Source organism: Pelagicoccus mobilis, from assembly GCF_016595505.1.
Classification (GTDB): domain Bacteria; phylum Verrucomicrobiota; class Verrucomicrobiia; order Opitutales; family Opitutaceae; genus Pelagicoccus; species Pelagicoccus mobilis.
Map to the genome: position 1 here is coordinate 1 of NZ_JAENIL010000005.1, position 57,671 is coordinate 57,671.

The window sequence follows — 57,671 nt, forward strand, 5'->3', positions numbered from 1 at the left end:
AGACCGGGTCATCGCTTGGCGAAGCTAAGGTCTAGCGACGAAGGAGCGGTGTTAGAATCAACACTCGTTCGCTTCACTCACTAGATCCCTTCACTCCGTTTCGGGCAAGGACACGACTGCGTCGGCAAGGACTTCCAGTAGACCACTTCGGGTTGCTCATTTCAAAGTTAACTCGAGTGTTACAGTAAGCGTCGCCAAGAAAGAGCTAGGAGTGAAACGACCATCTCATCGCGCCACCCTGATCAAAGTCATTGCCGGTTGAAGACCGGGTCATCGCTTGGCGAAGCCAAGGTCTAGTGACGAAGCAGCGGTGTTAAAATTTACACTCGTTCGCTTCACTCACTAGATCCCTTCACTCCGTTTCGGGCAATGACCCGACTACTTCGGCGACGACTTAAAAAGGAGTATAAATCTCAGCTCTTACTTGAAAATCTTCTGGTAGAGCTCTGCTCCGACAAACTCGGCCTTCTCACCAAGAGTACGCTCAATACGAAGGCATTCGTTCCATTTGACCATGCGTTCGCTACGAGCGAAGGAACCGACCTTTAATTGGCCTGCATTTGTCGCGACAGAGAGGTGGCAGATGAACGCGTCTTCGGTCTCACCGCTACGAGCCGAGACCACAGGCAACCATCCTGCCTCTTGCGTCATCCGAATGGCATCAATCGTTTCTGTAACGCTACCGATTTGGTTGAGCTTGATAAGTACGCTATTCGCCGCACCGCGCTCAATGCCTTCCTGGATACGTGTTGGGTTCGTTGTGAACAGGTCATCGCCAATAATCTGAACCTTGTGCCCAACCGATTTCATGATCTTATCCCAGCTTTCCCAGTCAGTGTCCGCAGCTGGATCTTCGACTGAAATGATCGGATACTTTTCACACCACTCGATCATAAGATCCGCAAACTCTTCACGCGTGAAGCTACGGTCTTCGAGGCGGAACTTGTAAGTCTGAGTTTCTTCATCGTACAAGTCGCTGGCTGCAATATCCAGCGAGATTGAGGCCTCTTTCCCAGGCGTGTATCCGGCGCGCTTTATCGCTTCTACGAAGGTATCGAAGACTTCTTCATTCGTTTCGAACTCTGGCCAATATCCACCTTCGTCCGCCAGGCCGTAGTACTTGTTCCGTTCACGGAAGATGTCACCAGCAGCGTGATACACATTAAATGTGATTTCGAGAGTTTCGGCATAGTCTTTTGCTCCGGTAGCGATCACAAGAAAGTCTTGCACGTCGGTACGCCAATTAGCGTGAGCGCCACCACCGATAATCTGGATCTCAGGAAGTGGAAGAAGATTCCCCTCACCTCCTCCAAGCGACTCATAGAGCGGCACACCTTTGGCATTCGCAGCAGCATTGGCGACAGCCATGGATACACCAAGGATCGCATTCGCTCCAAGCCGGCTCTTGTTTGGAGTTCCATCAAGATTGATCATCGCTTGGTCAACAGCTCGCTGATCATAGGCGTCTAGCCCAACGACTGCGTCCGAGATTTCCCCATTAACATTGGCAACAGCCTGAAATACAGACTTCCCGCGAAATTTACTCTTATCCCCATCTCGAAGCTCCAATGCTTCGAACTGGCCGGTGGAGGCACCGCTCGGAACGAGGCCGCAGCCCTTGACTCCGTTTTCTAAGGTAACTTCGACCTCCACGGTCGGCATGCCACGAGAATCGTAAATTTGGTAAGCGTCTACAGATTGTATTTTCATTTTTTAAAGGTGGATATTTGCCCACGAAGGGCTCGAAGGTTCACAAAGGATTTATTGAAGATCAGGTCACATTCCATTTCGTATCTACTTTTTAACCACAGAGTGCACAGATATCACAGAATGTCATTGGGTTGTAGGGTTGGACCTCTTGACGGCCGGAGCCTTGGCGTAGGACGTTAGTCCAGACCGCATAAGTTTGATCAATCAATAGTCTTTCATTCAATTCGATTCAGAGCTTGCAATGCGGTCTGCACACGAGGTGCAACCCTACAGGCGATACAGCTGATCAAACCAGCCGCTCTCAACTTGTTCTAGATGGTTCAGTGGGTGACTAATCATTGGTTTAATCGTCTTTCGGACGAACTCTTGCTTCTCGCTAGCGAGGTATTCGACTGGGCTCTTGCCGTCGACTCTAGCGAGCATGAGCATAGGGAGGAGTTTGGCAGTGCGGTTGATGACTCCCTCTGCGTTTTCTGGATTTCCTTCGCGGTAGGCAATGATCGCGGCGTCGATCATATCGGCGAAGGCGAGTCGCTTGGGAGCGTGGTACAGACTTTTGAGAAAGAGATGATTGAGATAAAAACTCAGGTCGAAGGCCGCGTCCGCGTAACACGCCACTTCGCAATCGAGCGGCACGAGACGGTCTTCGCTGTAGAGTATGTTCTTCGGGCTATAGTCCCCGTGGATCAAACACTCGCGGCTTGTCATCAAACGCTCTGCTTCCGCGAGTATCAGTGGTTTGATGTCCTCATGCTTCTCGGCTGTCGCACGCAGGTAGGGATCGATGCGGAGTTGGTCAAAGTTCGGGATTGAATCAAACTCAGCAAGCACCTTCACATCACCCCAGGACGCTGCGTGGATCTCGCCCAGCAGTTTGCCAGCCTTGGCCGCTAACTCGATTGAGCACTCGCCTGCCAGCATGGCTTGCTTCCAGTTCTCGAAACCGTCGAGGAACTCCATCGCAAACAACCCTGCCTCAGCATCGCTTCCCACAATCGCTGGCATCGCGTCTGGTCGCATTTCGCCGACATAGCGGATGTAGGCTTGCTCGGAATGGTTGCGCGATGTGTCCGCGAACCAGTCTGCTTCGACTTTTAACTTCGCCAAGGCACGCTTCACCACGAAACGTTTCTCCCCGTCCTCCACGAGGTATATCTCACTGGATACACCACCGGTTAGCGGAGTTAGTGTAGCTTCAGGTGAAGCTATCCATTCACGCTCTATTAAGAGCGACTTTAGTTCATCTGCTGGGGCAACACTCATCTTTATTGGTCGGGCTCGAGAAGCCACTGCCAATCGACAGCTACCTCTACTTCATCACCATCTTCGAATCGAATCAAAACGTTTGCTTCACCTGCAACTGGGCTCACCGAAGCGACCGGCTTAACTCCATCGGTTGGGTGAACTAATTGAGTATGGCGCAAATAGGTCTCCTTCCGAGGAGTGAATTCCTTGGCAGTTTCAATTCCAAATTCCTCTAGAGGATTTTCGCGACTCCGCTCGCAATCGATCGAAAAATAGGAGCAAACGTCCTCTACTCCAATGCGACGACCATTCACGTTATTCCACGGTTCCTGAGCACAGCCGCCGTTTGAAAGCCAAAACAGAGTACTGGGAAACTGCTTCGTGCTTCGCAGCGACAGCCAAACGTATCCATCATAGGATACAGCAGTCCATCCAAGTCGGACGTCATCTGCAGCGCTCATCATAACCAGGTCCTCGTACTGCAGCGGGTTTGGATACTCGGCCACTGAGAGCGTACCCCCTTCTCGAAGTGGAAGCTCATCGATACTTTCGAATCGAGCCCCTTCCTTCAAAACGTTGATGTCCCCTGTTGAAGCATCACCAAACACTTCAGGGTACACACTACCGAATTTGAAGGCATTGATCCGAATCTGAACCGTTTCCTTCTCCGGTATGTACAATACGGGATGGTGACCGTAGTTGAACCGCCCTTCTACTCCCTCGATCTTGTGCTCGATATAGAGTGCACGATGGCCATTCCTCAGCTCCACACATTTTTCGATCAAGCCGGATTGCTGAGGCAACTCAACAGTCAAACGAATGCTGTTTTTCGTTTTCTCTACGATATCCCAAGGCCCATTCGCAGCCGGTCCATGCACTGGACCTCCGTCTTGACCGGGACCGAAGGGGAACCCAAAGAACTCACCACGGAGCCATTTGACAGCAGGTACATCCACCTTGCACTCTTCCGGCGTCCAGCCAGGCAAAGAGTACGGCTTTGCGACCTTCCCGCTCTCATCTAAACAGAATTCGACCGGAGCGATATGACCGACGGGTACAACCACTTCGGCAGATACTAGGTCGGACTGTATTTTGGTAATCATTACAAGGTGGGTAACAAATGGTGCGGTTTGTAGGGTTGAACCTTGGTCCAGACCGCGTCGGCTGAATTTCACTCCTGCACTACGGTCCGCGCCAAGGCACGACCCTACATTGATCAATCCACTAAAGAGGTCTCGCTACAGTCTGGGGTCTTAGATAATCGTAGTATGTTTCAGGGCTGTTTACACCACCGCCAAGACCACTGAGATTTACCCCACCGTACGGTAGTCCGTAGGCAAATACATTGTGGGCGTTGATCCAGTTGTTTCCGCAGGCCATGTTGTCAGCCACACGGTTGGCACGTTCTAGGTCCGCAGTAAAGACGCTATTTGCCAAGCCATAGTCGATCGAGTGCACCTGCTCCATGGCATCGGCCTCGTCCGTGAAGGTCGTAAGGTAGGCGCTTGGACCGAAAATCTCTTCCTTAAAGCAAATGTTCTCCGTATCGCCTTTCAGGAGCGACGGGGTCATGAAGTAGCCTTGTTCACAGCCTTCAGGCGTAACGCACTCTCCTTTTAAGACCGCAGTCGCGCCTTCTGCTTCACCCTTTGCAAGGTAGTCCACAACGGTCTGACGCTGCTTCTCGCTAGCTAGCGGCCCCATACCCGTTTCAGCTTTCAAGCCGTGCCCCAGCTTAACTGATTTTAGTAAACTTGTGACCTTATCGGTGAACGTTTCGACCACGGATTCCTGAACAATCCAGCGCGTCGCAGTACAGCAAACCTGGCCAGTGTTGAAGGTGATCGCAGCCGAAAGCTGCTCAGCTGCCAAATCAAGGTCCGCATCTTCGAACACTACCGCTGCACCCTTTCCGCCAAGCTCAAGCTTGCAGGGAATCAGGTTTCGACCACAGGCCTCGCCAATCTTCTTACCAACGAAGCTCGAGCCGGTGAAGGACATGCGTTTGATCTTCTTGTGATTGCACATCGCTTCACCCACTTCGCGACCGCTGCCCGTCACAACATTAAGAACACCTGCGGGGAGTCCTGCTTCCTCTGCTAGTTTAGCGAAGAAGAGCGTGCTCAAAGGAGTGAGTTCGGCAGGTTTAACGACTACCGTGTTACCTGCAGCGAGCGCAGGAACAATTCCCCAGAGGAGAAGGTTGTACGGGAAGTTCCACGGAAAGATGAATCCACAAACTCCATACGGAACGCGGTGGATACGAGCTTCCATCGCCTTGATCGCCAACGGTGTATCCGTCGGGAGCGACATGGAGAGGTCCGCGAAGTAGCGGATACACTCAACTCCAAAGGGAATGTCGAAGCCTTTGGTATTCTCGATCGTTTTGCCGACGTCGAGCGTTTCAATCTCCGCTATCGTATCGAAATTCTTCTCAAGCGCATCCGCAATGCGGTGCAAGTAGATGGCCCGCTCATTCGCTGGCAAAGCGCTCCATGCTGGGAATGCCTTATCCGCAGCTTCGACCGCCGAATCCAATTCGACGGCTGAAGCTCTACGAACCTTGGCGATCGGTTCAGCAGTACAAGGATCGGTCACTTCGAAGCGTTCGCCCTCTTCATCGGTAAGCCATTGATTGTTGATAAACGAGCCCAACGGGCCGGACAGGAATTTTTTCGTTTCTTCGAGCATTCTATTTTGGGGTTGGGCTCTTAATCTGAATCAAGTTGTAGAGTCGTCGTTTACGACGCACCGCTCTGCAGGGGAATCTGATCTGCAGGTCGCGGCATGGCGGCGAGCGCCAGCCCTACATCGATTTAGTTTTTGAGAACCAAGGGTTAACTATTGAGTATTCAGCAAATTATGACGCGTAGCTAAGGCCTGGATCAGTGAGTTCCATGTCCTTTTCGAGATCGCGTTTTGGCGGGATGCCTAGTTTATCGAGGTCGCCATGGTAGGCTTTTACCGCTTCTTCGGCAGTAAGCTTATCTTCAGAGAGAGCACGCAAGTATCCGACAAACGTTATCGGGTGCTCCGCATCCTTGATCTTACGACCGTAAAGAGCCACACGAGCTCCGTATTTCTTCGCTTCGGTTAGCTGCTTGAAGGCATCGTAAGTCGTGCCGGTTCCTCCACCGAGAATTCCGACGATTAGGTCGCTATCGTAGTTGGCCAACTCCTCCATCGCCTTTGGACCAAAGTAAGGGATCTTGAGGAACTTCGGCCAGTGGGCCCGACCGACTCCCGCGAGCGAACGGACGAGCGCATCATTCACGAACGATGGAACATCCTCCGCTGGGATTCCACAATCCTCCACGTTTGGAGCAAAGACCTCTAGGAAGTAGTCGAAACCTGCCTTTGCGGCGTCCTCACGGAACGCTTTGAACTCAACCAGACTACGATAGTCCGCGTCTAGATCATTGTTGAAAGTCATTGAGTAGAGACCGAGGTTTACTTTCGGATCTCCATCTGGCTCAGCGGTCAAACTGCCGTATTGAGCTTCGTTGATGTCCGCGGAGCGGAAAGGAATCGACGGCTTGTTTCGGTAGTTCGCGACTCGGCTAATCCAAACATCGCTCGTATCGTTAGCACGAATTGCTGGAGTCACTGGACTGTCGACGAAGAGCTTCTCGTCGTGTGCAAGACGGCTCATTACGGAGTTTGAAGCGAGCATTATGTCGATCAAACCACTTGCTGTCATCTCACGCATTTGATCCATGAATTCGTTCATGGAGTAGAAGCGCCCATCTCCATTGCTTGGATACGGAGCCCCAGGGCATGCGATCCCCCAAGCCATGTCCGCATCCTTAGCGTCAGCGATTATGAATTCATTTGCACCCGGATTCTTCCGGAGAATTTCGAGTTTCTTATCGAGAGTTTTCATTTTGAAATGTGTTTTTTTTATGTATCCTTAGACAAGGTGGTGCGTCTTGTCCCAAGACGCACATTCGATGGTCGTCTTCGGAGAAGCCGACCCACCTTTCAATTAGCCATCATCAAATTCTCCAGCCGCCCAGGAACGGATAAAACAGGTTAGTTCTTGGCAGGATGCGCTCCGAGCGTTGCGGACGAAGAAGCCAGAGCTTGCAGCGCCTAATTGAAGTCGTTCTTCAGGTTCAAGACCGAGCATGAGCCCAGCGAAAAAACCAGCGTTGAAACGGTCGCCCGCCCCTACGCTCCGTACTGGCTTCGCGCAGTACGGTCCGTCGATTTTGGCGACTCCACTTGCAGTCGCAGTTACAGCCGTCTTCACAAGGTGAATACTAAATTCGCTGATACCCGCTCTTTCACGCAACTCGCTACTCAAGCGTTCCAGTTCGGCTGGCGTTTCATCAGCTTCGTTTAGACCAACAGCAGAGGCTAATCGATTCGCTTCATTGCCGTTTACGCTTAGAGTAACGCGACCAATTTTCTCGAAACCTCCAATGGTATCGATCAAGTCAACCATATCCTCCTTCGTGCGGCTTGCTGGATCTGCGAGATCAAAGAAAAAATGCGGGCGATGGGAGATTCCGGATAGTGCCTCATCCATCAAGTAACGCCAGCAGTCCGTCATATATGGATACACAGACCAACTCGTGAGAGCGATTCCCTTTGCTTGAGAACAAGCATTGGCAAAGCGTCCGTCAGCCATCTGCTCTTTCAAATACTCAGGAGTGAAGTTGGCAAAGTGGCTAAAGGAGCAGAACATCAACTTGCCATCGTCAAACTCAGTAACCAGTGCTCGGCCCGGCTCCATGCCTACAGGGTCAACGGATACGCACTTCTCAACAAAGGAACCGAAAGCTGGATTCGCCGGAGTTCCAACTCCTGAAAACGCATTTAGCGGGAAACCCATACTAGCGATTCCATCGCCCATATTAACAGAGCAACCACCCGCGACGATCTCTTCGCAAACAAACTCTCGCGATCCGCTACGCCCTGCAGACGCACTCGCCCATGCTCCAAAGTCGCTGATCGTCGGTAGTGCTTTGAACGATACAGGTGAAGTCCGTTCACCCACGATACGGAGCGACTCGTCAACAAAAGCGTCGAACCCGATGACCACCGGAGTTTTTCCGACACTTGAAGCCGCCCCTTTAACGCGATCCGCCAAAGCAGTTAGTGCAGCACTTGTTTCCTGTTTCATCGCACTAACGACTGAGGCCGAAATTTTTGGTGCACTCACGCAGCGGAATTTCTGCGAGGCCACAGAAGTGGTTAAACATTCTTAACTCTGCCAGCCAGTGTCCGTAGCCAACACTCCAATGGTGGTCCAGCCCGCCATCGAAGATCGTACCCATGATCTGACAGAGCGAGGCTTCACCAGTCGCTTTGAAGAGACCGTAGGTTCCCCGGTAGTCGAGCGGTGTATCTTCAAACTCTCCTTCGAAAGCGAACCACTTGGTCGCGTCCGGAGCCATGTAACGCATCACCGTGACAGGTCCGTTCGCAAGAAGGAATTCGAGCATTAAACCAACAGCCGTTTCAGGGTCTCCATTTTCCAAAATAGAATGACGAGCCGCATTGAACTTGGTTCCCGGTTTTAGCAAACGAGTGGGAGACGCACCACAGTGCCAGATACCGAGACGATCTTGCTCCTGCTTCCAAAGGGAGAGATCCATCATCGTCGGAATCGCTTCACCGTTGGAGAGCAGGTAGAGCGAGAGAGAAGAAAGCAGACCATTCATCTCACCTTCCTCCGCTACGCAGAAACCGTAGTCATTCATCATGGATACAGAGCCATCGATGGCGCACCCGTAACAGTCGAACAAGTCAGGCCAGCTCTTCACAGTCGCGCCGAGGTAGCCATGCTCTCGGGCCAGGTCGAGCATACCCAAACCGAAGCGACTCGTTTTGAGGATCTGCTCCTCTGGTAGATTGACTTCGTTACACGATGGATGGTTGATCAACGCATCCTTGACTCGAATCAAATCAGCATCGGCGAACTTGTTCTTCGCATGCTGATAAACCGCCTCCAGATCTACACGGTCGAAGTTACAACCGAGGTTCTTCATGACCGCCAGCTCATCGACCTCACCGTCGTAGAAAGCTGTCACACGCGAACCTCCCGCATGAAGCAGTTTGGCGTACGCGAAGCTCTGGCGGGTGTAAGCAGCTCGACAAAATTGCTCGAGCAAAGGAGCCGCCTTCTTGCCGATTGTCTCGTGTAACCATGCATAAGGGACTCCCATTTGCTTCCACATTTGCAGAAGGAAATTCTGGCAAGTCAGGCTGTTCGCCTCATTCGCGCCACCTGTTCCCTCTTCCGGCCACGCCCATGAGAGCAGAGGAACTTTGTGATCCAATGCCCAGCGCCCGAAATAAGAACCAATTTCCCCTGCGGTATAAGCAGCGTGGAAAAAAACAACGCCTGCGATCCCCTCCTGCAGCTTCGTATCCAAAAAAGCGCATAGCTCCCGAGGATCCTCAAACGGTTCATCGGCTCGGAGAACTTCAACCGGTAGTCCATCAACTGCATCTACCAAGACGTCGTGAGCAGCGGTGTAGCGTTCGCAGGCCTTATCCCATGGAAAGTGAATTTTAACCCCGCACGCTACGATCACGATGCGAGCTGCTTTAGGCTTGGGGAGCGGACCGACCAAATCGGCAACAACATCATTGAGAACACCCTTCTTGGGGATTGGGGGAAGAAACTTGTTCGTCATGCCCCCAAACTAGCTGAATCGAGCTTATCGAACTACGCTTAGGCCTGCTTAAACTTATACTTTGTTCACATTTCGAATCAAATCTTAAAAGTTTTAAGCGGTTTATTCGGCAATCTTGACAGATTTGTGTTTTATGAAAATCCGCCGCAAAAACAGATCGACCCTCCCGAAAAGAGAGGGTCGATAAAATTGCCTCATTTGCAGAGAGCCTGACTACCAATCGACAAACCACATTTGAAGACAGCTGGCATTTCTAGCATACCCAAGCACCGCTCTCATCCTCCTATGGTGAAACGAACAATTCACCGGGAAGGAACCCCGAGAGACGATAGCTCATCGTAAGAAATACGCCGTAATTCTAATCGGTTTCTCAGAACACCGTTAGTACGGATCGTTCTAATTCCTGCACAATTGTGCCAAGTCTTCTCCCAAGGTGACTAACTGTTATGCGGCTTGGCTATTTCGTCCGTAAATTCGATCCGAACCGGATATGCCATCCCGTAGGCTGGCTTTTTTGGCAACCTGATTTCAAGGCCCTCCCGGGTTTGCTTCCAAACGAGTTCCTTATCGACACCTAGAAGTTTGATAGAAGCGATACCGCTAACATCCGCTCCTGCCAAAGTCTTGATCAGCAGCTTACGCCCCGGCCAATCCAAGATGGTGGCATAGAGGACATCATTGGCCTTATTTCGGGTGAACCGGATGTCATCGCTCGTCGCTACCATCTTCTTGCGACCATGCTTATCCTTCTCATACCACTTGTCGCCAACTTCCCCATACACCTCGTATGGGCGCGTCGCGTAGACCGCCTCACCGTTGATTTTCAACCAAGCCCCCAACTCCCGCATCATCTTCTTCTGATCATCCGGGAAGGTTCCGTCAGACTTGGGAGCGAAAGAGAGCATGAGCACGCCGCGCTTGCTCACGATATCCATCAACTGATCGACGATATGATTGGTCGGCTTAATCGCGACTCCAGGAACGTAGCTCCAGTTGTGGTCGTCGTAGACGCAGTCGTCTGTCTGCCATACCATATTACCAATCTTATCCATTCCACCCCGCTCGTAGTCACGCACCGCGGTTCCGGGCTTATACCAGCGGCTCTTGTAATTGAGCACGACTCCCGGCGACCCATACTCGCCCTTTCCCCATTCGACTGCTTTATTATAGTAGTGAGCTCCAAATTCGCGACGCCCTGGCTCGAATTCCGGTTCGCGATGCCCCCAATCGAAATAGTAGAGATCTGGCTGGTAGAGGTCCGCTAACTCCTTGGTTCGATCTATCCAACGCTGTACATCCCGCGGACTCGGACGTAGCTGATCACGACTTCGAGCGAACCAAGCCCAACGCCCTTCCCTCGTATCTTGCTCCTCGGGTTTCACCCTTAGTGCTTCGAGACCGCCTTTGAGAAAAATCGGAGTACCGTAGAGATCCTGATTTTCCGGATCCTTGGCATCGTAGCCATTTATGTGGTTCCATTGGAAAAACTGCACGTTGAAAGCGGTATGGTTCGACACGCCAAATTTGAGTCCCTTCGCTCGGACCGCTTCGGCAATCTCTCCTACAAGGTCGCGCTTCGGCCCCATGTTTACGGAATTCCATTTGGAGAGCTTCGTATCCCACAAGCAAAACGCATCGTGGTGAGCACCCATCATAGTGAAGAATTTCGCTCCACCCTCCACGCAAAGCTCAGCCCACTCGTCTGCATCGAAATTCTCCGCCTTAAACATTGGAATGAAATCCTTGTATCCAAATTTTCCAGGATCGCCGTAGGTCTTCTTATGATGCTCATGAATCGCAAGCCCTTGATCGAATCGGGAACTCTGGCCTTCCTTACAATACATCCACCGCCCGTACCACTCTCCGGCGTGATCTCCCATAAATGCAGGCACTGAGTAGACTCCCCAGTGAACCCAAAAACCAAGCTTAGCATCCTCATACCATTCAGGCGCCTCGTAGTTTTGGAGCGAATCCCACTCTGGCTTGTAGGATTGAGCTGTTGCAGAAACTGTTAGAAGGGAGAGGAGTATAATTGCTAGTCGTTTCACGAGATGTAGGGGATTCGCGAGAATCCCCCACAGCATAGAGGACTCGGCCGAGTACGCATCCGTGCATTTCGGTGAAACGTTTGACTCCAACCTACTTTCTGCCGTTAACCAAGGAGTACGCCTCACCGGAAACTGCGTTTCAAATTCAATGTCCTATCTTCTCGAGTTCATAGCCGTCTGCTGCGTATTCGGAATCTTGATCCAAAACGCTTCGTTCAAGAAATGGCTCAAAGAGCTCAGTCCTCGCTCCCAGTTAATCTTGGTCGGTTTTGTCCTGATTATGACCGCTGGACACTTTGTTCGCTCATCCAAGGCGACCTTCCCCTTCGTGCATTGGGACATGTACACAAAACCTCTCCAGCATTTGGAGATGTATCACTTCGAGTTGGAGGCCACCTTGAGCGACGGCCAACTCATTGAACTAAACCCTAGTCGGCTATTCCCGTCACTCGGCTTCGGTTCGTTGCGGATACATAATAAGATCCACAACTTGTGCGTACGCTTGGAAACGGACGCGAAAAGCTACGAGTCAGATGCAAAAGAGCTACTGGAAGCGATAGCCTACCAATACGAACGCAAGCACCCGCAGGCCTCGCTTGATGCAGTATCCCTAAAATGGATCACCGAATCACTTTCCGATAACTCCTCTCATTCGGAAGTACTTTTCAACCTGAACCGCTCTCAAGGCTAGATGCTACACGCCGCCCCAAGCGAAAGTTACGCAAATCTAGTACGAATCACGGTATTCGGCATTTGGATTCTCAAGTTCGTTTTTGATCCGATCCAAGACCTTTCGGTCCTTCCCTTATCCGTATTCAGTCCCCCATTTCCTCTCAACGCCTTGCCCCCGCAGTGGCACAACGTTCTTCTCAGCTGGCCAGCTCTGATCACTATCAAATGCGTCGGAGCCCTGTCCTGCCTCGCTTGCTTCAATAGAAAACTGATTCCCGCAGCCGGACCGATCGCCTCCCTCTGCGTCATTCTCTACCAGTGTCTCGTTCGTGGTTTCGGTCACGTGAACCACGCCGAAGTGATCGCCCTGATAGCGGTACTCGTCTACACTTGCTACTCCTTCTCCAAAAGTAAGCAGAGCCACCCCGAGCCCTTCGCAATCACATTGCTCCTCTGCCTTTCATACACGTTGATCGGGGCCCATCGTTTCATAACCGGAGGGAGCGAAATATTTCTCTCGGATACCGTACTATTCTGGGCGGAGAACAACTCCAAGCTCACTAGCTATTTTGACTTCAACTTGGGAACCTCGGTGGCACATAGCCCCTTTCTCGCTCTGGGTCTAAAAGCAGGATTTCTATGGATCACAATTTGGGAGTTCATCGCCCCGCTTACACTGATCTTTTCGAAGCTCCGGATTCCCTTCCTGGTTTCCATACTCGGATTCCACTTATCAGTCCTTCTCACGATGAATATCCTCTTCTGGGAAAACACAGTTCTATTAGCTGTGCTGTTCGTTCCCGCGTTTCGGAAGACCGAAAAATCGTAGATCGGCGACCGCAAAAACGCCATCGAAGCCCCATTAAGGTAGAACTGAACCTGTCGCTTTGGTGGCAAAATGGAAGAGCTTGCCGTTGCTCGTTTTGTCCGAATCCGGATCAAAACCCACAGGGGTAAAGCGCTCATTTCGCATGTCCAGCGGTATCAAACGCTTGTCTGATACGCACAAATAAGGGCGAAACAAGCATCGTGCGCAATCACGCCTAGAGGTTCGCTATCAATGACTTAAGCCACCGCGCAACCTGAGCAAGCGAAGCCTGCAACATAATTCAATGAAGAGTAGGTGGTACTTCGCTAATATCAGGACCGTAACAAGCGACGCCAGTCCCGCCTCCCCTATATCACTCCCCACCCCAATCACCCCATTTCCCCACTCCACCAGCGCAACTGCTCCTAACTCGCGCTAAACCTTTACCACCCACCCGTTCCCCGACGCCCCCTACCCCCTTTGGTTCCGTGGCAGCCGGTGATCGGCACAAAACCAAACTAACAACTACGCTAGATGGATATACAGATACCTAAGCTACCTAGATACCGCAGCACCCTTGGCTGGGCTGCGTTGATCGTCGCCGGGCCCTTGGCCTTCCAGGCGGCATACGGGCAAGAGGACCAAGAAGAGGAAATCTTCGAATTGAGTCCTTTCACCGTTGAGGCAACCGAAGACGAAGGCTACCGGGCGACAAGTTCGCTGGCAGGTTCCCGCCTCCGTACTGACCTCAAGGACATTGGTGCCGCGATCTCGGTCGTCACCAAAGACCTCATGGACGACCTCGGGGCGAACGACCTCAACGACGTTCTCCTCTATACAACGGCTACCGAAGCAGCCGGCCTCGGAGGCAACTTCTCCGGAGCGAGCGTCTCCACCGGAAGCCGCGCCAACTCAAACAATGTCGTCAACAACCCTGGCAACGCTTACCGTATCCGCGGACTGGGCGCTCCCGACCGCACCCGCGGATACTTCATCACAGACATTCCCTACGACTCCTATAACTCAGGACGTATCGACATCAGCCGTGGAGCGAACTCCATACTCTTCGGTCTCGGTTCGCCTGCCGGTGTAATCGACGCCGGCGTGCACCAAGCGAATACCAACAGGGATCGCGGCGAAGTTCGCCTGCGCATCGCGAGCGGATCTTCACGCTCCCATTCCTACCGCGCTGAAGTCGATTACAACAAAGTTCTCATCGACGAAAAGCTCGGCTTCCGCTTCTCCGGCGTCCAAGACGACCGCAAATTCCGTCAGGATCCAGCATTCCGCGATTCATCCCGAGCCTACATGGCCTTCACCTACAAGCCATGGGAAGGAGCTACCTTCAAAGTCAACCACGAGCGGGGTAAGATCGACGCCAACAATCCGGACCCAGTATCGCCGACAGAAAACGTCACTTCGTATGTGAACGCCCTCAAGGAATACCACTCTCTGGTTGATCAATTCGGAGTCGTCACAGACGCGGACGGCAACCCCGACTACACCAAGATTCCCGCAGACTGGGATGTAAACAACCTTCCGTTCTACTACGATAGCTTCGCTCGCGCAGCGAAACTGGACAAAGCCCACGAAATCGACGGTGTAGCGCAATCCCCTCTGTACCGCCTACCCAACCAGGTCATCAGCGGCGATGCAGGCTACGCGAACCCGTTCCACACTCGTGGCTCAAGCCTCTTCCGCAACCTGACGTTGGTTTATGATGACAACATGTCCGCAGACGCGGCTGGCGGTTTCATCTCTCAAGTCAGAAACAAAGAAGCGACTGACTACGCTACCTACCTCCTAAACGGTGGCGTCAACCCAGACACGCTTACCTTCAACGGAAAGCCTATCAAGGGCAAGAGCGGCACAGCTGACATGAAGGGAGTTCAGAATGTTGGATACACCAACCTAAACTACCACTACCCAACCGTCATGAACCTCGAGCTCTTCGACTTCACACGTCACCTGCTCGCCGGTACAGCTGGCTCCCAAATCAAGGAATTCGACGCGACTACCGCAACCTTCGAACAAACCTTCTGGGAAAACAACTTCGGTTTCGAAGTCTCCTTCTACGACGAAACCTACGAGATGTACAACGCCAACCCATTCCGTGCGGGCAAGGCAGCCATCACAGTAGATGTTCAGAAGACACTTCCTATCGGTGGCGAGAACCCGAACTTCGGTCGTACCTACGTTGTGGATCGCATGAGCATCAACAACCAAACCAAGGATCGTAACTCTATCCGCGCCACGGCCTTCGCACGTGTCGACTTCGAAGAGAAGTTCCTTTCCGACAACTTCCTCGGACGTATCCTCGGTGAGCATACACTCACTGGTCTCTACGCTCGCGATGAGTTGGATTCCATCCAGTACAACATCAACGAAAACTGGATCTCCCAAGACCCAGACGTTCAAGCGGTTCTCGAAAAGACAGTAGGCGTTAAGTCCTTCCAGCGACAAGTCGCTTACTTGACCTACCTCGGCCCAGCAGTCGACCTTCTCTCAGATCCAAAGTCTATCGAGGTCGAGGATTTCGCGCTCACACCAAACGCGATCCTCAACCAGAGAATTCCGGATACAGGCGGAATCGAAACAATCCAGATGTACAATCAGGGCATCCTTGAGAGCTACGATCTCGAACGCGCTCCATACATCCGCGGCGGTACTCTCAGCAACGTCGTTGTAGACTCCGGAGCAATCGTGCTTCAGAGCCGTTGGCTTGATGACACCATCATCACCACTTACGGCTACCGCGAAGACGAACGCTCGGAGCTGAAGAACACTCCTCCCCCACTCGATCCAAACGATCCAAACAACGTATCCGCGCTTCAGGGTACAGGAAACGCGACGATCGACCCACTGTATTGGAATCTCGACGACATCACGCCAGAAGTTCAAGATGCAGACACCTCTAGCTTCAGCGTAGTGGCTCGTCTGCCAAAGGGCTGGAACGATCGCATCTTCGGCAACAACGATGTTGCTCTCTTCTACAGTACCTCCGACAACACTTCCGCTGGCCCAGCTCGTCTCGACTGGCGCTACGACCCAATCGCTCAGCCATCTGGCGAGACGGAAGAAATCGGCGTCAACGCTTCACTATTCGAAGGAAAGCTCAACCTCCGCGTAAACAAGTTCGAGTCCAGCATCGTTGGAGCAAACGGACGCGGTCGTCTTGGATCCGCAATCGGTGACGCAGCCCTCAAATCCATCCAAACCGTCATGGACGACTACGTCGACCTCGCGGGAGAATGGGACGCAGTTCAGGAGGAAGAAGGACAGAAGATCCCTCTCGGCGAACGCTTGTATCCAAACTACGAAAACATCCCAGCACACGTGGATGCGATCGCAAACTTGTTTGGAGCATCCATCAACCTCCCTATGCCGGTTGATGGCGTCATCAGCAACCCAAGCCTCACCCTCGACGAAAGCCATCCGATGGCAGACGTATGGATCGCCTCCCAAGCTCAGCTTATCACTGACTCAAACGGCGATCTCAACGGTGTTGGTTGGTTCCACCGCACTCCGCCAAATCTCGCAGACACACAAGATATCGTATCCGAAGGCCTTGAAGCGGAAATCATATTCAACCCAACCAAGAGCTTGCGTATGATGCTCAACGTGGCTCGCACCGAAACGAAAACTGCGAACAGCCTCCCGTACACCAAAGAGCTCATCGATCTCTGGGAACCAGTGCTCTGGGGCGACAGAACCGCAGGCACTCCTTCCGGTGCGCCGTACATCTACAACGCCGACACAGAGCTCTGGGAAGTTAACAACGACATCGACTACGCAGGGCTCAGCTTGGTTGGCCGTACACAACGCGAAGCCTACAAAGCTGCTGACATGGACCAAGGCTGGGGTCACGTATTCGAAACCTGGGACAAGGCGGTTGTTAACCCTTACAACACAACCAAGGCACTCGACGGACAAAAGAACCCGGAAGAGCGTGAATGGCGTGTGAACTTCATCACCAACTACACCTTCCGCGAAGGCCGTTTCAAGGGCTTCAGCTTCGGTGGAAGCGTACGTTGGCAGGACGAAGTTGCGATCGGCTACCCGCTCATGACCATCCTCGGTTCCACAATCCCAGACGTAGAGAACCCGTACTACGGTCCCGACGAAGTTAACTTCGGCCTCCGCGCTGGATACAAGACCAAGCTCAGCAATGGCATCAACTGGAACATCTCCCTCAACCTGAACAACATCACCAGCGATCAGGATGAGCTCATTCCAGTAGGCGTTCAGCCAGACGGTTCCGTTGCAGTCGTACGTACGCCTGCGCCACAGACCTTCTCCCTCACAAACTCCTTCCAATTCTAGAACATCATACTCTAGATATAGTATATAGGTATCAGCCAGGCGCATCCGCGCCTGGCTTTTTTGTATCCAATATCTCAGGAGGGCAATGCTCCTTCATTGTCTTACTAGTATCCCAATTCTGGATTCAACAATGACAGAGCATTGTCCTCCGAAACATTTGTTTACTTACTAAACTTAGTAAGTAAACTCATCCATTGCAGCCCCCTACTCTTTACCGTTTATTCCAACAATGCGCTTGAACTCCGTTACACTTCTTGCCTTGGCCGGCATGACTTCGCTTTTGCACGCTCAGAACGAGCCGCAAATCGAAGGACAAAAGGAATACCAAATGAACTGCGCGGCCTGCCATCTGGTTGACACGCCGTCCATGGGCCCTTCTCTCTTCGCAATCGCCAAGAACTATCCGGCGGAAAATAAGGCTGAGTTCATCGCATGGGCCAAAGCCCCAGGAAAAAAAGATCCAGCGCTTCTTCAAATGCCATCCATGGCCCACGTTGGTGATGAGGGACTTGCTAAGATCCACCACTACACCCTCAAAGCCACTCAAGGGATTAAGAAGGAAAAGAAGAAGAAATTCCCAAATTTCAAAGAACCGAAGCGCGAACTTCCCTACGTCGTCCGCACCTTCCTACCCAACACGAGTCCAGCATCTGCAGCGATCGTACTAGAAGGAGACATTAGCCTTTGCTTCGACTCGGAAGCGTGTCGCCTCCGCTATGCATGGACGGGATCTAAAACAATGCTGCGAGGATTCCGTAGTCCAGCAGCGCTCCCCGAACCCTACTACCAAGAGACTTCCCCGCAGCTCTGGTCTTTCGCAAACGAAACCAAACCAGAGTCCCACGGATACAGACTGGTGGATGGAGTTCCAGAATTCCACTACAGTTTCGGCGACATAGAAATCAGAGAGAAAATAGCAAACGGTCCGAAACCTGGTTCATTTGTCAGAAGCTTCACTCTATCCGGAATATCTAGCCCGGTAACACTCGATCTCTCTCACATCGGTAACGTATCCATTTCTTCGAACAAAGGAAAACTCAAAGGCGACACATTACGCCTGACAGCGTCCGAAGCAAAATCCTTTAGCCTAACTATTTCCCAACGATGATCCGCTCCTGCCTCGCCCTCATTAGCTTGTCCGATACCAGTCTGCTCGCTCAAAGCTGGCAAGATCACTACGTCATTGAAAACGTCCCGCTTCCAGTCGAAATCGATAAGCAGATCGGCGGCATGCTTACGCTTCGAGACGGAAGAATTGCCGCATCCTTCTACAGCGGCGAAATCCTCATATTCGATCAGACTAAAAACGAGTGGTCCCTCTTCGCTCAAGGCCTGCAATGCCCTCTCGGTATGGTCGAGGATCCCGACGGTGCCATCGTCACTAGCCAATGGAGCGAGCTCACGCGTCTTCGCGATACAGATGGAGACGGAGAAGCGGACGTTTACGAAACCGTTTGGGACGACTTCGGAATATCCGGCAACTACCACGAGTTCAATTTTGGTCCCGCAGTCGACCACGAGGGAAATTACTATGTAGCCCTCAACGTAGCCTCAAACTTCGCCGGCACTTTCGAGAAAGTGCGCGGCCCTATCATTCCCATCGGACTCGAAGAGTCAGTCCTCAAAGGCTGGAAAGACAATCCTGACTGGCCCACGATCAAAAAGAAGGCTGGTCGCATGTATTCGCGGGTTCCCTACCGTGGCTGTGTAATGAAAATCTCCCCCGATGGCAAAGGGACTCCCTTTGCTTACGGCTTCCGCTCCCCGGATGGAATCGGTTTCGACGACAAAGGCCGCCTTTGGGTGACGGACAACCAAGGAGACTGGCGTGGTACAAGTCCGCTCTACCATGTCACAGAAGGCAACTTCTACGGCCACCCTGCCTCCCTCGTTTGGAAGGAAGGTTGGACTCAAGACCCGCTCGAAGTGCCCGTTGAGCAACTACAATCCATGCGCACCCCCGCTGCGGCTCTCTTTCCGCACGGAGAACTGGCCAACTCCCCGACCCAGCCAATCCCAACGATCGCCCCGGAAAAATTCGGGCTCCCTGAAGGAGAGGTTCTGATCGGTGACATGAATCAACCCATCCTAAGCCGCTTCCTAGCCGACAAGGTGGGTGAAACTGTGCAAGGTGCCTTTATCCCATTCCTTCCTTTCTCTGGTCTTGGCATGGGTAACCACAGGTTCTGCTTCGACCAGTCGGGAGCTCTCTGGGTTGGTAAAACCCACTTGAAATGGGCTGGCGACGAGGGGATCCGCAAAATCACTTGGACTGGTAAGCCTCTGTTTTTCGTCGAAGAGGCAGAGTTAAAACAGTCTGGCTTTAAGCTCAGGCTGAACGCCTCACTAAGCGAGGCACTACCCAAGATCACAGTCGTCAAACACACTTACCATTACCATGCCGCCTATGGCTCACCTAAGGTTAACGAACAAGAAGTGGAAGTTTCAGAGGTGAACAGAAGCAGCAACGGAAAAACTCTGAAGTTCAAACTCCCCGAGATCACTCCTGGCTATCTCTACACCATCAAGCTCGAAGGAGCGAAGGCCACCGACGGCAGTCCCCTCATGGGAGATACCATCTACTATAACGTAGTTGAAACGAAGTGACAGCTCCGCCTACTCAACTTCGTTCAGATATCTCTGGTAGGCAGCATTAATCTCCGTCGCATCGTAGTCCGATCCATGCAGGAACAAGGAATATTTGAGCACCAGCGGCTGAGTCGCTGAAAGCGGTACCGGTTGCTCGCCAGGATAGACGGGATTCTGGCAGCTATTGGCCTTTCGCAAGGTCCAGCCATGCGGGTATCCGAGATTTCCGGGATGCGTGAAGATCGCGAGCCCTGAACGCGTTTCCTCCGTGAAACTGGCGGAAAAATCGACCCAACGGTTCGCTGCAGCTGGAGCTTTCCGATTAACAACAGGCTCCACATCTGATCCAGAAAAACTCAAATCCTCCGGCATCGGAATCCTCACCGAAAATCCGCCATACCCCTTCTTGTTCATCGAACCGCCAAGCTTAATGTTATCCTGGAGAGCTTGCAGCCGAACCTCGAAGTCGATCCGGCGATTTTCTCCCTCTGCTGGATGCACAGTAACAATTGCGCGCTCGCTTACCAAGTCACGTCCTCCCGCATCCGTATCCAATAATTCCGTATGCCAAACAACATCGCACACGAGACGGGCAAAGGAATCTTCAACATCGACTGAAACATCGGTCACGTGACGACGTAGCCCCTTCAGGTGCCAAGGATCGCCAATCCTTTCTCCATCAACCCATAACTGGGTCCAAGCCCAGAAAACGCCACGGTGGTGCGGGTGGTCATCCGGCATATCCTCAGTCATGAGCGTCCCATCCGTCGCATAAAGGGGATGGATGTAATGCGCCCGAGGGTAAGATCCGTCTGGCCTCGAAATCGCATCTCGGTTGTAGCGAAACACGGTCTGCCCGTCTTCACTAACGACGAAAACTCCCTTTTCAGCCCTAACCTCCAACCCCGACTTTTCCGGAGCTCCATGAATGAGCTGAACGACTCCAACCACCAACAACAAACAGAATTTCCAATACAGGATACTTCGAACTTTCATAGCTTAACTTTCCTTACTTATTCAGAAGCAGCCACGAATCGATAGATCGGCTGAGATGATCGTGAGCTTCCGTTTCAAGGCCATAGCATTGCAGATTTATAGGTCCCTCGTATCCGACTTCGTCCAGCAGATCGAGAAATTTCCTCATATCGAAATTCCCTTCACCCAAGGGCTTGATCAAATCCGACCACCCCGGTCCATTCGTCTTCTGGTCATCAGAGCCGGAAAGCTGAACCAACTTAAGCCTCGACCCCATCGAACGCAGAGTGTCCTCCAATTTGGAGCGATCGTTCTGAGCGAGGAAATGGCAAAGGTTGAAGCTGATCCCTATCGAGTTTCGACCGATTTTATCGGCAAGCCTTGTACACGTCGCAACCGTGTCCGTCACGAAGTTATCATGTGGATACAACACGAGTTCGAGTTCACTTTCCAAACAGAGATCATGGACCTGCTCGATCATATCCATTGCGACTTCGTCGGATACATCTTTTCCAGTCAAGGAAAGCCATACGATCGTATCATGCCCCTTCAAATCAACAAGATGCTGAACCACCTCCGCCGGAACCTCGGTCCCCTCGTTTTCAACCCGGATCGTAACGTAACTCGTCTCCATCTTGAGCTTACGTTTCTTCAATGCCGCAAAAAGCTCTGGAGTCGCGTTCTTAGGGCGGGACCCAATTCCGCTGTAGCCAAGCCCTTTGATCAAGCTCATCTGACTCTCGAGCGAATCCTCTTTGGAAAATGCGTTATCAAACGGAAATATTCGCCGAGCCACTCGCCCACTGTCCGAAACATCCCGCGTCTCCTCGACATACGAGTGGTAGGCGGCGCCGACGCTCTCGAAACTGTAGGGAGCGTCGTGCACATAAACCGAATACCGTAGCACTAGCGGTTGGCCGACCGGCAAGGTTATAGGAGTTTGCCCCGGAAAAACAGGATTCTGGCAACTGTTCGCCTTGCGAAGCGTCCACCCATGCGGGTATCCCGGATTTGCCGGGTGAGTAAAGATCGACACGCCGGAGCGCTTGCCTTCCACAAAACTCGCAGAGAAATCGACCCACGGATTCGCGACCGCGGGCGCAGTCCAGTCCACTTCCGGCTCCGCGCTCGGTCCCGCAAAAGAAAGATCCTCCGGTAGCGGAATTCTCACTGAAAAGCCACCATACCCCTTCGTGTTGCGAGATCCCCCAATCTGCACGTTTTCCTGCAAGGCTTGCAGCTGGATCTCGAAATCGATCCGACGCGTCGAGCCTCTCATCCGATTAACCGTGATGATCGCATGTTCCTTCACAAGGTCACGCCCCCCGCTCTCCGTATCCAATAAATCCGTATGCCAAACGACATCGCAAGCGAGACGGGCAGCATTCTCACAGACCTCGACATCTACATCCTCCACATGTCGCGAAAGACCACGCAGATGCCAAGGATCCCCAATCGCCTCCCCGTCTACCACCAATTGCGTCCAGCCCCAAAAGATTCCCCTATGGTGCGGATGATCTTTCGGCATGTCATCCGTCATCACAGTTCCATCTGGAGCGTAAAGCGGATGTATGTAGTGAGCTCTCGTATACGTTCCATCCGAGCGAGAGACAGGATCTCGATTGTAGCGTATGACCGGCTGACCATTCTCGTGCACGGTAACGGCCCCCTTCTCCACTCTCACATCCAAGCCCGGACGAGGAACTCGGCTCACATTCTGCGGCCCGCCTACAGAGCGGGGCTCACTCCCAGATACCAGCTGCTTCTTCGGATGCGGATAAACCGGTTTCGTCATCGGCAACGGCTTTGGTCGATCCGGCGTTCCATCGCGCAAGCGGTTCAACGTATAAACGACATTACGATTCAAGAGTTCATGCCCGCTCTTCGAAACGATAGCCGGCAATTTGAAGTCGTACAACCTCCACGCTTCAAGCGGCAGCCTAACCTCGAGGCTTCGCTTGTCCTTGGAAATCGTAACCGACTCCACTGCGACTTCTTTCACTCCGTGCTTCTCAGAACCGTAGTGCCCATCGTAATTGTAGTAGTAGCTAGAAACACCGTAGCTCGAAACGTCCTTCGCAGTCGCGAAATTGATTCGCTGGGTAAATTCAAAACGAAATCCCGTATCAGTTAGGCTGATACTCTTTACCTCCATCGGTAACTTCCCCTTGTAGGAAATCTTCTGCAACCCGCTATCGCCAACCCAGCTAGCATGTTTGGTCTGACCAATCCACAGGCTCCCGTCCTTCGGATTGAAAGCCAAACGATTCCCTCCTAGATTCAAGGAATCGCTACGAAAAAATGGAATCGCCGCTCCCTGCAGAGCTCCATCCACTTCCTCCATACTCAAACGGATCAGGTAGTTGTGATTCATTTCCCCTATGAACATCTGCCCCGCAAAGGGGCCGAACTTCCCTTCGGTCGTATCGCAAATCGGCTGCGTCACCGAATTCGCCATATCCCCATGCGGAAACACGATCGCTGGGGGCGTACGCATCTCATCGAGCCTGTCGACCGGGATATCGATTGGAAACTCATCGATATCCTCGTCCCACGTTAAAGCCGGCACCCAGCCATAAAATTTGTCCCGCTCCACGTGATACAACGGACTCGACCCTACCCAGTCGCCCTGATTGTCCGGCACGAACAGGCGCCCTTCCAAATCGAAGCCTAGACCATTCGGTTCACGCATCCCCGAAGCCCAAGGCGTCAATTCGCCATCAGGCGAAAGCCGCATCACCCAACCACGATAAGGCGTCAACGAATTCATGCGCCCCCAATGCCCCGCAGGACTGTATTCACCCCTCACCTCATCCAAGTAAATCTTCCCGTACTGCGATCCCGAACCGAGACTGAAAAACAGGTTCCCTTCCTCGTCCTTCACCGGTCCAAAATTCCAGTCGCCATACGTTCCCGAAAGCCCGAACTGATCAGTCAGCGATTGATAGTAGTCCGCCTTGCCATCGCCATCCGTATCCAAAATTCGGGTCACTTCAGGACGCTGGCACACGATCATCTCCGACTCACTCACCGCGTAAATTCCCAAAGGAGTCTGCAACCCCTCTGCGAACAGGCTCCAGCTTTCGTCACTCGGATCGTAGATATACACTTTACTCAGAGACAAACAGACGGCTAGCCGACCATCAGGCAGAAAGGATATCCCATCCGCGCTGGACTCACCTTCCGGCAAATCGATGTTTTCAATCTCGTAGTAGTCTTCAAGACGGGTTTCCTTCGCGGAAAGAAAGGCGTATCCAGCAAACAGGATGAATGAAATTCGTTTAAGCAGGGTCATGGTACGACGACTCTCAGGCAGAATTAGTGAAAATGCATGGTTACGGTTACCGAGGTCTTTCCGGAGCCATCCGACGGGAATCGAAATGCCGCAGCATCTTCAACTCGTTCGCCATCGGCGTGGAAACGCTCACCCAATTCGGGATCAAAGAAAAACCAAACAGTCTCGTCCGTATCGCACTCGAAGGTGCGGGTAATCATCTTATGCTCGATCTTCACTGTCTCGATCACCCTGTTCCCGTTCACTTCGTATTCGAAGCTCGGGTACCCGCCACTGTCCAATCGGTATCCCAAGTAACGCCACTGGACCTCTTGCGTCGCCTGATAGCTCCCCTTCCCAAATCGGATCGGTATCTCGAAGGTTTCCGTGTAAAAGATATTCCCCGCCAAGGTCGCCGCGCTGGAAGGAGCTTGGCTCGGCAACGAATCGAGATTGTGCACGAATCCACCAGCCCAAGCATAGCGAAACCGGCACGCGCCAGTATCCCAGCAGTAAGACATGCCTCCCGGCAAAGCGACCGCGATCGAAGCCGGTCCAGTATGCGGCAAGAAAAAACGTCGCACCAGCGGTCGCGTAAGCTCTAGCGCATGCGAATGCTCCTCCTCAGAAGCAGCCTCTGCGTCGAACGGAACCGGAGCCTGCGGCGTCTGCGAAACGATCATATCCCCGTACATGATATATCCATGTCCCGGATACGTGCAGACATAAGGATACTTCCCCTCAATCTCTGGCGCCTTAAAAGTGATAGCCATCGCCTCCCCCTGATTGACCACAGGAATGCTCCACAACACATCTTCGGTCCTAGGAATGTAATTCAATTTCGCCGCCCGATACGCTAGATTCTCAGCGGCCTTCACCACAGCCTCACGCTTGCCAGGAGCGGTGATCACCAAGTTATGCAGCATGATGTCCGTATTTCGGAAAGTGAGCTCAACCTCCTGCCCTGGTGTCACATAGAAGGCAGAGTAGTCGAACTTCAATCCGGGCGCTGGCTTCAACTCGAAGCGAAGCGTCTCCGCCCAAGAAAAGGCAACGCTCGCAAGAGCGAAAAGAAAAAGAATAAGCCGTCTCATTTCTGTTAGCATTGATAATGCCCGCCTTCTCTTCGACGACCCAAAAGTCCTGGGGCAAAGCGTGGGGATATTGGCGGGGATTCCATCATACTAGCACACCATTTCCTCCTAAACCAGAGCCTATTGTGCGCAAATATCTTCAATACGTGCAGCCCGAAAGAACGGCCAACCAGCCCCAAGCGTTACCACCAAAAATTCTAGGACTAGATCTCGACCTTCACCGGAGCCCCGCCGCAGTGGCGAGCTGACTCGTTAGCAGCGAGAGTTGCCGCGAGCGTCTTGAGTCCATCCTCGTAACTGGAAAGGATGCTCGAAGAATCGCCCGTCTCCACGGCTTTCAAGAACGCGCGATTCTGGATCTCGAAGATATTGTCCTCGGAAGGAATCTCCTCCGTCTCCCCTTGCCCGGAATAAACCGCGCCATCAAAGCCCCATCCCTCCAGGGAAACCCGATGAGCCCGCGAGGATAAACTGATCCCGATTCCGCCGCCCGGGCTTTGATCATGCCCTCCCTCGGGGAAACAGCCAGTCGCGAAGGACGCCAAAGCGCCGGACTTGAAGCGAGCATTCACTACCATCGCATCATCCACCGAGTAGTCATCCACTTGGGTCATAAAGCCTCGGGTCGCATAGGCGCTCACGTCCTCGATTTCGCCCATCGTAAAGCGGCAGATATCCAACAAGTGGGTACATTGCTCCACAAATTGCCCGCCCGACTGTTCAAAGTTTCTCCACCACAAAGGCGGCGGCATCTCGGTGGTCCACCAAGCTCGAGCCAAAATGCCCTGCCCGTTCTCCTGGCTAAAAAGCTCCTTCGCTCGCAGTACCGCTTGGCGGTAACGGTTTTGGTAGGCCACAGAAACGATCGTTCCCGCCTTCTTGAAATATCCACCTATCTCTTGCGCCGTCTGCAAAGACTGCGCGATCGGCTTCTCCACCAGCACCCCCTTTACGTACTCCGAGCAAGCCCGTTCCAACTCGCCGTGCAAGTGGGGTGGCAAAAGGATAAACGCCGCGTCTAGGGACTCATTTTGAAGCATCGGAAGTGCAGTCTCGTAGGCGTTGGCCTGCCAGGGCTCACCTAGCTCCTTCGCTCGTCCCACGTTGCGTCCCGCAATCGCCGCGACTTGCGCGCCCTCGATGTTCTTTAGGGCATTAAGATGATGCTCCGTAACCCAGCCCGTTCCAATAACTCCAATTCTCATAGACCCACAACTAGAACCGAAGTTACCGCGTGGATACCAGCAAATAAGAAGGACCAATGAAGGTCCTCCTCACCCATTTTAGAAACTCTGCGTTCCCTTAAATCGTCCAGGGCTCGCGCATCGGCACATCGATGACCGCCTTTGCCGCCTTGTTTCCCTTGATCGACTCCCGCTTTACGTCCCACTTGATCTTCTTCCCCTTCAATTTCATGGAAGCGTGGTGCAAGACGCAAATCGTGTTGGAACGATGCCCAACTTCCACAGGGCAGATCGGATCCTTGCCCGCCCGAGCCGAGGTCAAGAAATCCTCCATGTGGTTTTTGCTCTTGTACAACGAAACCTCACTATCTTTCGGGCGACGACGAAGTAGCTCCTCATTGCTACACTTCATATTGCCTCGATTACAGTAAGCCCACCCGTCTTCCGTGATGAACTTCACTCCCGCGCTGCCCGCCGACGAAGTCATCTTAACTCCGTTTCGATACACCGCTTCACCATCGTATCCGACATGCACATTAAACAAGCCCCGATCCGGGAAATCTCCCTTCGCCTTGTAGCGAACCGGACCACCATCAAAGTCTTCTCCCATCGCCCACTGAGCGATGTCGTACATGTGCGTCCCCCAGCCAGTAATCATGCCCAAGCAATACTGCTCGCGCTGCAACCAGCCCGGGCGGCTCATAATCTTCTCTTGAGAATGCACTCCGCCCTCAAAGTAAGGGACAGGCTCGCGCGGCCCCAACCAGAGGTCGTAGTTGAGATTCGAGGGCACTTGCTCCGTACCGCTCACAAACATCTCTCCCTTGTCCTGCGGCACCCCCACTTCAATCCGCTTCAATTTCCCCAGCCAATTATTACGGATGATCGTACACACCTGATGGAAATAGACTGAAGAGCGCTGCTGGGTGCCCACCTGCAAAGTAACTCCATTCGCACGCACCGCTTTGACCAGTGCCTTACCTTCTCCAATCGAATAAGTCATCGGCTTTTGCATGTAGATATGCTTACCCGCATTCGCAGCGGCAATCCCGATTAACGCATGCCAAGCTTCTGGAGTCGAAATATTCACCGCGTCAATATCGTCACGCGCCAACACGTCTCGAAAATCCTCATACACCTTTACCTCTACATGGGACTCGCCTTGCTCCTTGTAAAAGGACTCCGCCACCCCTTTCGCATGCTCGGCACGCTTGCTGTCTACATCGCAAACCGCGACCACCCGAGCGTTCACCTTCGGGCGAAGACCCACCGTCATCGACGCTTGCATGTCGCCATGCCCCATTCTGCCGGTACCGATCTGAGCCACCCGAAGCGTCTCGTTGTTGAACGTCGCCCCGAAAGCGAAACGCGGCAACACCAAGGTAGCGGCTCCCGCAGCCAAGGTGCTCTGAATAAAAGTTCTTCTCTTCATCTATCTCTCCGTATCTACAATCTGTTTACTTGCCTAATACCGTGTCGTCGCACTCAAGGTCTCCCAACGCGTACTGGATCCCGTTCAGCATGAACTGAAGCAGATCAGAGTTCTCGAAACTCTGCGCGTTGTGAGACGGGCTGCAGTAAAACACTCGTCCCTCACCATGCGGCTTGATCCACGAGATGTAACGCGTCACCTTCTCTTTCGAACGACTAAACAGCTTTTCCTGTTCTTCTGGTGTAAATTCCGGCACTTCCATCTCCAGCAACGGATGGAAGTTGTACTTTGAATACGCTCCATTGAAGCAATAGGGCTCATCGATGTGCTCCAAGTTCTTCCCCTTAAACGCCGAAGAAATTGGATGATCGTGATTCAACACCTTCCCGACCACTGTAGTCTGTTTCGGGTGATAATCAAAGGAGCCCCCCATAGTATCGCTAAAGGCCTCCGATAAATTCTGCATCACAATCGCACCATGAAAACCAACAAGCCCTTTTCCTGAAGCCACGTACTCGATCAAGTTAGCCTCCAGCTCCATCGCCTTGTCCATATCCTGCAGCTTGTCGAAAAACAGATTTCGATGCGGACGCTTCGAACAGGTATTGATTAGCACGATGGCATCAAACTTCTGGATACTCTCTTTCTCAAACCAGCTCACATCGTCGCTTATCACCACATCGTAAGCTCCGCTTTTCTCCCCCATCAGGCGCACCACCTCGGAGAAATGAGGCGTATTCCAATGCACAAAGCCCGTGATCAAGTTAAAGACGAGCACGAGGCGCTTTTTCTTCGGCTCCGCCTGCGCTTCCCGAGGAGCGAGAGCCTCTATTTTCGCGATCCACTCAGGGGTCAACGCTATCTCCGGCAACCCCTGTCCCTTCGAACTCGCTAGGCAGATAGCAAAAGCAATCGCCGCCACAAACGTCTTCCTAAATTTCATATTCAAATCTCCTAATACGCTCCACTACTTGCCACGCCTTCGACTTGCACAGTCTGCAAGGTGCCACACATGCCAAGGCGCGGCTCCCCCAAATACTCGTGTCGCACAAATCCCTCCGCAGGAAGCCGTGAAGGCGTTCCCCCTAGCAGCCTCTCGGTATGCGCGCCCCAAGCCTTAGGCCCTTCCTGCACGTACGGTAAGAAACGATCGGCGCTGTCCAACACTGATCGCTCGTGGAGTTCAATGAAGCGTTTAAGCTCGGCGAAGTACGCTTCGCGTTCCTCCTCCCAAAGTGTCAGAAAATTCTGATACGCCTCCACAGCCAAGTCGCGACGCTCCAGAGCTCCCTCGATTCCCTTCGCAGTCAAACCGACCGCTTCAGCATAGGCCTCGGGGCTGGAATCCACCTCTTCGCCAAAATAGATCCTTGCGTCTCCGTTCTCCGCCAGTCCTGCATTGCTCATAATGCCGAGCACCGCGAGCCCGTCATGGCTTACGAGACGATGCAAGGCCTTGGGCGGGAACTGAAAATAGACGCCCGGCTTTAGCTCTACGTTTTGCCACCCCGCTTCAAGGGTATGAATTTCAACCATGCCCTCACCTTCCAACACATAGTAAGCCTCGGAACAGACGGCGTGGATATGCGGGCTACCGGTCATCTTCCCATCGGGACCAGGTCGTTGATCATACACGTCGACACGTGTCATCCCCAGGCCTCCAATCAAGCCCGTCGATTTTTGAGAAAGATTAAGATTAGACATAGTAACAGCTTTTCAACTACTGGCCTTGTTTCGACGGAAGTGGGCCACCACTACCATCGCCAAAAAGATTGCGATCCCCAACAAGCCGACATTTCCCGCCTTGTCGTACGCGGCCCAAATGCAGCCAAACGAAACAAAGAGAATCGCCGCGACCATTAACACGTTCAACACGGTCCGCTTGCCTCCCTCCACCCGCTCCTCGCCAAGAAGTTCCTTGTTGTTGAAAAGAGCGAAGAAACTCAGGTACGCGAGAGGTAGAGCGACCAGCCCGATCGTCGCCGTCGGCACCACCACCCAAAAGCTTGCTTCCTTCCAGACGAGAGGTCCCAAGACGCCAATCCCCGGCAACATGCAACCGAAGCGATGCCACACGCCTTTGTCAGGCAATCCAAGCATCTCGCACAAAGCGAACCCGTTGATCAGCATCAAAATGATGATGCTCGACAAAGTCATGGCGAAAACGCCGAAGCCAAAAACGTAGTTGGCGAACACTTTTCCCATCAACGGTTCGAGCGAACTGGCCAATGTCAACGCTCCACGCTTCACCAGCATCGCCGCCAGTTGCTTGTCCTCCATAGGCAAACTCGCGCGGGCCAACTCCCGCTCAGTTTCGCTCATACTCGCCGTATCCACTCCCGCAGACGCGAGCCTCTGATCAAGCAGCCCCGCATACGTTCCAGCGAGCGCCGTGTTCTTGGTCTCAGAATCAACCAGCACGATCTCTCCCGCCGCATTTACTTCCGTAATCAAGCCTTCCTCAGGCACGGTATGAAATTGGCTGGAAGCGGCGATCACGATGCAGCTCGTCGCAATCATAAACGGGACCAGCAGGCTCGTCGAAAGATCAAATGCCGCCAACCCTCGAAAGTCCTTATCCCACCCTTTCGCAAGCTGCGAGTACGGCAAAAGAAAAGTCATGTTGATCCCAACCGCGTAAGTCACACCCGAGAAAATCACGCCCCGCTGCTGGCTCACGATCAACTCGCTCCAAAACGAATACGCTCCCGTCTCAAGCCCCTGCAGACTAGCAGCGAAGCTGGGAGCAGGTTGAGTCAATTGAGAGAAGTCAGGAATAAATCCGCCCGCAATCGCCGACCAATCCAAGGAACCACCAGTTCCAGCCATCTTCACCACCACCCCGACGAACGACAGTACGATCAAGGCGACAATCAGCTTCAGCAGGTTCTCGAAAATCCGGATTCCTCTACTCCCGGAATCGTAAAACCAAATGATCAATACAGAGACCGCCAGCATCACGAGGCTAACCATCACCGGATTCGCCCCCGGAATCAGATTACTCGTCACCGCGGCCGTCCCCAAACTGAACTGAGGAAGCGACCAAATGATATTCGCCAGAACCGTCGCAATGATCCATCCCCACGCGATCACCGGATTCACATGCTTGCGAACCAAACCAAAAGGACGCTGCCCAGTGGAAAGCGCCATGTAGGAAATCGCGCACAGCATGATAATCCCCAACATCATCGCCAAAGGCTGTATCCACAAAAGCGACACGCCCCCCAGCACTCCCAAAAACAAGCTCGTACTCAAAGAGCCGCCACCAAGCGTAATAGCCGACTGCAACCACCCCGGCCCCGAAAGACGAATATACGAGAGCAAGCGGGCCATCCCGCCGTTTGCGTCGGCTTCCTGTAGAATGCGGCGGTCGTGATCAATTTTCGGATTTTGGGGCGTCTGCGTTTCCATACGTTCGAATCAAGCTGCGCTTAAAGGGGAGAGTATGTTAGCACAGCCCGTCCGCTGAGGACAACGGCAGATTGTGCGTAAAAACCTTCAATTCGTGCAGAACGTATTTGCCCTCCCTATTGTCCCCGGCTATCAAACAATCATCCCTTCAGGAAGGTTTGGCTCAACCCTCACCGGAGCCAGCCACCCAACATCTCCCTACCATGACAAACTCTCACGCAACGCCCCCCAAAGTCGCCCTTCTCTTGCAAGGCGTTCGCCACTACGAGCGTGAGATGTTGAGCGGCATCGCCAACTACGCGAATCTCCACGGCCCCTGGCAGTTCTACCGCAACGTCTCCTACCTCAGCGAAGAAAAGATCACCCCCACCAAACTCATCGACTCCTGGCAACCGGACGCCATGATCATTCGCGAGTCCACTCCCCACTATTACGACGAGATCCTCACCCGCCGCATCCCCATCATCTACAGCCCCACTACCGAGCCGCGGCCAGACGTCAGCAACATCATCGTCGACGACGAAGCGGTCGGAGCCCTCGCCGCACAACACCTCTACGAAAACGGATTTCGCAACTTCGCCTTCTGCGGCATCAACACCCTCTTCTTCTGGTCACGAAGACGTTGCCAAGGCTTTTGCGACAAGGCGCATGCCTACGGCCAAGCAGCACACGTTTTCGACAGCCCGCAAGGCGAAGAGTTTTTGAGTTGGAACAAAGGATTTTCCAAACTGAAGGACTGGCTCGCCGCCCTGCCCGCCCACACCGGGATTATGGTCTGCACCGACGACTTCGCCCTTCTGGTCCAAGAAGCATGCATCGCCATTGGACGCTCCGTACCCGACGAGATCGCCATCATCGGCGTCGGCAACGACGAGTCCGTCTGCGAGCTCGCCACCACCCCTCTAAGCAGCGTCGAGCTCAATATCAAGCGAGCCGGATACGACGCCGCCAAACACATTGCGGACCGACTCAAACAAACGCCCCCACCCCCTACCGATATCATAATCCCCCCGCTGGGCATCGCCGCGCGACGCTCCACCGACGCCAAGGAAACGCAAGACCCAGTCGTCTCCAAAGCGATTTCCTACATCCTCAAACGCATCAACCACCCTATCGAAGTCAGCGACATCGTCGACCAGGTTCACCTCTCCAGACGCACCCTCTACGACCGTTTCCAAAGAGCGACCGGACAAACCATCTCAAACTATATCCGCAACCGGCGACTCGAGCACTTCTCCAAACTTCTCCTGGAAACAAATCTAACCGTATCCGAAATCTCTTACACAATGGGATACGAGTCCGACACCAATGTAGCTCGTCTCTTCAAAAAGCATTACGGTCTCACCCCCCTTGCCTACCGCCGCAAGCACGCCAGCTAATACCTCCCCAGCAACGCGTACCCCCAGACGAAAGCACTCGCTAACAAAGGGCTTATATGCACTATAAGCCCCACTATGCAGAAGCGCTGTTACCCCTTCCTCCTCGTCGTCGCCGCATGCCTTCTCCTCGCCAGTGTAAACGCCAGAGAAGTGCCAAATTTCAACCTAGTGGATATTCATGACCGGAACCACGAACTCTACCGAGCCAAAGGTAAAGCCGTCGTTTTGTTCTTCACCGGAACCGGCTGCCCAATCGCCCGCAAGAGCTCCGCCGCCCTCAAAGAGCTAAAGGCGAAATACGAACCTCAAGGCGTAGACTTCTGGATCGTGAACTCCTACTTCGACGAGAAGAAGAAGGACATCAACAAGGAGATAAACGACCTCGGCCTGCGAGAGTTCATCTACCTGCGTGACCTCAAACAACTCGTCGCCCTTTCCTATGGCGTGAACCGCACCGCCGAAATCATCGCCATCGATACCACATCGCTCGAAATCTTCTACCAAGGAGCGATCAACGACCAATTCGGTGAAGGCGCCGAAAGGCCGGCCCCCACCGAGAACTACTTGGACGAGAGCCTAAGCCAATTTCTAGCGGGAGAACCGATCGCTCGCCCCAAAACGCGGGCCCGCGGCTGCCGGATCTCATACGCCAAAGTCGGAGGCGACACCGGCGTTCCCGACTACGTCACGCAAGTCGCTCCCCTGCTGCGAGAAAACTGCGTCGAATGCCACCGGCGAGGCGGGATCGGCCCCTGGAGCATGACCAGCCACCGACGCGTATCCAATTATTCGGACATGATCGAGGAAGTCATCCTCACCCGCCGCATGCCACCTTGGGATCCACATCCCGACTACGGTCACTTCAAGGACGGACAAGAGCTCAGCCGCGAGGAACTGCAAACCATCCTGCAATGGGTAAAAGCAGGCGCCCCCAAAGGAGACGGCGAGGATCCGCTTCGTGCCCCTCTCCCCGACTATCCGGATTGGCGTCTCGGCGAGCCTGATGTCGTCCTGAAACTCCCAGAAGTCCAAACCATAGCCGCCACCGGCGTTGAACCCTATCGATACATCGAAGTAGAAAACCCGTTCGACGAAGACGTCTGGCTCAGTGGCCTCGACGTCAAGCCTGGCAACCGCTCCGTCGTCCACCACGTGATCCTCTATGCAAAGTGGCCGGGCGGGCCAAGCTTCGGTGACAACGGCGCCTTCTTCATCGGTTGGGCCCCGGGAGCCAGCGCTCTGCAGTATTCGGACGGAGTCGCTAAAAAGCTGCCGGCCCACGCCAAGCTCACCATCGAAATGCATTACACTACCAATGGGACCGAGGAAACCGACCAGAGTGAAGTCGCCCTCTATCTCGCCAAAGGCCCGCAAGAGCGAAATGCCGAAACACGCGCCGCCGCCGACTGGAATCTCGAAATTGCTCCCGGCGACCACGATTCACGCCACGTAGCCACCTACGCCTTCAAAAAGCCAGCCACGCTCTACGCCCTTTTCCCTCATATGCACTTCAGAGGAAAATGGATGCGCTACGAACTGCTCACCCCCAACGGGAAGCGAGAGACCTTGCTTCATGTCCCTCGCTACGACTTCCAGTGGCAACTCAGCTACTACCTCCAGGAGCCCCTGAAAGTTCCAGCCGGTAGTTGGCTTATGGTGACAGGTGCCTTCGACAACTCGCCTGAAAATCCTGCCAACCCTGACCCTAAAAAACGCGTTCTTTTCGGCCAGCAATCATGGGACGAAATGTTCATCGGCTTTTTCGAGGCCGCCGATGATCCCGAACCTCTCTCGCTGACTGCCAAGTAGCCAAACTCAGCAGACCGCTCGCTACTCGAAGCAAACTTCCAAGCAGAAGGCGTAATCACCCAATCGCTCGCTGCCAACCGTCACCGACAAGCCTTTCTCGCTGTCGACGAACGGAAGCGCTCCCTTGCCGCCCAGCATACGGACAGAAGCAATCTTGCCCGTTCTGTGTTCCGCTCCTTCAGAGAGCGACTTGATACATACTTTCCCGCTCTTTGGCCAATCGAGCGCGATCACATAGAGACGCCCCTCCTTTTGCGTGAACCGGAAGTCCTTCGATGTGAACTCCTTGTTCTTGGCCTCGGTGTGATGCCCAACCTGAACTTCAGTTGGCCCTTCGCCAAAAGTCTTCCACGGCCGCGTTCCGTAGATCGCGTCGCCATTGATCTTCATCCACTGGCCCAGTTCTTTTAGGACCTTAACCTGATCCTCCGGAATTGTACCGTCAGCCTTCGGTCCAACATTCAGCAGCAAGCACCCGTTTTTGCTGACGATATCGATCAAATCGTTGATGATCGTATTCACCGGTTTGGTAATCCAATTGCTGATATGGCACCAGGAATTCACGCCAATAGACGTATCCGTCTGCCAAGTACGTTTCCCGATTCCAGCTAATTTACCTCGCTCGAGATCGTAGGTATGCGTACCGGCGGGGAAAGATTCGAAGTCATTGAAGTTCTTTGACTGCAAGCAGACGTGCTTTCCTTGGTCGATGCCCATGTTGTAGTAGTGAGCAGCCAATTTCTTATGCATCGGGCGAAACTCCTCGCGGTCCCAATAAAAGTCGAACCACAGGATATCGGGATGATAGCTATCCACAATGTCCGAGGTACGACGCCACCAAAGGTCGAGGAATTCATCGTCCACAGGGGCGTGCGGATCGGCATTCCAGCCATAGAGATCGCGGTACTGAGGGTCCGCCGTATCCCAGCCTTCCCGCTTGTTGTAGTAGCTCCAAAGGAACGCCAGGTGCGAGGAAGCGCCCATCTTGAGGTCACGCTTTTTTCCCTCTTCGAAAAGCTCTCCAAGGATATCTCTCTTCGGCCCCATTTCGACCGCGTTCCATGGCGTGTGATTGGAATGGTACATGGCAAAGCTATCGTGGTGCTCCGCAACGGGAACGACATACTTAGCTCCCGCTTCGACAAACAAATCCATCCACTCGGAAGGGTCGAAACGATCCGCGGTGAACATCGGAATAAAATCCTTGTATCCAAACTCTTCCAACGGGCCCCAGTTCTCGACGTGATGCTGGTAAACATGATTGACCGGCTTGTCACCCGCACGTGGATCGTCATCCCAAGGTACCCCTGTCGGGCTCCAAACCTCTTTGTCCATGTACATGAGACGCGGATACCACTCGGAGCGGTAAGCAGGCACACTGTACGGTCCCCAGTGGACGAAGATTCCTAGCTTAGCATCCTTGAACCACTCGGGACACTCGTATCCGCTAAGTGATTCCCAATCCTCTGTGAAATAGTCTTTTTCTGTTTCTACACTCATCTGTCGTTGATTTTTGAAATCGCTTCATCAGTCCACCCATCCGCATGGGCTAGGCGACGCATCTCCGCTACTTCGTAGTTAATGACCTCCTCCAGCTCCGGAGTCCGACCGCAATCGCCAATCTCGTCCTGCCATTGCTCCAGTTGCTTGCGCATTGCCAGTAATCGCTCCTCGTATTCGGGACGCCCAGCCAGGTTGTTGAACTCGTAGGGATCGCGTTCGAGATCGTACAGCTCCTCGGCTGGTTTGATCGGATCAAAAAAGGTCGCCTGCTCAGGTGGCAATGCATCTTGCTCCGCCAATTTCCGCATGCGTCTTAAGCCGGGATATTTGTCTTCCTTATACAGATTGAATTGGGATCGCGGTTTCTCAGGCTGATAATTTCGGATGTACTTGTAGCGACCGTCCCGAACACAGCGCATCGGGTCGATTGTGCCGTCGCATCGATCGCGTCCTGAAAAGACTCGCTCTCTTGTCTTCGCACCTGCACCTGCGAAGGGAATTCCTTGCAACTCGGTGGGAACCTCTAGCCCGGCCAATGACAAAGTCGTAGCTGCTGCATCAATAGTACTCACCAGAGACTCAACCACGCTTCCAGCCCCCAGCCCGCCACCAGGCAAACGTACAATCATCGGCACATGGATGCCACCCTCGTAGAGGAACTGCTTGTCTCTGAACTGGGCCCGCCCGTGATCGGCAAAGTAGAAGACCATGGTATCGTCCGCCAGTCCATCGGCCTCGAGCCTTTGCAGGATTTCTCCGACTCGAGTGTCCAGAGCCTCCACCGAGTTCAGATAATCCGCATAGTCTCGTCGCACGATCGGATCATCGGCGTAATATGGAGGAAGTACGACATCTGCTGGATCGATCGGATGAGTAATCTCATCGGGAGATACGAAATCACGGTGCGGCTCGGAGAGCTGAGCAAAGGCAAAGAAAGGCTGCCCTTCTTTTCGCTCGTTCCAATCTAGACTATCCCATTGGCGACCGTATTCAAAATTCAGATCATGCGACTGCGATTCCACCGAGTCACCATTGACAAAGGTCGTGTGCCACCCCGCTTCGCGAAAGCGCTCGGCCATCGTCTTGACGCCCGGAGCGCGAAACCCGTCACCGCGATGACTCCGGTGATTGTGAGCTCCGATCGACTGAGGATACATTCCGGTATGAAATCCGGAGCGAGCCGGGCTGCACACGGGACAAGTCGTGTAGGCTCGATCAAATCGAGTCCCCTCGCGAGCGAGCCCATCCAAGTTTGGGGTGTAAACTTGCGAATTACCGTAGCACCCGAAGTCGGGCGAAACGTCATGGTTCACAATCCAGAGTACGTTCATGATTTGCTTTGTCTCAATCAGGGAAATGGGGTCGCCCAACTATAACATCCGCGAAGCCAGATTTCCATGGTCATTGTTCTAGACTTTATGCAAATTAGTGATATTTCTTGAAATCCAAGCGGTCATGAAATTCAAACTGGAAATCGATAAAGCTGAGTACATCCCCATCGGGAACAGCTGGAATGGCAGCACCTACCTGAACCATTCATGGCGTTTCTATCACAATAATAGTTCGGGTACCGCGGTGACAATCGAAGGGAAACGTATCCCGCTATCGCCCCAACGGTGCCAGATCCTCTCGCCCGGCACCCTATTCATCACAGATCAATCAAGAAACGTTACCCAATTCTATGTCCACTTCTCGGTAGTGCCCCCCTATGACCCAGCTCAACCTGGTCTCTTTGAAATCCCCTTTGATGGGATGCTTCGAGACCTCATCGAATCCGCCAAGCACAACATGTCTAAAAGTGACCTCCATCACTTTACTCCCCGTGGGCTGTCCTTGGTTTCCTCTATCTGCTGCTACGCCTTCGCGAAGCTTCCTGACACTGTCTTCGAGCCCGCCAAACTCGACCGACGTATCCAGCTTTCCATGCGCAAGATGGAGCAGAGCCCCCAACTACCGCACACCATAGAAAAGCTCGCCCAAGAAGCAGGGCTTTGCCGTGCCGCATTCATTCGTCTCTTCAAATCCCAGACCGGACGAACTCCCTACGCTCTTCTGAGTGAATTTAGAATCACAGAAGCAAAGGAGCTACTCGCCTTCAGCGATACCCCAATCGACATAATCAGCCAAAAAACCGGCTACCGAGACCGGTTCCATTTCTCTCGCCAGTTCAAAAGCAAAACAGGCCAAAGCCCCGCCGCCTACCGCAAGCGGAGCCAAACCCCAAGGTAGAGCCCGCTGTCCCTAGCGGGCATCAATGGATTGGAATAGCATTTGTGGCCGTTAGGGACAACGGCCGCTACCCTTTAGGAAAGTCAAAAACTAGCCCTTCACCCGCATCTTGTACATGAGGGCGATATCGGAATTAAACGAATCGCTAGACTCGATGTGAACTCCTTTGCCGTCTTGCGACCATTGGACTTTCTCCTTCGAGCCCACCAGTTCAACGGACTTCACTTTCACGCCCTCACCGACTGCCCCCTTTGCAAAGGACTCAAGGTCAATCACCTCGCCATCTTCGGGTTGAGCGAGCACAAAGGCGTAAACGTACTTACCATCTTTGCTTCGCGTGTAACGCTTGTCCTTGGAGGTGTAGACATTCGTGGTCTTCATTCCTCCATGGTTCCCCTTCTCCCAACCGGTTGGGCCTTCACCGTGCACCTTCCAAGGGCGGGTCGCATAGATTCCTTCGCCATTGAGCTCCAGCCATTCGCCCATGCGAAGAAGTACATCCTTCTGGTTTTGCGGGATAGTTCCATCCGCCATAGGAGAGACATTGAGAAGCAGCACCCCATTTTTGGATACAATGTCAATCAGTCCATGCACCACCATGGAGGCTGGCTTTATCTTCAAGGTTTCGGTGTAGCTCCAGCTACCAAGACTGATCGTGTCATCACTCTGCCAAACATTCTCGGAAATTTCCGTTTTTCCGCCCTTCTCAATATTGAAAACAGCCGTCCCCTCGGGAAGGTCGTCCTGCTTAAAGGTAGTAACAACTTCCTGCCCCTTCTTAGCACCTTCCTTGTAGTAGTAACTCAAATACTCACGACGGTAGATTTCGGGAATCTTATCCAACCAGGCATCAAACCAGATGATGTCCGGATCGTAGTTGTCGATTACTTCCTTCAACTTCGGCAACCAAATCTCCTCTAGCCAAGTCAGCTCGTCCATCTGGCCGTACAACATCTGCAGATCCTTGTCGTCCGAGAGGGTCGGCATCCCCTCAACAGGAGGGAAATGGCTGTGGTAGAAGAATCGATGATGCGGGTACTCTTTCTCGTAGCTTTCCGGATGGTTCGGACGCTGCAATTGGCGAGCGTGGTGGAAAGTCGCGATAAACTTCATGTCGAGGTCACGAATCGCGTCTGCGATTTCCCCGGTGATGTCTCGCTTCGGTCCCATATCTACAACGTTCCAGGGGGAGGTTTCGGTATCCCACATTGCGAAACCATCATGGTGCTCGGCAACTGGACCCGCGAACTTCGCTCCCGCCTTTTTGAAAAGCTCCGCCCATTCTACCGGATCGAAATTTTCGGCCGTGAACATCGGCACGAAATCGTGATATCCGAACTCAGAGGGATGGCCGTAGGTTTTGACGTGGTGCTTATAAACCCAGCTATCGCTCAGATGCATGTAACGAGGATACCACTCTGTACCGAACGCCGGCACAGAATACACTCCCCAGTGGAAATAGATGCCGAGCTTGGAATCCTGGAACCATTCCGGCTCGTTTTCATAGGCCTCCATCTCGGACCAATCGAGTTTATACTCGGCTGGCTCATCTTCGCCCAACGCCGAACTAAACGCGAAAGCGCTAAGACCTACCGCTAAAATTGCTTTTTTCATTTTCATATTTCTACTCAAAATTCGTATTCAAATACCAACGTCATCTCGCAAAGGTCGACTCCACCGATGGGTCCCGTCCATGAACAACTGGCCACTCGGCCTGAGGTAGTCCTAAACCTTCTCGAGTCTGCCACCCGTCCATCTCTCTACCGTCCTCGCGACAAACATAGGCGTAAAACGGACTGATAACCGACTCGCCACTCCGGTCACAAAAGATAGCGTCCAGTTCGAACTCCCCTTGATCAATCCTAATGCGAAAGGTCACTTCTAGGGTATCAGGTAGAATCTCGCTCTTCAGCTCCTCATCTCGAAAACGCAAACGCGCTTCGCACACATCAGCCGCTTGCCCAACATAAGCATCCACAATCGCTTCATCAGCCTCAGCAGGCCAGCGCCTGAAGGAGATTTGATACCAGCCACTTTCCGCCACATCCATAACCCACTTACCAATCGGAGTCTCCTCTTGGTCAAAGGGTCGCAGAATGTGGGGCTGATTCCAAAACCCTTCACTCGTCCAATCGTGCGACTGCAAGCAAACCGGATTCGCTTCCGCCCTTCCCACAACCGGGAGTGACACGATGTGATGATCCTTGGATACATCTTCCCAAAAGGCTTCGTAGGTGGCTTTCATCGAAACCACTCGCTCTGGGTAGGAGCGAGACACGTCATTACGCTGCCCTCGATCCTTCTCTATGTCGTAGAGCTCTTCCTGCCCGACAAGACGCCATCCGTCTTCCACCACCGCGAAGAGTCGGTATTTTTCAGGATGATACACACGCTGACTCTCCACTACGAAACTGCGTGGCTCCCACTCCTCTTCCGAGTCGCGCAGCAAGGGCACGAGGCTCTTGCCATCGAACTCAACTTGCGGGTCTTTCAGGCCACACAATTCGATCAATGTGGGCAGAAGATCGAAGTGGGCCGTGGCCGGAGCAACGTCTCGACCTCCGGAAAGGCCACCATTTGGCCAACTCATGAAAAAGGGCACGAGATGTCCACCATCCCAAACCTCGCACTTTCCTCCTCGAAGCTGCGCATTATAAATTTGGATACCTTGCTCCGTAACTGGCCCATTATCGCTAGTGAAAACAAGGATCGTATCATCGTAAACGCCTTGCTCCTTTAGAAAAGCGACGAGCTTGCCGAGGTTTTCATCGATATTCTCGATCATCCCGTAATAGCCGGCCGTCTCGTCCTCGAGTCGTTCACCTTCGTGCTCATAGCCTCGAAATCGTTCGAAATTCCGTTCCGGAGCGTAGAATGGACCATGCGGAGCATTGGTTGTCACCCAAGTCAGGAAGGGTTGCTCGTCCTCGATACATCCCTGCATGAAGTCCAAGGACTGATCGAAAAATACGTCCGTGCAGAACCCTTTGAACTGTTTCCATTCCCCGTTCACCTGATAGGTGTCATCAAAGTAGTCGTTGCCCCAATAGTCCGGTCCTTGCCCCACTCCGCCACCGCTATGGATCAAGGTTTCGTCAAACCCACGATCCTGCGGACGAAACGGGAACAAATCACCCAAGTGCCATTTTCCAAAAATCCCAGTCCTGTAGCCCGAGTCCTTGAACACCTCCGCCATTGTTGTCTCGCGGAGACGCATTTGGTGCCGCCCTAGGACAGTATGCCAAACACCAGTCCGGTCCGAATACCGGCCCGTCATCATGGCAGCTCGGGTCGGTGCACAAGTCGGATCGACATGATAATCCGCCAAACGAACCGACTCGGCGAACAACTGATCCACGTGAGGCGTCTTCAGGATCGGATGCCCCATGCAACTCAAATTCGCATAGCCCTGATCGTCTGTCATGACGATGATTACATTCGGTTGTTTTTCAGGAAGCATTCAGTAGGAGCCGTGCAGCGGCTTGGGAGTGAGCAAGGTTCCCTCCAAAGAGGGCAAAGCACAATTATAGCGCACCGCTCTCCAATCCCCGTGTGAGACGGGTAACAAAGTCTTTTGTACAAGTAACAAGCCTTTTCAAAAAGTGCCTGTATAAGAGCTTTTGTTACGAGGACGAAAGTACGGCCTCCCTAGCCATGCGCTAAGATTGGCGATACAACAGCGAATCCATCGAAAAATTCTCGAAAGCGATCTCGATCTAGCATTTTCTCGAATAAAGAACCCTACCCCTACCTTACCTTTGCTCAATGAAGCTTAGCTTTGCTCTCTTTGCCCCAATTTTCCCCCTAGCTATCGCTCAGACCGATGGCCAAGAGTCAACTCGCCTCGCCCCCGCCAACTCCGGCACTCCCGGCTTCAGCCAAATCGAGCCACACACTGTCGGTATCGACTTCGCTGGGGCGCAGGCTCGCGAACAGCTCGACCGCACCCTCTACATCGAAAACGGTGGAGTCGCGACGGGAGACATCAACCAGGACGGACTACCCGATATTTTTCTCTGCGGACTCGATGGCTCCAGCCGCCTGTATACAAACTCTGGAGACTGGCAGTTTACTGACGCCTCGGATCAATTGCCCGAGCTTGCAAAGGAGCTCTATCTGAACGCCGCCACCTTCGCTGACTGTGACGGAGATGGCGACCTGGACCTCTTCTGCGGCAGCCTTCTGGAAGAAAACCTCCTCCTTCTCAACGACGGACAAGGGAACTTCAGTATCTCCGACAAAATCGATTGGGTGCGCTCCGATATCGGAGGAACCACATCCTTCGCGCTTGCGGATGTCGACCTCGATGGGGACCTCGACCTCTTTACCTCCCGCTACCTCAACACAGTGGCCCGCGACCGCCTCAGCGAGGAGGACCTGAACAAGCACCTCCAACCAGACATTGAGTTGGTGAAGGCGGGCAAATCTCCAAGCGAGCAATTCTCCGCCCGCTTCAGCCTACGTTTCGACAGCGCCAACGGAACCGAAGTTTTTTCAATCGAAGAAAACGGTCTGCATGACGTGCTCTACCTCAACGACGGTACCGGGAAATTCACGCCCGCCTACGATCGCTTCCTCGATGAATCAGGAGCCCCGCTCAAACGCCTTCCCGAAGAGTGGGGACTGACCGCGAGCTTTCGCGACGTGGATCAGGATGGGGATCCCGATCTCTACGTATGCAATGATTTCAGTTCGCCCGACCACTTCTGGATCAACAACGGCGAGGGCTACTTCAGCCCCGTTGACAAACTCGCCATCCGCAGAACCAGCAATTCCTCGATGGGGGTCGACTTTGCCGATATCGATCGCGACGGACATCAAGACTTCTTCGTGGTAGACATGCTCAGCCGCAGCCACGCGCTTCGCAAAAAACAAATGGGTGAAATGGTGGTGACCAAGTCTTCGATCGGAAAAATCGATAATCGCCCGCAAATCATGCAGAACACGCTTCTCTTGAATCGAGGTGACAACACTTGGACCGAAATCGCACAGTTTTCCGGAGTCAAAGCCTCCGAGTGGTCCTGGTCTCCTGCGTTTCTCGACATCGACCTCGACGGCTTTGAGGATGTAATCGTCACCACCGGTTCAATACGTGACTTCACCGACGCCGATGTGATCGCCCAAATAAAAGAAGAGGGCTACGAAACCCCGAGCGCCTATATCGCCCGCCAAGAACGCTACCCTCGCCTACCGATGCGGAACTTCATCTTCCGCAATCAAGGCGATCGCACGTTTAAGGACTACAGCGCAAAATGGGGCTTTGCCGACAAAGCGGTATCCGGTGGGCTCGCCCTCGCCGACTTCGACCAAGACGGTGACCTCGACCTAATAATCAATAACACTGAGTCAGCTCCCGAGCTCTATCGAAACAACGCTAGCTCTGACCGGATCATCGTGAGCTTGAATGGCCCAGAGGGCAACGAACACTCAATCGGAGCGAAGATCCGACTTCTTTCGAAGGAGGCTAAACTCGGTCTCCGCGAGATCGTTTCCGGCGGCAGCTACGCGTCTAGCTCCGATACTAAAGCCTCCTTTCCAGCACCCTCGATTCCGCACTCCATAGAGGTTGAATGGCCAGACGGACGAATTTCGACACTCCCTTCCCCAAAGCCAAACTACCTGCACACAATCAGCCACGCTTCATCGCAGCCGAAAAACCAGCTCGATGCTATAAAGGCTCGTCCCATCTTCGAAGACATCAGTCGGCTCTTGAAACATGTTCACCACGAAGAGGAGTTTAACGACTTCGCAAGACAGCCCCTATTGCCCAATCGCCTTTCCCAACTCGGACCGGGTGTGACCTGGGTCGACATCGATAGTGATGGTTTGGATGAGCTTTTCGTTCCTAGCGGCCAAGGAGGCACCTTGGCATTAATCGCCAATCTGGGGCACAAGGGCTTCCGTAAGGTAGACAGCCTCCAAGCTCCCGTCGACCAGACTACGATCCTCGCCCAACCTGACGGCCGAGGGAATACGAATTTCATCTTGGGCATGTCCGGCTACGAAGGCGAGAATGTCTCCCCGGTACTCCCTTTCAAATTTCAAGCGGAATCAGGTTGGAAACTTGGAGAAGCCTTCTCCCCTATCACGGACGCTAACGGCCCAATGACCCAAGCTGACATCGACCAAGATGGAGATCTCGACCTATTCGTGGGCGGCCGCGTGATCCCAGGACAGTACCCGCGAGCGGCCACATCTCGGGTTTACAAGAACGAGAACGGAAAGTTTGAATACGATGCGGTTGTAAGCGAATCATTCGAGCAAGTAGGTCTGGTCAGCAGCGCTACCTTCGCCGATCTCGACAGCGATGGAGATCAGGACCTCGTTCTCGCCATGGAATGGGGACCTGTCCGTGTATTTGAAAATAATGACGGAATATTTGCCGACAAGACTCAGGAACTCGGTCTTGCGAATGAAACCGGCTGGTGGAATGGAGTCGCAATCGGCGACCTAGACCGCGATGGCCAACTCGATATCGTCGCCACAAATTGGGGACGTAATAGCAAGTACGAAGGCAGCTACGGATCGAAGAAAGGTCCTCTGCAGATCTACTATGGCGATGTGGATGGCAACGGGGTCGAAGACATCATCGAGGCCCACTATGATACACAAATGGCCTGTACCGTTCCTGAGCGAGGTTTCAGCTGCTCCAGCCGTGCCATGCCTTTCGTCCGCCAAAAGATGAAGACGTTCGAGAACTTCGGACTCGCCAGCTTGGAATCAATCTACGGCGACCATCTCAACAAGACCAAGAAACTTGAGACCAATACCTTAGACCACAAGGTCTTCTTCCGCCGCGGGGATCACTACGAAGCTCGCAGCTTGCCGATCGAATCCCAATGGGCGCCTGCTTTCGGCGTCTGTATTGGAGACATGGATGGTGATGGGAACGACGATGTATTCCTAGCCCAAAACTTCTTTGCCGTCCAAATCGAAACACCTCGCAACGATGGTGGCCGCGGCCTTTGGCTCAAGGGGGACGGGAAAGGAAACCTAGAGCCAGTCTCAGGTTCCGTCTCAGGCGTAAAGATCTACGGTGAACAAAGAGGAGCGGCCCTTAGCGATTTCAATTCCGATGGACGCGTCGACTTAGCGGTCGCGCAGAACGGGGCACAGACGAAACTCTTCATCAACCGCCAAGCCAAACCAGGCCTTCGCGTTCGCTTGGAGGGTAACGACAAAAATCCCAACGCAATTGGAGCAACGCTTAGTCTGCAATTCTCGAGCTCAGACTCCACCACGCGTGTCATATCATCAGGAAATGGCTACTGGTCTCAAGAATCGGCCACCCATGTTTTCGGGACACCAAGCTGGCCTCAATCGGTATCGGTTACTTGGCCCGATGGAAGCACAAGTGTTCATCCAATAGCCGAAGAAATGGAAGGCTCTCGTGAACTCGTCGTGTCTCAAGCCGAGGGATTACGTTTCTCAAAGCGTCGCTAGCGACTGGATCTTATCCGCCGACGGTTAACAGTATAACGTACGATTAGATTGCGGCACCGTAGCGGCGGTAACAAAGGCTTAGCTTAGGGTAACAAATCCGGCTCTCACATTGCAATGGAGCGACACAGCCAATTGAAAAGCCGTACTCAGATTCGCCCCATATCCTCAACCGAGCGACGAATGTCCGATTACAATCTCCTGATCATCACTCCCGATCAACTACGCGCCGACTATCTCGGCTGCTACGGTCACCCCGAAGTAAACACCCAGCACATAGACCGGCTGAGTTCAGAAGGGGTTCGCTTTGAAAACTGCTACTGCCAAGCCCCTCTCTGCGGCCCCAGCCGCATCTGTTTCACCACCTCGACCTATGTCGGTGAACACGGATGCCGCAACTACGGTTCCACCATCGACCCTGCCGTACCCAACCTCGTCTCCTCGCTGAAGGACGCAGGCTACCGCACTGGCATGTTCGGCAAAAACCACCTTTTCACCTACGAAAAGCTGGCTGACCTTTGGGACGAGATCGATGAAGTCTGTCTGGGCAACTACGACGACCACCCCAAGTTTGACCGAGCTTACAGAGCCTTCGAACTCGAGGCCGAGCATGAATACAACATCACCGGACGGCTCACTGACGAGACCATCGATTTCATCGAACGCGCAGAGGGTCCATTCTTTGCTTGGGTCAACTACCAAGACCCGCATCCCGCTTTCATCTGTCCCGAACCCTACAAATCCCTTTTCAATCCGGATGAGATAGAACTCCCGAACACCTGGGAGAACTACGACGTATCGAAACAGCCCATACGCAATGAAGTCTGGCGGAAGCACTCAATGATGCACGAATGCTCCGACCCAGAGATGAAGGAGGCCATAGCGACCTACATGGGACAAATCCGCTACGTCGACGATTCCGTAGGCCGGCTACTGGATACGCTCGAGCGAACGGGTAAGGATCGAACAACTGTAGTGCTCTTTTTCTCCGACCATGGCGAGCTATTGGGAGACCATCGCATGACCCACAAACTTCCGGCCTTCTACGATTCCCTCGCCCGCATTCCCGCCATCATCCGTCATCCAGACGGTCGTTGGGCGGATACGACCTTTAAAGGACTCATGGAGGAAATCGACCTGGTTCCCACCCTGCTCGACTGCCTAGGCGTCCACATGCCCTCCACAATGGTCGGAAAGTCCTGGAAAGCTGATCTCGATGCAGGCGACGATTCAGGGCGTGAGAGCGTTCTCTGCGAAGCCGGAGCAGGAGCTCCTACCTGGACGGACCCGATCGACAATCTCTGTCTTCGCGCGCCCGGTCCCCCAACTAGTTTCGGCCCAGGAAGCATGATTCGAAAAGGAGACTGGAAGCTAAGCTTCTACTACGATGACCGCTGCGAACTCTACAATCTCGCAAGAGATCCCGACGAATCCAACAATCTGTACGAAGATCCCAAATACGAAAAGATCCGTCACGAACTCACCGAGCTCCTCTTTAAGCGGGTCCTCGGCGTAAAAGTGCGCGACATAGGAAAGGATTGGCCTCTCGAAGAAGGTCTAACCGATGTACGCTTCGAAACGCTGCAAAGCTACGCGAACGTCGCAAACGGACTCTCAGCCCCTCACGCCCCTCACCCACCTAGGATTCGAAAGACAGGAAAATAGCGACAGCGCGATCAATTTCGGGTAAAATCGTTGCTACCCAATCATCGACAAGAGCCCAAGTAACCATCTTCTAGACGCAACGCTCCAGCGAGGGTTGCTGGAGTAAACTTTGAATTCTAAGATCAACGACAGTATCGAATGAAAACCTACATAGTCATATTGTTTCAACTGACAGTGCTAACGCTAGCGAAGGGGCAATCGGAAATCGGCGTGTACAAGCTCGACTTACCCACAACAGGAGCGGCACATATGTCGATGGCTATCCACTCTATGCGGGAGAAATTGGCCTCGCATGACGCTCCCCTTGAGCTCATTGCAAATCGAATTCAGGCACTCGAGGAATCGCTTGCGCCACAATTGAAGGAAAACTTCGGGGGTACGGAAATTATTCTGAAAGAAAACAACATTAGCGTAACTCAGAAGGAGGATGGAAGCGACCGGGATGAGGGACGTTATTTCATATACAAACAAAACCTCTTCATTTATCAGGACGACGGAGTAATGGCTTTCGTCATCGAAGAAGATTCCACTTTGGTACTGACTGTGAACGGTCTCAGTATTTTCTATGAAAAGGTGGAACATCCCTAGAGCTCCCATGTATTCGATGATCGGAGACAGATGTTCCAATATACCGTTCAAGTGAACCGCCCTTTTCGCACGTTCCCCGGCTCCGGCCTGACCGTTGATCCAGACTACGTCAAAACACATAGCTTTTTCACTGGGTAGAGAATCAACCCCCTCCACCCGGCGTTCGGGAGTAAAGCGCTCAAGTACTCGGTCTGAGCGTCAGACTAACCCAACGACCACGAGCCCAGGCGGTCTCGTCCCCTTCTGGGATCTTTCCGTTGGTATCGGGCTTGCTGTCGATGCGTATCGTATCGCCCTTTTTGATACTGACACCTTCCCAAGTGAAATAGGACGGACTGTAGTCGATATCAGAAGCCGGATTCTTGTAGTTGTGCCCGACACGTTCTCCGTTGAGATAGAAGCGGTACACACTCTCTCCATCAATTTCAGTCATGGTTTTGATTTGAACGTCATAGACACCACTCTTCCCTTCAAACGTGAGAGCCGCCCCAGAAAATATCTTCCGCAGCTCCAGCTTGGTTGCATCAACTGCCAGAACGTTACGCCACTTATCCACATAGACCTCGCCCAACTCCGGATCGGAAACAGAAGCGAAGTCCTTGGCTGAATCATACACGTATCCACCGTTCAGCTTACCTTCTTCAAATTTCACGGGATCTAACGATAGACTCCGAGCTGCGGGTTCCTCAGCGATAGGATAGAGAACAAACCGGTCCAAGAAGAAGTTCTTTGATCTGCCTGCGATCTGAAGCTGGTAAACGCCTTCACGCAAGCGGTAGATAGGCGGTTCAAACATGTGGTGCCCAACTTCGAGGTTGATGTTCCAAGACCACTGATAGCTGTCACCGCCGAGAACAAACTTCGTGAACTCGCCCTTGTATTTGGGAGCTCCTAGAAGTCGGACATAACAGTCGTTCGCCTTGTCTCCTTCATGAGTCTCCATTGGAGCTTCTAAGCCGTGGGCTAGCAATCGATAGATTCCTCTTTCCTTCACTTTAAACCGGTAGGTCAGGATACTATCGGGAGGACCGCTGTTCTCTCGATTCCCCGTAAACTGGATACATCCATCTCCGGTAAATCCCTCTAACCACTCGTATTTCGAGTTATCCTGATGAACCACCCAATTGCCCAGTTCGTTGGCTGATTCGGCTTCGATGACAATGTAGTCTCCATTGCTTCCAACAATGGCAGGTGGCTTTGCGTTCATTAGACACGCTGTGACGAGAGCACTCGCAAGCGTAAGGTATTTTTGGATTCGTTTTCTCTTTTGCACAATTAACATTGGGTTTTCTTGGTATAAAACTATCGGAGGAAATTCAGGGCGATGGCCCGCGAACAATCCCTATTCAACCCCGCTTCCGACTTCGGACTTAGCAGCTGACAACGAGAGTGCCTTCTTTTGTGAGACACCTGAATGGCGCAGAACCAGACGGTCGATAGCCGCCCCCTTAGATCCACCGGCAATTTGCAGCGTGTAGTACTCGGGCTCTTCGAAATCTATTTGGACGACCGATCCCTTTTTTCCGCTCCAGGACCAAGACGATTCATCAATCCCTCCCAAAGGAATCCAACCGTCGATGGTCTCAGCGTGGATCTTGGAGGCATTCGGAAAACGGACCCAGGCCACTCCTTCCATACCTCTTGTGTAGAAGTTGTAAGCTCCAGGAGAGGTGACTTTAATTGTCACTTCTATCACTTCATCGGCTGGCTCTGAGGGCGAATCCGTGCCCTGCCAATGGAGATAAGCGTCTCCCGTGTATCCATTGGATTGCGACTGGACTACCCAATTCTTAGTTCGCGGCAGGTCTTCAGCCTCCACGACAAGGAGTCCGCCCTCTTCATCAAAATAAGATTCGCTACTTTTAGCTGCTCCTTTTGCGCTTGTAGCACGAATGAGGTTCACCCAATGACGCTCAGGATCTCCGGAAGGCCTTCCCAGCGAAACACTGCCTGGTCCCTTGATACGAGACACCGTTCCCTTCTGCAGATCGCCCCCAGTTTTAGGATCGAACCAGAATACCTCGTATTCGGTATCGTCGAACAACTGAATTTTTCCGAAGGTCGGCATATCCATCTGCACCACGTAGATCTCGCCTTCTTTCGCGAGACAGAGGCCGCTGTCTACGAGCTCGTTACGGCTTTCCATTTCCCAGAACGGGATCTCGTGTTCCTCGAAGAAGTCGATGGCGATCTTGGATTGACGGAACATCTCTTCGCGCAGCGTGAAGTCCTCGCAGTTCAAGTCGTTATGCGGGTTCTTGTATCCATAATACCAAGAAATACCGCCGCCACCGGCGAGGAAGGTTCCCCACAAACCGTGTTCACGCTCGAGATCGTGATCTGGATCCTGCGAATCCGGAGGCACGCCATAGCGGGCAGATACACACTCGTCGTAGAAAACCACCCATGGGTGACCACGCCACTTTGCTTCGTTTACACGGAAAAGGATCTTCGCGTTCGCCTGCGTCCAATTGTCCGCGCTCGAGTGCAGCGAAAAGTAGTCAAACTCTGGCACATCCGCGAAATCCATCCCATTGATCACTCCATTGTGGAGGCCGGTTGGATGGTTGTAGGGATCAATCCCTCTAAAATAACGGATACGCTGACGATTATAGTCCGCCGGAAACAAATCCTTCAAACGCGTCTCTTCGCTCATGATCCAGGACACAGCTGGTAGATGAGCGAAACGGGCAACCATTTCACGGAAGTAGACCTTGCGCTCCGGACCGATCGCCTCGCCTTCGTCGAAAATCTGCTCGTTTTCAGTTTCCAGCAGAAGGCAAGTCAGCATGAGACCCTTGCTGTTCATATAGGAAAAAACGCGATTCCATTGGTCCAGTTTCGAGCAGTCATAGCGAGTGAGATCCTCTGGATCCGCCCAAGGCCATGAATCTTGGCCATCCCCTTCGAGAGTGGTCAGGATAACGTACTGACTGTTCACGCCAGTCTGAGACAGGTAGTTGATTGCACCCAGCAGGTTCTTTCCTTTGCCATTCTTCCAGGTGTACGGAGCTGCGGCTTCGTCATAGTGTTGACCATGTACTTCGTAGCGATGAATGAAGTTGCCCTTCAAGTCGCGGACGTCGTCAAATTCGTAATACGCGATAAAGGTCTCCGGCGACCCTTGCCCCGCTTTCAAAAAGTGGCGTTCGCTCCCAGAGTATTTCAAGTGAGACTTGCCGTTAAAAACTAAGCGGCCATTCTCTGGATTACGGAAGTCACGCCCTCTCTTATCGGAGGTGGTAACCTCGAAAGATCCACTCAAGCCATCGACCCCTGAAATGCGATCACCAGCGTTTGGATACTCGTGAATGGGCTTGGACGCGATCAAATCACCTTGGCGAAAATGTACCGAATACTTCCAGGTTCCGAGCTGATCAGGCGTGAAATGCACCCTCCATTGATCCCCTTCTTTCGCCCCAGTATCGCCCGCCTGGCCATCAGCCGCAAAGTAACCCGGGACCGAGTAACTCGCTCCAGACTCGTGCGTGAAATCGACATCCATGCGATAGTCGAAAAACGGATTCACGTCCGCCGCTTCACTCGAATACGGCCCATCGAAGCTTAAGGTGACGGTGTGCCACTGCTTGGTTTCACCGGTTAATTTCGCCCCCTCAACTCTGAAGGCAACGAGAGCGAGAATAGCGAAGATTTGAAGGAGGCTCGATTTGAACAAACGTGTGGTCATTGGTCTGAGAAAATAGAAAATGCCCAGACACTCCTTCCGCAGGCGTGGTCAATCTGACAACCGATTCATTCAGGGGATCTAGGGTGTTCTTAAACTAGCAAAATCGCCGTTTTCTCCGTTTGTCCGTTCATACCAGTTGTTGGTGCTTCTGTTTCACACAGCTGCAAGTCATTGATAATCAGCATCCGTATAATAGGAGGGCAATGCTCCGTCAATGCCGTATCAAGTTAGGTTCCTGCAAAGGCAACGACGGAGCGTTGCCCTCCTCATTCACTCCTCCACCACATCGATAACAACTCGACGATAGGCAAAGAGCTTCCCATCCGGATCGTTGTCATGAACCTCAAGGATGATGTGGATCTGTTTTCCACGCGCTCCACTTGGGATCGTCACCTCTGTTTTCACTTCACGGCTATCGTGTACGTTCACAACCCCAGTATAAGTGCCCGCCTCTTGATATTGCCACCAGTGGAATGAGAGCGTGTCGCCATCCGGATCTTCACTCGCCGACGCATCCAGCTCGATCATCTCACCCGCTCGTGCGGTCATTCGGACGATCGATCGGCTCTTGTCACCCTTAAGGGCTGCGATCGGGTGATGGTTCGCGTCCTCATAATCCATCATGCACCAGTCCATTCGGGCTTTGAAATCGTTGTACATCGCCTCGCGCCAACGCCAAATCGGAACGTAGTTGCTGTTGAAGCTCTTACCGCTCGCTGGATGCGTCCAGTGGTCGCTGGCTTCGCTATAGGTGTAGAATGGAGTAACCTCCTTTTCGTCTTCTCTGATGTCATTGTGCCGCGACCAAAAGTTCTTGGTCTTGCTTTCAGTAAAGCGACCGCTCCACCCACCCCACGACGGTTGATTGATATCGAACAGCCCTCTATTGACCAAGCCCATCCAGGGAATGGTGCCGCCCCCTTCCATGAAGCCCACCACTCCTTCGCCCCAGGCATGGTAAACGCGTTCTGGATACAAAGCACCTAGGGGACCGTGATCGAAACGAATGTGTTCGTTTTGCCAATCGAGTTGGCCCTTCGTCGTATACTCGTAGGGTTTCCAGTCGTGCGGGCCGAGCCCCTCTCCTTGCTTATTCCAGGTAGGACCGCCGTAGGCGTAGGTTTGGAAATTGCTACGAATCCAGTGGATATCCGGATACTGATTACAGATCCAAGATCCCGCATTGTCTTGGGAACCATTTTCGAATACCCGCAGTTTCGCTACAAAAGCCTCAAACGCCTCCTCCGAATGTCTCGATTGATAATCGACTAAGGCTTGAGCCAGCGTGTTAGAGCCCGCATTGACCGCAATCCAAACAGGACGCTCGTCCCCATTGGTAACGGCTTCAATGATGAGCTCCGATCCAGCGGAGGAGTTTCCTATCACAACATCAGCGATCCCGTACCCTTTCTGGCCAGCGGCTACCTTTGTTCTCAACCATTCCGGATCCGGATAGCCATCAGCGTGCTTCCGCAGATTCGGCAGAACTTCGGCATAAGCATCGATGATCTCGTGAAAGAGCTCCGGGTGGGTGACCCGGTTGTATTCGCCAAGGAGAGAATCCGGGTGCAGGTACTTTCCGGTGACAGCAATGAGTCCCTCGATGTCGAACTCGTTAGAGCAGGCAATCATGTGGATCATTTGCTGCATCTCATCCGGTTCATTCCCCATGTCGGCAAGAATGATGAGGCGGTGCTTAGCGGCTGCCGGGCAAACGGCAGCCGATGCAGCAACAAGTAGACTGAGGAAACAAAGGATCAAACGATGGGGCATGGTAACATTGTACCACAATTGCCGCGAAGCAGACTTGTCCATTCATACCAGAGCTTGGTGTTTCCTTTTCAACGAGGGAGGCGAAAAGCGTAGCGCGGTGCTTTAGCCCGCGGCGGCGTTGCAGGATCAATTCTCTGAGGTCGCGGGCTGAAGCACCGCGCTACGGTTCGATCTTCTTCTAACCCCGTACGCGCTCGCGATACTGCGAAGGTGATTCGCCGAAGTATTTTTTGAAGGATTTACTAAACTGGCTGATATCGGAAAATCCTACGCTATCGGAGATTTGTGAAACGTTGAGCGAATGCCCCGCAAGCAAGCCCGCAGCCTTCTTCATTCTCACGCTTCGGATGAAGTTACCGGGAGACTCCCCTGTCATCGCCTTAAACTTCCGATAGAGAGACATCCGGCTCATTCCCATCTGCGATGCGAGATACTCAACATCTAGCTCTGTATTGTCGGCATTCTCTTCTACCGTTTTTAACGCTTTAGCGAGGAAGGCTTCTTCCTGCGGATTCCCAGTCAGTTCCTTGGCTTCAATCTTAGCCTCAGGACTAAGTTTCGCGTAGCGTTCATGGATCTTCTTCCTCGACGAAATCAGATTGTGGATACGTTGTTTAAGAATACCCAAATTCACTGGCTTCGCGATATAGTCATCCGCACCCGACTCGAGCCCAGCCATCTCGTGCGTCTCTGAGTTCAGGGCAGTCAGCAAGAAAACCGGAATGTGGCTTGTGGAATCAGCACTCTTAACCAAACGGCAAACTTCACGGCCGTCCTTGTGAGGCATCATCACATCGCACACGATAAGATCAGGGATCATCTCCTGGGCGATCCGCCATCCCTCCACTCCATCGCTCGCTTCCTTCACCACAAACGTTTTCCGCAACTCATTGGCAAGGAACGAGCGGATATCGTCGTCATCTTCGATAATGAGAATTCGTGGAGTATCCTCGGAGGCCTCAAAAGCATGCGACTCTTCGCCCACCTTGGCCCGCTCTTCATCAGAAACCGTCTGAAGCGGAATCGAAACTTGGAATCGGGTGCCACGCATCTTTCCGTCCACTTCGTTTACCGGACTCTCCACCGAAATAGATCCCCCGTGAGCCTCAACAAGCGCCTTTGCATAAGCGAGCCCTATACCGGAACCTCGAGTACCACTATCCGCTGTATTCTGCCCACGATAAAACGTTTCCCAAATTCGCTCAAGATCCCCTTTTTGAATACCCGGACCATTATCCTCAATCGTCACTGTAGCAATTGGTTCGTACTCTCCCTCCGAAATCGCCGCCTCGACTCGTATGTATCCATTTTCTTGGGTGTACTTGATGGCGTTGCTAATCAGATTACTCAGAATCGTTTCGACTTTCTCCAAATCGAAACTCGCCTCATAAGAATCTGTTGAACGAACTTGCTGGATCTCCTGTGATTTTTCCTTAGCTAGCGGCTCGATCAGGCGGACTGCTTCGTCGACGCAACGAATGAAGTCAAACTCAGAGCGATTGATCACAATCGGTCCTTGCTCCGCACTTCGAAAATCGAGCAATTGATCAATCAACAGCTGCATTTTCCGAGCGTTCCGATGAGCGAGCTCCAAATCTGACTTTTCCTCCTTAGTTTTCCCTTTGTCCAACAGCCTCTCGAGAGGAGCAAGTATCACGGTGAGCGGAGTTCGCAGTTCATGGGATATGTTGGTGAAGAACTGTATCTTGAACTCCTCGATTTTAAGCACATGTCGAATCCCCTGCCTGATCAAGAGGGCGATCAGCAATACGATCGTTAGCAAAGAGCCGAGCACTCCGACGAGGAACCAAGTCCTCTGCCAATAAGGTGGCTGCACAGTGATCAACGCCTCGGCCGGAGCTGTACTCACATTACCATCACGGTCAATTACTCTCACTTGAAACAGATGTTCACCACTCGCAGTATCCACAAACGTCGCGTTGGTCTCAGTTGAAAACGCAGACCAATCGTTCTCGCCGAATCGATAAGAGTACCTGAGATCACTCTGTGGCGTGTCCGACCATTTATCCAATCCCTTCCAGCGAACATGGATACTTGAGGGTCGAGTCGTATTGTTATCAAAAGACTCAATACGAACACGAGGCGGTGTTTGATCCGGACGATATCGAATGGTCGTGAAGCTCGACGCGATCCGTTCCGGTATCATCTTGTTTTCGCTCGTTCGGAAATACCAACTTCTCGGACCTCTATTGATCCACACATCTCCATTCATCGATTGCCGCAGCGTCCCGCCTTCGCGACGGAAACTGATCGATTCGGGTAGACTCTCTGGTATCCAGTTTTTCCCGTCAAAACGCGAGATGCCTCTATTCGTAGCGACCCAAATCTGATTGGTTCGAATTGCATCGGGATGCACGTAAGCAACGTGATCACTCGCGATATCGTCTGGAGCTAAGATTTTCGCCCACCCGTCTTCTTCCTTCCGAAACAGCCCCTCAGTCCAGTTGGCTACCCAAACGGCACCTTCGTGGTCACTCGCAACATGATCAATCCACTCATCTGGGTTAGGCGGTTGCTCGACAGGAATAGAGGCTTCGAGTGAAGCATTCAAAGCGACAAGCGAAGAACCGCTCATCCAAACAGCTCCGTCCTTACCTTCCGCAAGCGATACCGGTCGAGCAGGAGCGATTGTTCGAGGAATATGTCGTGAGCGATAGCCCGAACCATCCTTCTCGTAGACGATCAGACCTCCACGCCCAGAGGAACTGCTTGCCGGTCCAGACCCAAACAACACCCTACCATCCCGCAACTCCGTCGCCGACATGTAACCAACGAAGCTCTCCAAATCGGATAACTCGTCGAGTCGCCAAGAATGCCCATCAAATAGCGAAACAGCAGGAATACCACCATGCGATCCATACGCCCAAACAGTATCATCGCTCGTCCTCAGCATACCAACCGGCGTATCCAAAACACCATCCAGATGCGTCAGCCACTCACCTTTCACTGGATCGAATTCGAGGATGGCTCCCTCGAAGGAGATAAACCACTGATGCTGGTTCGAAGTTTCACAGTGGAAATTCAACTGTTCATACGATGCCCAATGATCGCCCGACAATTCCACTTCGTAGGTCGGTTCTCCTTGTCCACCAATAATCAAATTTCCATTTCGACGTGAAAAAGTGAATACGCTTGAAATCGGCAATTTGACTCCAGGCACCTCCAATTCGATCCATTGCCCCCCTTGCCTCAACAAAAGCCTCGTTTTGGATTCGATAAACAAAATATCTTCCGAAAGACGTCTCCCGGCTGCATGAGCATTGTTACCTGTCAGGGCTGATAGGTCACGCTTCTCCCAGAGTTGAGTCGAAGAGGAGTACACATTAGGCAACACTCCCGGACGCCGCGATACAGCCCAAACCTCATCAGAGTGCACAGATCCGATCAGATGAATACCGTCGAGATCCTCTCCTTCTCCCAACTCATAAACACGCCGCTTCGACTTGGACAAGTTCCCTGACTCATCCGTCTGATAACTTACGAGGCGCCCCTCGCTCTCTTCGACAAACCAGATCCGATCCGATGCATCGATCGTATATGAGTGCGATGGCTCGGAAAGAGCGAGTGCCAGATACAATCGTCCGTTTTCAATTCTTACGATACTGCTTGGGATACAAGCATACATGACTCCATGACTGTTTCGAACCATGAAGTCACGGACCTGCAAGGGGTGATCCACTTTGAAGCGTGCCAATCGAGTCCATCCATCGCCATCAAGATAAAGGATGCCTTCCGATGTATAGACGTAGACGGAAGAGTCACTCTCTGGGTAAAGTTGAAAGACACTAGCGTTCCCGAAATCATCAGGGAGAGACCACTCCTCCACTTCGTATCCATCATAGGACAAGACCGAACCTTGGCGCCCAAACCAAAGCGTACCCGCTTCGGACTCCGCTCCGCAGGTCATTGAAAAACCATCAAGCGGTTCCAGCTCCTTCCACCTCCAGGGCTCGAGCAGTGTTGGCGAAGTGGAAGGAACGAAATTACCGAATGCCACGGTCAGGCTCAAACAAAGCCCGACCCCGAATATGACTAACCTTTTGCAGCACCTCAGCATTCTCTTGAATAAATTTGCAACCGGAGGCTACGCCCCTGGCAAGAAAACCATCAAGCAGGAAGTCCTCATTCCCCATAGGCAATCAGCTTACCGCTGAACGGTTACAA

General features: G+C 52.9%; 35 protein-coding genes. 11 read left to right on the forward strand and 24 right to left on the reverse strand.

Going from position 1 to position 57,671, the window contains the following annotated elements; genetic code table 11:
* Positions 1 to 420: 420 nt before the first annotated feature.
* From eno to JIN87_RS03420, 8 genes are all read right to left on the reverse strand, one after another.
* Complete coding sequence (gene eno, locus JIN87_RS03385) at positions 421 to 1,710, reverse strand: phosphopyruvate hydratase (RefSeq protein WP_200354112.1); 1,290 nt, start codon at positions 1,708 to 1,710, stop codon at positions 421 to 423.
* Between the two features lie 267 nt (positions 1,711 to 1,977).
* Positions 1,978 to 2,973 (reverse strand): phosphotransferase family protein, encoded by a 996-nt coding sequence (locus JIN87_RS03390; RefSeq protein ID WP_200354113.1) that lies wholly within the window; start codon positions 2,971 to 2,973, stop codon positions 1,978 to 1,980.
* 2 nt (positions 2,974 to 2,975) lie between these two features.
* Positions 2,976 to 4,058, reverse strand: a complete 1,083-nt coding sequence (locus JIN87_RS03395) for a hypothetical protein (RefSeq protein WP_200354114.1) — start codon at positions 4,056 to 4,058, stop codon at positions 2,976 to 2,978.
* 121 nt (positions 4,059 to 4,179) lie between these two features.
* Positions 4,180 to 5,646, reverse strand: a complete 1,467-nt coding sequence (locus JIN87_RS03400) for an aldehyde dehydrogenase family protein (protein WP_200354115.1) — start codon at positions 5,644 to 5,646, stop codon at positions 4,180 to 4,182.
* A 169-nt stretch (positions 5,647 to 5,815) separates the two neighbouring features.
* Complete coding sequence (locus JIN87_RS03405; RefSeq protein ID WP_200354116.1) at positions 5,816 to 6,838, reverse strand: hypothetical protein; 1,023 nt, start codon at positions 6,836 to 6,838, stop codon at positions 5,816 to 5,818.
* Positions 6,839 to 6,940: 102 nt separating this feature from the next.
* The gene (locus JIN87_RS03410) at positions 6,941 to 8,083 is read right to left on the reverse strand and encodes a PfkB family carbohydrate kinase (RefSeq protein ID WP_200354117.1); all 1,143 of its coding nucleotides are present in this window, start codon (positions 8,081 to 8,083) and stop codon (positions 6,941 to 6,943) included.
* A gap of 4 nt (positions 8,084 to 8,087) precedes the next feature.
* Positions 8,088 to 9,602, reverse strand: a complete 1,515-nt coding sequence (locus JIN87_RS03415) for an L-fucose/L-arabinose isomerase family protein (RefSeq protein ID WP_200354118.1) — start codon at positions 9,600 to 9,602, stop codon at positions 8,088 to 8,090.
* Between the two features lie 437 nt (positions 9,603 to 10,039).
* On the reverse strand, positions 10,040 to 11,650 hold the full coding sequence (locus JIN87_RS03420) for an alpha-L-fucosidase (protein ID WP_200354119.1): 1,611 nt from the start codon (positions 11,648 to 11,650) through the stop codon (positions 10,040 to 10,042).
* Positions 11,651 to 11,798: 148 nt separating this feature from the next.
* Between JIN87_RS03420 and JIN87_RS03425 the strand changes: the two genes are divergently transcribed.
* The 5 genes from JIN87_RS03425 (at position 11,799) to JIN87_RS03445 (ending at position 20,060) form a co-directional block, all read left to right on the forward strand.
* Positions 11,799 to 12,341, forward strand: coding sequence for a hypothetical protein (locus JIN87_RS03425; protein ID WP_200354120.1), 543 nt, complete (start codon positions 11,799 to 11,801; stop codon positions 12,339 to 12,341).
* Positions 12,342 to 13,151: a hypothetical protein gene (locus JIN87_RS03430; RefSeq protein ID WP_200354121.1), complete on the forward strand. Its 810-nt coding sequence runs from the start codon at positions 12,342 to 12,344 to the stop codon at positions 13,149 to 13,151. It begins immediately after the preceding gene.
* Positions 13,152 to 13,664: 513 nt separating this feature from the next.
* Complete coding sequence (locus JIN87_RS03435; RefSeq protein ID WP_200354122.1) at positions 13,665 to 17,453, forward strand: TonB-dependent receptor plug domain-containing protein; 3,789 nt, start codon at positions 13,665 to 13,667, stop codon at positions 17,451 to 17,453.
* Positions 17,454 to 17,682: 229 nt separating this feature from the next.
* Positions 17,683 to 18,561, forward strand: a complete 879-nt coding sequence (locus JIN87_RS03440) for a c-type cytochrome (protein WP_200354123.1) — start codon at positions 17,683 to 17,685, stop codon at positions 18,559 to 18,561.
* Positions 18,558 to 20,060, forward strand: a complete 1,503-nt coding sequence (locus JIN87_RS03445; protein WP_200354124.1) for a DUF7133 domain-containing protein — start codon at positions 18,558 to 18,560, stop codon at positions 20,058 to 20,060. The genes JIN87_RS03440 and JIN87_RS03445 overlap by 4 nt, the downstream gene beginning before the upstream one ends.
* A 9-nt stretch (positions 20,061 to 20,069) precedes the next feature.
* Here JIN87_RS03445 and JIN87_RS03450 read toward each other — a convergent pair whose 3' ends face one another.
* The 8 genes from JIN87_RS03450 to JIN87_RS03485 all read right to left on the reverse strand — a co-directional run bounded on the left by JIN87_RS03450 (position 20,070) and on the right by JIN87_RS03485 (position 31,412).
* Positions 20,070 to 21,038, reverse strand: coding sequence for a DUF6807 domain-containing protein (locus tag JIN87_RS03450; RefSeq protein WP_200354125.1), 969 nt, complete (start codon positions 21,036 to 21,038; stop codon positions 20,070 to 20,072).
* A gap of 13 nt (positions 21,039 to 21,051) precedes the next feature.
* Positions 21,052 to 24,312 (reverse strand): DUF6807 family protein, encoded by a 3,261-nt coding sequence (locus JIN87_RS03455; RefSeq protein WP_200354126.1) that lies wholly within the window; start codon positions 24,310 to 24,312, stop codon positions 21,052 to 21,054.
* A gap of 23 nt (positions 24,313 to 24,335) precedes the next feature.
* On the reverse strand, positions 24,336 to 25,385 hold the full coding sequence (locus JIN87_RS03460) for a plastocyanin/azurin family copper-binding protein (protein ID WP_200354127.1): 1,050 nt from the start codon (positions 25,383 to 25,385) through the stop codon (positions 24,336 to 24,338).
* Positions 25,386 to 25,588: 203 nt separating this feature from the next.
* Positions 25,589 to 26,590, reverse strand: coding sequence for a Gfo/Idh/MocA family protein (locus JIN87_RS03465; RefSeq protein WP_200354128.1), 1,002 nt, complete (start codon positions 26,588 to 26,590; stop codon positions 25,589 to 25,591).
* A 97-nt stretch (positions 26,591 to 26,687) separates the two neighbouring features.
* Positions 26,688 to 28,001, reverse strand: coding sequence for a Gfo/Idh/MocA family protein (locus tag JIN87_RS03470; RefSeq protein ID WP_200354129.1), 1,314 nt, complete (start codon positions 27,999 to 28,001; stop codon positions 26,688 to 26,690).
* Positions 28,002 to 28,026: 25 nt separating this feature from the next.
* A complete protein-coding gene (locus JIN87_RS03475) occupies positions 28,027 to 28,944 on the reverse strand; it encodes a ThuA domain-containing protein (RefSeq protein ID WP_200354130.1) in 918 nt (305 codons plus the stop codon).
* Positions 28,945 to 28,955: 11 nt separating this feature from the next.
* Positions 28,956 to 29,705, reverse strand: coding sequence for a cupin domain-containing protein (locus JIN87_RS03480; protein ID WP_200354131.1), 750 nt, complete (start codon positions 29,703 to 29,705; stop codon positions 28,956 to 28,958).
* Positions 29,706 to 29,717: 12 nt separating this feature from the next.
* Positions 29,718 to 31,412, reverse strand: coding sequence for a divalent metal cation transporter (locus JIN87_RS03485; RefSeq protein WP_200354132.1), 1,695 nt, complete (start codon positions 31,410 to 31,412; stop codon positions 29,718 to 29,720).
* Positions 31,413 to 31,615: 203 nt separating this feature from the next.
* On the opposite strand from JIN87_RS03485, the gene JIN87_RS03490 reads away from it, so the two are divergent.
* Together JIN87_RS03490 and JIN87_RS03495 are read left to right on the forward strand one after the other, a co-directional pair.
* A complete protein-coding gene (locus JIN87_RS03490) occupies positions 31,616 to 32,791 on the forward strand; it encodes an AraC family transcriptional regulator (protein ID WP_200354133.1) in 1,176 nt (391 codons plus the stop codon).
* Between the two features lie 75 nt (positions 32,792 to 32,866).
* Positions 32,867 to 34,600, forward strand: a complete 1,734-nt coding sequence (locus JIN87_RS03495; RefSeq protein ID WP_200354134.1) for a redoxin domain-containing protein — start codon at positions 32,867 to 32,869, stop codon at positions 34,598 to 34,600.
* 21 nt (positions 34,601 to 34,621) lie between these two features.
* Here JIN87_RS03495 and JIN87_RS03500 read toward each other — a convergent pair whose 3' ends face one another.
* Together JIN87_RS03500 and JIN87_RS03505 are read right to left on the reverse strand one after the other, a co-directional pair.
* Positions 34,622 to 36,100 carry an alpha-L-fucosidase gene (locus JIN87_RS03500; protein WP_200354135.1) on the reverse strand — a complete coding sequence of 493 codons (1,479 nt, stop codon included), beginning with the start codon at positions 36,098 to 36,100 and terminating at the stop codon, positions 34,622 to 34,624.
* Positions 36,097 to 37,434 carry a sulfatase family protein gene (locus JIN87_RS03505; protein WP_200354136.1) on the reverse strand — a complete coding sequence of 446 codons (1,338 nt, stop codon included), beginning with the start codon at positions 37,432 to 37,434 and terminating at the stop codon, positions 36,097 to 36,099. Before JIN87_RS03505 ends, JIN87_RS03500 begins: the two co-directional genes overlap by 4 nt.
* A 124-nt stretch (positions 37,435 to 37,558) precedes the next feature.
* Between JIN87_RS03505 and JIN87_RS03510 the strand changes: the two genes are divergently transcribed.
* A complete protein-coding gene (locus JIN87_RS03510; protein ID WP_200354137.1) occupies positions 37,559 to 38,332 on the forward strand; it encodes an AraC family transcriptional regulator in 774 nt (257 codons plus the stop codon).
* 90 nt (positions 38,333 to 38,422) lie between these two features.
* Here the strand turns inward: JIN87_RS03510 and JIN87_RS03515 are convergent, their stop codons facing one another.
* Both JIN87_RS03515 and JIN87_RS03520 read right to left on the reverse strand, forming a co-directional pair.
* Entirely contained in the window at positions 38,423 to 39,946 is a 1,524-nt protein-coding gene (locus JIN87_RS03515) for an alpha-L-fucosidase (RefSeq protein WP_200354138.1), read from the reverse strand.
* Between the two features lie 40 nt (positions 39,947 to 39,986).
* Positions 39,987 to 41,792, reverse strand: coding sequence for an arylsulfatase (locus JIN87_RS03520; protein WP_200354139.1), 1,806 nt, complete (start codon positions 41,790 to 41,792; stop codon positions 39,987 to 39,989).
* 305 nt (positions 41,793 to 42,097) lie between these two features.
* Here JIN87_RS03520 and JIN87_RS03525 point away from each other — a divergent pair, with 305 nt between their 5' ends.
* The 3 genes from JIN87_RS03525 to JIN87_RS03535 all read left to right on the forward strand — a co-directional run bounded on the left by JIN87_RS03525 (position 42,098) and on the right by JIN87_RS03535 (position 48,025).
* Positions 42,098 to 45,775 (forward strand): CRTAC1 family protein, encoded by a 3,678-nt coding sequence (locus JIN87_RS03525; protein WP_200354140.1) that lies wholly within the window; start codon positions 42,098 to 42,100, stop codon positions 45,773 to 45,775.
* A gap of 180 nt (positions 45,776 to 45,955) precedes the next feature.
* Entirely contained in the window at positions 45,956 to 47,437 is a 1,482-nt protein-coding gene (locus tag JIN87_RS03530) for a sulfatase family protein (protein ID WP_200354141.1), read from the forward strand.
* Between the two features lie 138 nt (positions 47,438 to 47,575).
* Complete coding sequence (locus JIN87_RS03535; protein ID WP_200354142.1) at positions 47,576 to 48,025, forward strand: hypothetical protein; 450 nt, start codon at positions 47,576 to 47,578, stop codon at positions 48,023 to 48,025.
* A 178-nt stretch (positions 48,026 to 48,203) separates the two neighbouring features.
* On the opposite strand, the gene JIN87_RS03540 is transcribed toward JIN87_RS03535, so the two are convergent.
* From JIN87_RS03540 to JIN87_RS28710, 4 genes are all read right to left on the reverse strand, one after another.
* The gene (locus JIN87_RS03540) at positions 48,204 to 49,232 is read right to left on the reverse strand and encodes a hypothetical protein (RefSeq protein WP_200354143.1); all 1,029 of its coding nucleotides are present in this window, start codon (positions 49,230 to 49,232) and stop codon (positions 48,204 to 48,206) included.
* Positions 49,233 to 49,367: 135 nt separating this feature from the next.
* Positions 49,368 to 51,713: a DUF5060 domain-containing protein gene (locus JIN87_RS03545; RefSeq protein ID WP_200354144.1), complete on the reverse strand. Its 2,346-nt coding sequence runs from the start codon at positions 51,711 to 51,713 to the stop codon at positions 49,368 to 49,370.
* Between the two features lie 270 nt (positions 51,714 to 51,983).
* Positions 51,984 to 53,486 carry a nucleoside hydrolase-like domain-containing protein gene (locus JIN87_RS03550; protein WP_200354145.1) on the reverse strand — a complete coding sequence of 501 codons (1,503 nt, stop codon included), beginning with the start codon at positions 53,484 to 53,486 and terminating at the stop codon, positions 51,984 to 51,986.
* 178 nt (positions 53,487 to 53,664) lie between these two features.
* Positions 53,665 to 57,504, reverse strand: coding sequence for a hybrid sensor histidine kinase/response regulator transcription factor (locus tag JIN87_RS28710; protein WP_200354146.1), 3,840 nt, complete (start codon positions 57,502 to 57,504; stop codon positions 53,665 to 53,667).
* Positions 57,505 to 57,671: the final 167 nt, after the last annotated feature.

Coding starts and splice junctions, on each gene's coding strand:
- eno (WP_200354112.1), bottom strand. CDS start 1,710: ATGAAAATACAATCTGTAGACGCTTACCAAATTTACGATTCTCGTGGC.
- JIN87_RS03390 (WP_200354113.1), bottom strand. CDS start 2,973: ATGAGTGTTGCCCCAGCAGATGAACTAAAGTCGCTCTTAATAGAGCGT.
- JIN87_RS03395 (WP_200354114.1), bottom strand. CDS start 4,058: ATGATTACCAAAATACAGTCCGACCTAGTATCTGCCGAAGTGGTTGTA.
- JIN87_RS03400 (WP_200354115.1), bottom strand. CDS start 5,646: ATGCTCGAAGAAACGAAAAAATTCCTGTCCGGCCCGTTGGGCTCGTTT.
- JIN87_RS03405 (WP_200354116.1), bottom strand. CDS start 6,838: ATGAAAACTCTCGATAAGAAACTCGAAATTCTCCGGAAGAATCCGGGT.
- JIN87_RS03410 (WP_200354117.1), bottom strand. CDS start 8,083: ATGAAACAGGAAACAAGTGCTGCACTAACTGCTTTGGCGGATCGCGTT.
- JIN87_RS03415 (WP_200354118.1), bottom strand. CDS start 9,602: ATGACGAACAAGTTTCTTCCCCCAATCCCCAAGAAGGGTGTTCTCAAT.
- JIN87_RS03425 (WP_200354120.1), top strand. CDS start 11,799: ATGTCCTATCTTCTCGAGTTCATAGCCGTCTGCTGCGTATTCGGAATC.
- JIN87_RS03430 (WP_200354121.1), top strand. CDS start 12,342: ATGCTACACGCCGCCCCAAGCGAAAGTTACGCAAATCTAGTACGAATC.
- JIN87_RS03435 (WP_200354122.1), top strand. CDS start 13,665: ATGGATATACAGATACCTAAGCTACCTAGATACCGCAGCACCCTTGGC.
- JIN87_RS03440 (WP_200354123.1), top strand. CDS start 17,683: ATGCGCTTGAACTCCGTTACACTTCTTGCCTTGGCCGGCATGACTTCG.
- JIN87_RS03445 (WP_200354124.1), top strand. CDS start 18,558: ATGATCCGCTCCTGCCTCGCCCTCATTAGCTTGTCCGATACCAGTCTG.
- JIN87_RS03450 (WP_200354125.1), bottom strand. CDS start 21,038: ATGAAAGTTCGAAGTATCCTGTATTGGAAATTCTGTTTGTTGTTGGTG.
- JIN87_RS03455 (WP_200354126.1), bottom strand. CDS start 24,312: ATGACCCTGCTTAAACGAATTTCATTCATCCTGTTTGCTGGATACGCC.
- JIN87_RS03460 (WP_200354127.1), bottom strand. CDS start 25,385: ATGAGACGGCTTATTCTTTTTCTTTTCGCTCTTGCGAGCGTTGCCTTT.
- JIN87_RS03465 (WP_200354128.1), bottom strand. CDS start 26,590: ATGAGAATTGGAGTTATTGGAACGGGCTGGGTTACGGAGCATCATCTT.
- JIN87_RS03470 (WP_200354129.1), bottom strand. CDS start 28,001: ATGAAGAGAAGAACTTTTATTCAGAGCACCTTGGCTGCGGGAGCCGCT.
- JIN87_RS03475 (WP_200354130.1), bottom strand. CDS start 28,944: ATGAAATTTAGGAAGACGTTTGTGGCGGCGATTGCTTTTGCTATCTGC.
- JIN87_RS03480 (WP_200354131.1), bottom strand. CDS start 29,705: ATGTCTAATCTTAATCTTTCTCAAAAATCGACGGGCTTGATTGGAGGC.
- JIN87_RS03485 (WP_200354132.1), bottom strand. CDS start 31,412: ATGGAAACGCAGACGCCCCAAAATCCGAAAATTGATCACGACCGCCGC.
- JIN87_RS03490 (WP_200354133.1), top strand. CDS start 31,616: ATGACAAACTCTCACGCAACGCCCCCCAAAGTCGCCCTTCTCTTGCAA.
- JIN87_RS03495 (WP_200354134.1), top strand. CDS start 32,867: ATGCAGAAGCGCTGTTACCCCTTCCTCCTCGTCGTCGCCGCATGCCTT.
- JIN87_RS03500 (WP_200354135.1), bottom strand. CDS start 36,100: ATGAGTGTAGAAACAGAAAAAGACTATTTCACAGAGGATTGGGAATCA.
- JIN87_RS03505 (WP_200354136.1), bottom strand. CDS start 37,434: ATGAACGTACTCTGGATTGTGAACCATGACGTTTCGCCCGACTTCGGG.
- JIN87_RS03510 (WP_200354137.1), top strand. CDS start 37,559: ATGAAATTCAAACTGGAAATCGATAAAGCTGAGTACATCCCCATCGGG.
- JIN87_RS03515 (WP_200354138.1), bottom strand. CDS start 39,946: ATGAAAAAAGCAATTTTAGCGGTAGGTCTTAGCGCTTTCGCGTTTAGT.
- JIN87_RS03520 (WP_200354139.1), bottom strand. CDS start 41,792: ATGCTTCCTGAAAAACAACCGAATGTAATCATCGTCATGACAGACGAT.
- JIN87_RS03525 (WP_200354140.1), top strand. CDS start 42,098: ATGAAGCTTAGCTTTGCTCTCTTTGCCCCAATTTTCCCCCTAGCTATC.
- JIN87_RS03530 (WP_200354141.1), top strand. CDS start 45,956: ATGTCCGATTACAATCTCCTGATCATCACTCCCGATCAACTACGCGCC.
- JIN87_RS03535 (WP_200354142.1), top strand. CDS start 47,576: ATGAAAACCTACATAGTCATATTGTTTCAACTGACAGTGCTAACGCTA.
- JIN87_RS03540 (WP_200354143.1), bottom strand. CDS start 49,232: ATGAACGCAAAGCCACCTGCCATTGTTGGAAGCAATGGAGACTACATT.
- JIN87_RS03545 (WP_200354144.1), bottom strand. CDS start 51,713: ATGACCACACGTTTGTTCAAATCGAGCCTCCTTCAAATCTTCGCTATT.
- JIN87_RS03550 (WP_200354145.1), bottom strand. CDS start 53,486: ATGCCCCATCGTTTGATCCTTTGTTTCCTCAGTCTACTTGTTGCTGCA.